This window comes from Vibrio sp. 704, from assembly GCF_033339295.1.
Genome location: NZ_JAWOUH010000001.1, coordinates 173,015 through 230,685, shown reverse-complemented (window position 1 = coordinate 230,685; position 57,671 = coordinate 173,015). Strand labels below are relative to the sequence as shown.

The following is a 57,671-nucleotide window of genomic DNA, read 5'->3' as shown; positions in this document are numbered from 1 at the left end:
ATAATAGGATTGCGCCAGATCTTTTCGGTAAGTTTCAGCGCCAAACGTGTAAGAATCGAGCGTAACTTGACTTCCTCCTGCCCCTACACCATTTGCTTTTCCATCGTAGCTAAAATCATCGTAAATAGCAGATGCAAAATCTAATGAGTTATTTCTTGGCATTCTCTCGGCAATACTATCAATTGCTTCAACAAGGAATCGGTGTAGATAGTCATTTGATGGCTTGTCTGGAATCGCTTTAGTCGTAAGCATTTCATTGGTTGCATAAGACACAACCGTTGGGTCAAACCCAAAGAATGAGTTGTTATTCGTACCTGATAACGCGTAGCGCACCTCATCAAGAATTTGAATCGCACGTTCTGAAGTTTTCTCTCCCGCTGTCACTTGATCCCACTGGAAATCAAACAAACCAGTCTGATATGTCGATAGTTCAGTAATATAGTAAGTTTGAGAACCTTTGAGCTTAAAATACACACCAATATTGGCCTTGTTTAAGTCAACCGTTACTTTCTTGGTCCCTGGATCTCTTTTCCATTGGTAATAGTATGGCTCACTGCCTTCGATACCAATTAAACGAACACGCATGAAATCATAATTCACTACGTCAGTTGTGGTTTCACAACTCGCTACGTCAAGAGCCATGGACTGGTCACTTTCCAGTTGCTGGATAGTGGTACAACTTGCAAGTGAAGTGAATTCACCACTTGGGCTCAACCCTTCAAGTTGAGCTCGCGCACCAATAAATGGTGTCACCACTTTTATGGTTGGTAGGTCAAAGCTACTTCTAAAATATACTTCTCTTGGAGTGCTTTCGTTATCAGACTCATCGACGGTTTGAATGACTAACTTTTGACTACTGTTTTCTGATACCGATTTAAAGCTGTCACCCAAAATATCTCTTACAAATGGAATGTAATAAATGACATCCTCAACTCGCCCATTGCTATCTAACAGCGTTTCGTGCGGAATTTTTGCGATGTAATCGTCATCTGATGCCGTTGTATCAATAACTTGCTGAAGTGAGTAGTTGTTATCGTTGTTTTGGCTTACGTAGTACTTGACGACGAGCTTAAGCTTATTAGCGTTGGAGCCTAAAACCGTATCGGTATTTACGTCTGATACTTTCACACGAACATAAGGGATTTTATTCTCTTTCAATAAATTAGCGTTGAAGTTACTAAAATCTATCCCTTTTAATGAGCTCTGAATCCCTAAACTTGCATACGCATAGTCAATCTTCAGGAAATCGCGGCTTGCTTGAACATTGTCTGGGGTGTACGTATCTTGAGAGTAGATACCATCGTAAGTGGTTCGTTCACCATCTAACCCCACATTTACGTACGTCATTGACGTACCTTCAGGATAGGTTATCGTCTGTGCTGGCGCTTGATCGTCACGACTTACTGCATGCTGCGCAGAGCCCGTATTGCCTTTGCTATCCCTCGCTCGAACCTCAAAGACCGTCGTAGATAGGAATTCATCAGTTGGGTAAGCCTTACTAAACTCACAAGCATTTCCAGACTCTACAGTGACAGGAGAACATGTGACGCCCTCATGTAAGCCATCTTTAAATGAAATACTGACCGAACTAATCTCTTGCGAGCTTTCTTTTACAACCCCTTTCAGAACGTATTCTTTAAGTTGGTTATTAATTGCACTCGCCGATGTAATATCGATAACAGGCGCATCGTTATCCCATTCAAAGTTGATATGAAGACCCGAATGGCTGCCTGGAATTAACTCATTACCCAGTACATCCGCTGTATATAAGACTAACCGTGCTGCTGTTACGTTTGAGAGCCCTGTGGCAGGGTTCATATCTACACTATCGATCTCTTTGGTATTAATGTTAACTTTAACGTTGGTCTCTCGAAGGCCAACTTCAAAATCATCAAATTCAACCGAACAGAATGTGCTTCCAAAATCTTGTATGTCGTTACATTGAAATTCACCAGACCAAGAGCCATTAATCTGATACTGAATAAAGGCGGATACGTCTTCTACACCGATATCATCAACAATTTTTAGATCAACTTTATCGGTGCCAGCAAGTACATCACGGTCAATGCGTGTCACGATAGGCGCTGTGGTATCGATCTCCGTCCCATCTCGCGGTGGAATGACGCCATCTGTACTGCCATATGTACCTAAGTCATTAAGCTTCTTACTAAAGTCGACATAGTCGGCAGCATCAGTACCTGAAATATTGATACTTGGGTCGTTTACCACGATCAAAACGTGCTGAGATAAGTCACGTGTGTAAACGTCGCTGTTTATCTTTTTCTGTCCAAAGCTGAGGGGAGTCACTGCTCCTGAAGTCTTGCTCACTTCAAGACCATCAAGAACACCATCTGCAATAACATCCCGATATTGGATGTCAGCGAAGTGCATCGAAGTGTAGACGTTATCGCTGTTGCCGTATTTTTTTACAAGATCGTAAGAGTAAGACGAGTATGCTGTTAATAAAGCGCCGTATTGATGCCCAGTACTAGCAAAACTGCTTTGCCCACCTTTGGTAATATCAATAGGTTTGGTCTCATTTACGTCAAAACCATACATGCTATTGATACTATCCAAAGCAGTTGAAAAGGCACTCTCATCTGTGGCCCCCTGGGAAATTTTGTACTTTGCCAAGCCTGCTGCCAAGTTCGACAGCGGAGTAAGCATTAACTTTTGCTCACTCCCCTCTTTAAAGTTCACAACACCTTCAAATTTAAGTGTCTTCGCATTGCTCACAGATACCGTTTCATTTGTAAACGGATCGGTATAACTCCCCTCTTTTGCAACAACAAAAAGAGGCATTGACGACGATTCAAACTCTAGCAGATAGTTTCCGAAGGCATCAGACGTCGTGTTAGCCAACTTCCGACCTAAGTTTCCATTTTTGAACTCGAAAACCTCAATCTTGGCGCCATTGACTGGGGCGTCAAACACCATACCGGAAATGCTTCCTTTGCTTCTAGCTGGAGGTGTGTTGTCTCCTCCATCACCACCACCACATGCACTCAATAAAAGAGATGTAAGCGTAAGACCTAATGTTAATTTCAGCGTATTTTTAGCGAACATAGTAATTTGGCAAAATATATTTTCCCGAGATTATATTATTGAAAAATATTTTCTCAACGTGACATTAACACCAACAAAATAGGCATAAACACCAAGCCAACCGTCACTTTGACTGAATTATTAAAATTATTTTTACATCCTATAATTATTAACTTAGTTAAAACAGAGGAATTACTCATGCTTTAATGCTAGTTTTTATTTAAAATATTATACTCTACGCACAACTGTCAGTATTGATAAACCAACAAAACTAATGACTATTTTAATAATAAAAAGGAGTGTGCAAGCTCCTACCGTAGCCCTTATCACTACTGCGTTAATCATATTGATTAGCGTATCGCTTTCTCACTACTTCCTCACTCCTGTGGATAGGCTACCTACCATCAAGCCTTTAGAATTCGAAAGTAAGAATGTGCAGCCACCAATTAATAAGAATACTCGTAGGCAAAAAATCACTATCGGTGTTGTTGAATACTCTTTTGTCGCTTCATTATTAAAATCAGGAGTGAGTCAAAAAGAGATCAACTTGCTATTAGCACTTATCAAAAGCAAGTTTAATATTATTGACTCTATTAAAAGAGGTGATAACTTTATCTTAAGAACTAAATTAAATAGTAAAAATGAAACTTACATTAGTTCTTTTTACTATTTAGGCAGTAAAACTGATTTATTTATTATCAATGATGGTCACGGTAACGTATTTGATGAGCATGGTGTATCGATAAATAATCAGTTCATGTTTTCTTCACCCTTTGATAAAAACTACAGAGTGAGCTCTGACTATGACTTAAAGCGAACACATCCAGTGACCAATATAACGACTCCGCACTTAGGCACTGATTATGCCACACCTGTAGGTACACCGATTCGTAGTATTGCTGATGGCATCGTTTTAAAGTCCCGCTACAACCGTTTTGCCGGCAACTACATTAATATCCGCCACACAAATGGCTCTGTATCACGCTACCTACACTTATCTCAGCGCAACGTCCATGTTGGTGAGAAGATCAGCCGAGGACAAGTGATAGGGAAAACGGGTAACACAGGAAGAACAACAGGGCCGCATTTACATCTTGAACTGCACATCAATGGTGTTCCGGTTGATTACGAGCGATACATTCAAAGGCACCCAAACACTGACGTAAATATAGAAATGCTGATTGCAGCGAGAAAAGAAAAAGCAGAGTTAACAGCGGAATGGCAACGGTATGAGCAGTCAAATAGGTAACAACAGCCACTTCGATTCGCTCTTTCTTCATTTATCTGAAGCGAGTCCTCGTAACCTTCTGAGCGCTTCGTAGTCTGTCGCCACTAACCAATTTCAGGATCATTAAGAGCCGCTACATGCGGCTCTTAATGATTATAATTTCCCGATATTCCATCGGTTTCCCCTTTACCAAACACGTTGTCCTCTTGTTCTTGAACGCAAATGGTACGCGCCCTATCATGTTCACGTAAAAGATCAATAAAAGAATAAAATGATTACTCATTGTATTGGCTAGATATCTAATACAAAGAGGCCCAACAATACCTCTTTCTTACTTTCTAAACAGTGACGCTGTCACGATTATGAGTGGTTTCTATCATATTCAGCGCTTGCCTTTCTCAGCCCTTCTAAATCGTCTGAACATAAAAATCTCTTCAGGCTGTCGATTTTCTTATCAGGCCAATCATATATCCTAAGAGCAAGCAGTTCGTCTATCGTCTCTCGAGAAAAGCGATATTTGACATGCTTAGCTGGTGACCCCGCAACCATGCTGTAAGGCTCAACATCTTTCGTCACCACACTGTTTGCCGCAACGATTGCTCCTTCTCCGATAGTCACACCCGGCATTATCATGGATCGCATACCGAGCCAGGCGCCATCGCCAATATGAGTATCTCCTTTCCCGACGTACGCTTCTTCAATAAAGTCCATAAATGGGTACAAGGAGAACCAATCAGCTCTATGTGTACTGTTTCCCCCCATAACAATGACAACTTCCGCTGCAATACAGACAAAGTCACCTATATGTAACTTATCAATCTTCCATTTTGGTTCCCAATCTCGGCTGAACTCATCGCCTTGTAGATATCTTACAACAGACTCTTCAAAACCGGCGTCCCAACAATCACTGTAATAACTATGTTTACCTTTAATCGTTATATTTGGGTTCGTAACAACTTCATGTAGCAAAGTCACCTTAGACCAATGCTTAGTTTTCATGAATACTCCTATAAATACTATCTAATAAAACACTGTAGATAGTATGTATCTAAATAAGCTCTAATAATTACGTAGTGCCTATTACCACTAAAATTTACTTCACCACTGAGCTAATAATATGGTAAGCAGCCTCTACTCTTTCTGCATTAGGGTAGTTTTTATTCGCCAGAATCACTATGCCTATTTTTTCAGAGGGTACATACGCGACATATGCCCCAAAGCCACCTGTTGAGCCCGTTTTGTTATACCAAACGTCACGACCGAGAGTACCAGATACACTTGCTTGAACCGGTTTAGCTTTGAGAATTACATCGCTGGAGTTACCCTTCAATAATTGCGAAAGTGAAACGGGGTAATCATAACCCTCCCATCCTACGGCTTGTGTAAACGTGTCGGTATCAAAATACTTAGTATGAGTTCTCTCTAGCGCATTTTCTATATCAGTATTAAGTTGCGCTTGACCCATATTTGCTTCGATATATTGAAGCATATCTAAGCTTGTTGATTTAATACCATAGGCTTGTGCATCAAGAATACCTGGATTAACTCTAACGGGTTTTCCCTCAGAACTATAACCAAAAGCATAGTTGTTAAGCTTATCCTTTGGTACATCGACAAAGGTATTGGTCATACCGAGCTCAGGCAGGATGACGGTTTCCATCATTTCCGTATAGTCTGACTTCATACTCAAGGCACCGATGTAGCCAAATAGACCAATACTAGGGTTTGAGTACTTCCTCTTAGTACCGGCTTCGTACTCCGGTTTCCACGTTTTGTAGTACTGCATCATTTCAGCGTCGTTCGTTACTTCGCTAGGGAATTGCAATGGTAGACCACCTGCAGTGTAGGTGGCGACATTAACTAGCTTGGTATTACCCAGAGCACTATTCTCTAATTCTGGAATATAATCTTTGACCTTGTCATCCATGTCTAGCTTACCTTTTTCTTGGGCGTACCCAGTCAAAGTAGCAGCAAAAGTTTTACTGATAGAGCCGAGTTCAAAAATTGTGTCGTTGGTGACTAAACTCCCCTTACTTACGTCAGCCAAACCGTAATTATAAAAATAACGTTTACCATCAATCGTTACTGCAACAGCCAACCCCGGAATGTCGTATTCGTTGATTAATCCTTTAGCGCATTCATCAACTACGCTCTTTAATTGACTGCTAACCGTTAACTCCGTTTTCGCAAACGTGACGAAAGAAGTGAGCGATAAAATGGCCAGCAAGGCATTGTTTAACTTCATTGAACCCTCAATTTTTTAATTTTAACTTATAATTAATTTCTAGTTTATTCCAAGGCTTTTAACTTTTTATATAAAAGTAATCCTGACTTGAAGAACTCCAATCGTTAACCCTCGATGAATAACACTGTGTCTTCAAATTTTTAGTGCGATATAAACAGGTCTAAACCTGATCACCGTTGATAGGTAGGACGGTTAGATACGAATGTAAGTAACATCCGTTTCCAAAATGGGGAAATAGTGTACTCAATTACGCTTTCTCCATATCACGATAACGGTATACTAGGTAGATATACTTGGTATATACAGATCCACATCCTCACAACGCTTTAGAACCACTTTTCAACGTCTACAGAGAAAACGATGCCATTTTCACTACACTTCGAAACTGGAAAAGTCACCAGCCAACAACTTTACTCCGAGATATACCAAGGGATATTAGAAGGCAGATTACGATCAAATGAGAGATTACCATCAACTCGCATGCTGTCGAAAAAGTTAGGCATAGCAAGAAACACTGTCATTTCGGTGTATGAGCGACTTCAGTTCGAGGGGTGGATAGTAAAAAAGGCAGGGTCTGGCACGTACGTAAGTAATGCTCTAGAACAAACGGTGAATCAAGATAAGAGACCAATAAAACACTACCAACTAGGGGTGTTTGGCACTAACGCAGCGAAGAAGCCAGAGATCATCGCACCAAAGAATCTAGACTATGACTTCACTTTAGGCGTTCCTGATCATCAGAGAATAGCAAAGCATATTTGGCGACACTCAAGACTGAGTAGGCTCAATGCATTAACTCCAGAGTTTGCACATGGTGGTGATTTGCAAGGGTTAGCTTGTTTACGAGAGTCTATCTGCGAGTATGTGAGACACTCGAGAGGCGTAATCTGTGACCCTGGAGACATCATCATTACGCAAGGGTGCCAGCAGGCAATAATGACGACTCTCCTTACATTACTCTCTCCCGGGGATCTCGTGTCGACGGAAGATCCAGGATATCCTGTTTTTCGAAATCAAGCTCGATTACTTGGCGCGCAAATAGGCTCCGTGCCGATGGACGACCAAGGTGTTGTCGTTGAATCAATCCCTTCTAATACCAAAATTATTTATACAACGCCTAGTCATCAGTTCCCTTTAGGCTTTAGCTACTCAGTTGAAAGGAAGTTAGAACTGCTGAGATGGACAGAAGTTAATAACGCAATCATTATCGAAGATGATTATGATGCGGAATATCACTACCTCAATACCAGTAAGCAAGCTCTCAAGTCACAAGATAAAAATGACTGCGTCATTATGGTAGGCAGTTTCTCTAAAATACTATTTCCCGGCATACGCATTGGCTATATGATTCCACCAAAGTCTTTAATGGAGCCAATTTCAAATATGTTGTGGCACTTGGGAAGAAGTACATCTGTAGTGTCTCAAATCCTACTTGACGAATTCATGCGTGACGGTCATTTCTCTCACCATTTACTCAATATGAATAAAATCTATAGCGAAAGGTACCATAAACTCACTCAATTAATTGACAACGTAGATTGCTTACAACGTATTCCAAGCCAAGGTGGATTGCATATAGCAGCTGAAGTATCGGGATGCGCGACACAAATGATGAATAAACTGGCTTCATCAAATGTAGCGGTTTATCCATCATCGCATTTTTCTATCAACAATCATTCTAATGCCCTCTTATTTGGGTTTGGCATTATCCCTATCCAAAAAATAGAAACAGCATTTGATATTATTCAATCAGTATTGGATTAAAGCAGATATAAAATTATCGTTTTGCTCGGTATCAATTTATCGTCTTGTTATCACCAGCAGAGTCAGGGGCAACTGCGAACTTGGAACGCTTTTCAACCAAATAAGAGTTCACTACGAATTGTGTCGCTCTAACCCGCTTGGTTTGGCTTCAGCCCCAACACTATATTTCTTCAACTGTAGACGCACTAGGTTCAAGTAAAGCGACGTATCACGCTGACACTTTCAGCGCCACCAGCAACCCTATTGCGTAAATCATCTTCTTTTAAGTTCACATCGAGCATTCAATGAACCTTATTTTTCTAATATCGAACAGTAAGTTCTGCTTAACACTCTATCAAAACACTATCTTTCGCTAGATGTTAAAGAAGAAAAGACTTCAAGGTAATTAAGGATTTGTTATAGAGTATTGACCTATATAATAAAGATCACAATCACGACATTAATCTCCAGTAATTTACCATATCGCTTCATGATCGCTTAGGATACAAATTATCGAAAAATACCAAACCCTAGGTTAATACGCTGTTAACGGCTCAAAAAAATAACGAAGTTGTAGCGCAATTATATCAACATCATTTTCATGTAAAAAATAACGAGCGCCTTGGACACCGATCTCCCAATTATCTGAGAAGTTGTAGCCAACTTCTGCACCAATATATCCATCAAAACCATCCACTTCCGTCGTTATCTTGCTGCCTTGATACGTACTTTCAATATCGGTTTCCCAGAACAAGCCCCCCAAACTCAGTTTTGCGGACCATGAATTGTATTGCCAGAACTTATAACCGATGTCGAAGCCCATGCCCTTAACAAGGAGTGGGGCTATCGATGCGACATTGGCGTGATAGTCTTCTGGTGAAGTAGTAGCACTACGCAATGTAGCACTACCTTCACCCATATCAATATAACGAATAGTTCCAGACCATTGCTCAGAAAAAGTATATCCAAACCCGACAGAGCGATAGAGCCCGGTGTTGTCAGTAGAGATTACGTTATCACCTTTAACAGCATCGCGCTCATCTGCATGGCTTGACCCCATTTGAACATCAACATACCAACCCGCTTGACTACTAAAACTAAACACAGCAATTAGTGCTAAAGCACTGTTTCTTCCATAACGTTGCATGGCTCCTAACAAAATCAAAAGCATCAACACTATGCCACCCAATGATCCTGCTGAAGTATTTTCAACCTTTACATCTCTTACCAACTTAACGGTCACTATAACTTTCCCCGCGTCTTGCAGGCCTTGGCTATCCTGAATGATATATGTCAACACATCATTGCCTTCAAACCCTGAGGTAGGGGTATAGGTCACGCTCTGATCTGCATTCATGACCGACTGCCCATACTGCGCTTGGACTGAAACCAACTTCAATGTGTCGTTATCCGGATCGGTATCGTTAGCAAGGACATAAACCGTGACAGGGGTACGATCATCGGTGGTAATATTATCGTCCACCGCATTCGGATTCTGACTGTTTACCACATTTACCGTCACCTTCGCCGATCCCGTTCCACCATTACCATCCGTTACGCTATAAGTGATCAAAGCCTCCCCGTAGTACTGTGGTTGAGTGACATAACTTAGTTTGTTATCAACCACACTAACACTACCAATATCTACAGAAGCGCGACTTACCTTCAGCCCATCACCATCAGCATCGGTATCATTGCTCAATACATCGATCGTCACCGTACCATTGAGACTAACAAACGCATTGTCGTCAATCGCTTGAGGGAGTGTATTATTGCTTACACGAGCGGCAACGACGCCAGGGTCAACGACACTGCCATTAGCCAATCCGTCATCATCGTTCGGGCCACCGTCTTCAATGGTAAGTTGTACACACCAGTCACCTTCAGTCAGACCCTGTGACCATGAACTGTGCCCTGGTGGCGGACAATAACCAGCCTCGCCAGCACTAGAAGAAACTGTGTTTTGAGCATCCTCAATAAAGTCTACCCACCCCTGTTCAGCATTATACTTTCGGTACACTGCATTTGCTGGAACAGGTAAACGCTGAGGCATAACTAATTGATAGCTTTGACCGGGAAGCGGCAAATTAGTTACTACAAAATCAAAGATTCCCCCTATGCTCTTCATATTGATATCTTTAGGAAGCTCCTCATCCAGCAATAAAGCTCCTCCTGTTGCGTTAGTCAGAATGGTTATTCCTTTGCGTAAACAGACACCTGGCTGCCCCTCAATGAGGAAGCGATCTTTTTCTGACACAACCTGTTGAATTACGTTACAGTCAGAAATTGCATCAAGATAATCAGGGATACCATCACCATCACTATCATTATGACCTTCTTGATCATCCGGGATTAAGTCGCCATCACTGTCTTCACTCCCGAGCTCCGCCAATGTTTGTACCACTTCTAAATAGACATTCCGTGTCACTGATAATGGTGGAGTGCCATTGTCAGTAACTGTCAATTGCAAATTGTAAATCGCTGAACTCAGTAATTGCGGAGAGAAAGTCAATGTTTCGCTGTACATCTGCCCCGCAATCGCTTGGTTAAGTACATCGCTATCACTACTCCATCTGAAACTGTGTATATCGGACATATTGGCATCACTAACACTGCTCGTGATTGTGACCGGTTCAACACCATTTTCAATTTGTCTCCGCTGCTCCCCCGCCTGAGATACACTTACCGTGACCTTCGGAGCCACATTCTCTTCAAAGATTGTCAAGGTGTAACGACGCTTACTACCTAGATTAAGGGTGCTGTCCAGATCAATCACTAAGGTTTCAACGCCCTCATTTTGTCCATCATTAAGTAGTTCGAACGAAAGTTTGCCTTCGGTACCACTAGGTATCACCACTTCACCAGAGGTGAGCGTGTGGTCATCACTGTCCGTGCTTCCTGAAACCGTATAAGGTATGATTACTGGGTAGCTCGGCGAAGGACCGTTAAGGTGTATCGATACGCTATGATTGGTGCCTTCCGTGGTTTGCGCATCTTTGGAGATACTTATCAGTGGATACACTGTTACCGTTTGACTAGCTTCAGCGACGTTTCCATCAGAGTCTTGAGTGCGCCAATAGACCGTATTAGTTCCAGGTCGGAAAAAGGTCGTGCTGTCGACCAATGAAACAGGTAATAGCTTGCCTGTACTATCTCGTGCCACAGCAGAGCCTAATGCAACTTTAGTAAAGAGCGAAGTTGCGTTCACTTCGATATCTGAAGGTGCGGCTATTGTTGGTGCGTCCAATTTCGCACTTTTAATTGTCACGATTGCTTTCGCGGTGGCCTTTCCACCGTTACCATCTTTCACACTGTATTGCACTGCCACTGTACCAATTGAGGTCGTTACCAATTGGATTTGACTGCCCACAATCGTTGCCGTTCCAGATGTAGGTTTAACCCATTCCAGTTGTAATGTATCTAGATCAACATCGCTGTCGTTGCTGAGTACATCCAATAAGTAGCTACCATCGTTACTCTCGGTAAAGACATAGGTATCATTAACCGCCACTGGCTCATCATTAACGTTGATTACCGTGATGCTAAACGCTGCTAAAGATGTGCTTAGCTCACCGTCTGAGACACTAATAACAATATTATTGGTGCTGCCAACATGCTCATTTTCCGGCGTACCACTTAGCAACCCAGTTGCTCTATCAAAGGTTGCCCATGATGGTTTATTGCGGATTGAAAAGCTCAAGCTACTACTATCAACATCCGATGCCTGCAGTGCAAAGCGATACGTACTGCCTTCGTTGACGGTAAGAGCAGGAGTGCCACTGATCATCGGCGCGTCATTGACATTGTTAACCACAATACTGAATCTATTGAGCATTGTTGTCGTGAGACCATCAGAAACCGAGATAACAATGCCCTGATATTTGCCAACATCACCATTATCTGGAGTACCACTGAGCGTGCCTGTTGATGCATCAAAGCTAGCCCAAGATGGCTTGTTCACGATACTGAAGGTGAAGGCTTGGCTGTCAACATCTGACACTTGTGGCGTGAACAAATAGGTGCTGTCTTCATTCACTTGTGTTGCTGGTGAGCCAGAGATAACGGGTGCATCGTTAACGTTATTCACAGTAATCGAAAACGCTGACAATGAGGAAGAAATAGTGCCATCGGATACGCTAATCACGATATCTGGATAAGTCCCCACATAACGGTTACTTGGCGTGCCAGAAAGCGCTCCTGTTGTCTTGTCAAATGTAGCCCAAGGTGGCTTGTTAGCTATCAAGTAGGTCAGAGTATCCGCTGGGTCATTATCCAATGCGGCGGGCACAAACTGATACACACTATCTTCATCCACTTGCGCCGATGGAGTACCCGTAATCACTGGCGAGTCATTAACGTTATTCACTGTGATGGTCACTAACGCCACTCCAGAGGTAAGCTCTCCGTCACTTACGCTGTAAGTGAAACTGTCCTGACCAAAGAAGTTACTGTTACCCGTATAAACCGCGTGATTGCCTGTGACGGTAACATTACCGTTGACTGGCGATTTTACAATTTGATAGCTCAAAGATGAGCCTTCTGCATCGTTACCATTTAAAGTAATGGTCAGCGGTATTTCTTCCTCTCCCGTAGCACTGATATCGGTGGCGGTTGGTGTATCGTTGACTGCATTAACCGTCAAATCGACACGAACCTCTGTCGAGTCGAGATCACCGTCGTTGACCTTGAACAAGAAGAAGTCGGAGCCATTGAAGTCCGCTTCTGGTGTATAGCGCCAACTATTATTGGTCAACTGCTCTAGCACGCCATGACTGACTTGCTCAGTGATAAGATACTGCAGAGTGTCATCATCGTTATCAATATCTGAACCAACCAGCGTGATCACCAAACTATTGTCTTCATCAAGCGTTTGTGACTGTGCTTGCGCCATTGGTGCGTCGTTGACTGGTGTTACTGTCATGGTCACTGTTGCGGCGTTAGATACAGCACCTGCTAAGTCTGCCACCGTATAGGTGAAGCTATCTTCACCGAAGTAGTTCTCATTGGGGTTGTAAACAATCGCTCCTGACGCCGTCACGTTCACACTGCCATGTGCTGGCGTATCAACGACTGTGACACTAGTGAGTTCAAAACTGTCTCCAACATCGGCATCACTATCATTGCCTAATACATTGACCTCGAAGGAGCCTCCCTCTAGTAGTTGTGCACTGTTATCAACAGCAACGGGGGCATCATTCACTGGCGTAATATTGAGCGTGACGGTTGCAGGCACTGAGACTGCTTGACCACTATCGGTTAGCATGTAGGTAAAGCTATGTTGACCATTAACGTTCGCTGTTGGCACAATCTTTAAGGTCCCATCGACATTGACACTGACCGTGGCAAAACTGTATACCCCCTCTCCTTGACCAAGATCTTGCAGGGTAATACTACTCGGGGTGAATGACCCATCTTCAATATCACTGTCGTTACTTAAAATATCGAGTGTCGATGTGATATCTTCATCAAAAGTAAAACTGTCTTCCTCCGCTACTGGTGAGTCATTGACGGAACCGATATTGACGCTGACCGTGGCCGCAAGAGAAACGCCGCCTTCACTGTCTGCGATCGTGTAAGTAAAGCTATCGCTACCATTTTCATTCGGATTCGGCGTATATACAAAAGTGCCTACAGTTTGATCAATGGCTACTTGTCCTTTTTGAGGCAAACTAACTAACGATAAATCACCCGTTGGGATGCCATCTTCAACATCCTCCGCTTGACTACGCGCGCTGACTACTGCGCTTGCGGTATCTTCGTCGGTGTTGATGGTCAGCGCTTTAGCGACTGGCGCATCATTTATAGCCATGATAGTGACGGTCACTGTCGCCTCTTGCGACTCCTGCAGCAGGGCATCTTTCACGGTATAGGTAAAGCTATCTGTGCCTGTCTCATTATTATTTGGCGTATAGGTAACAACGCCGTTGCTGATCGACACCTGACCTTTAATTGGTTGCGTTTTAATCGTTGTAGAAGAAGCGACCATGTCATCATTAACATCGGAATCGTTGGCTAACAGATTAAATTGTTTCGCCGTATCTTCCTCAGTCGAGAAGCTATCATCAACTACCGTTGGCGCGACATCGTAGCGTTTGGTCACAGTATCCGTCACTGCATCAGATGCGTTGCCTGCGGCATCGGTTACCACCACGCTTACTGTCAACGTCCCCTCTTGCAAAATAGTGACGTCAATGCCCGTTACTTGCATGGTCTCCGAAGAAATTGTTTGACTAGCGCCGTCAATGGTCGTGGTACCGTCGGTCACGCTATAAGTGAACATCGCGTTCACTTCAGCTGCTGCGAAGGTAAAGCTCATCGCCTGTTCGTTGGTTTTGTTAATGCTCTCCTGATCAATGCTGATGCTATGTCCAGTCGGGATCCCCGTATCCACTGAGATCAACAACTGAGTCGCTGCTGTATTGAGGTTGCCAGCTGCGTCGCTAAATTTCTCGGCTGCAACATCAATAGTTGCATCCTCAGTGCTTTCTTCTGCAGGTGTAAAGGTAGCCGTGTAACTGGCGCTACTGCCCGCAAAGTTAGAAAGAGTTCCTCCAGCCACGGTCACATCGGCTTCGGAAAAATCAGTTGCGGCTTCACTCAAGGTAAACGTGAGTGTTGCCGTTTCACCCGCTTTCAACGCAGCGCTGGAGCTAGTGATACTAACGGTTGGAAGCACAGTATCGACGCTGATGGAAAGTGGTGTAGCTGCACTATTGGTGTTACCAGAGGCATCGGTAAATGTGCCTGTGGCAACTTCAATAGTACCGCTCGTCGCACTCTCTTCCGTTGGTGTAAAGGTCGCAGTGTAGCTGCTACCACTGCCAGCAAAACCAGACAAAGTACCGCCACTAACCGTGATATCCGCCTCGGTAAAATCGCTCGACGCTTCACTTAAGGTAAAGGTAATGGTCGCCGTTTCGTCCGCTTTCAGCGCCAATTTATCACTGGAGATAGTCACACTCGGCACTAAACTATCAACGGTTATAGACAGTTGAGACGCAGCAGTGTTGCTATTCCCGGCAGCATCGGTAAAGAAATCTGCCGCCACGTTAATCGTCGCTGTACTTGTACTGTCTCTATCCGGCGTAAAGGTGGCCGTGTAATTGTCACCGCTGCCCGCAAAGTTAGACAAACTGCCGCCAGTGACGGTGACATCTGACTCAGTAAAGTCACTTGAGGACTCACTTAAGGTGAACGTGATACTCGCCGTTTCGCCAGAGATCAAATCAAGGTCTGAGCTGCTCAAAGAAACAGTTGGCCTCACGTTATCTAACGTAATTGTTGTGCTATCTATACTGGAGGTGTTGCCCGCCGCATCGCTCTGGCTCGCCGCGACCGTCAGGGTGCCGTTGTTAAACGCACTTACATCAAACTCACTGCCAATAGTCGTCCAAGCCCCGGTATTGTCGGCCGTCACCGTACGACTGACTGAGTTGTTATTGTCCGTGATGGTCACGGTCACACTATTGCCAGCCTCCGCGCCGGAGCCAGCAATCAGCACATCATTGTCTTCTGCCGCATTGACGATACCGTCGATTGCAATCGGCGTGGAAATGGTAACAGCGGATGGCGCTGCGTTATCTAGGGTTACGCTCTGGGTGGCTACGGTGGAGATATTACCTGCTATATCAGCTTGGGTTGCAGACACAGTCAGGGTGCCATTGCTCAAGCCACTGATATCCAGCTCGCTGCCGCTCAACGTCCAGTTGCCTGAGTTGTCGGTCGTCACCGTACGACTGACAGAGCTGTTGTTATCCGTGATAGTCACGGTCACGCTGTTGCCTGCTTCCGCGCCGGAGCCAGCAATCAACACATCGTTATCTTCCACTGCATTAACAATACCATCGGTTTCAATCGGTGTAGTGATGGTCACAGCTGATGGTGCGGCGTTATCTAAGGTAATGCTCTGGGTGGTCACTCTGGAGGTATTACCCGCCGTATCCGATTGCGTCACAGCAACTATGAGTGTGCCGTTGTTCAGGCCACTGACATCAAGCTCACTGCCGCTCAACGTCCAGCTGCCTGAGTTGTCGGCCGTCACCGTACGGCTGACAGAGCTGTTATTGTCCGTGATAGTCACGGTCACGCTATTGCCTGCTTCCGCACTGAAGCCAGCGATCAGTACGTCGTTGTCTTCTGCCGCATTGACGACCCCATCAGTTTCAATCGGCGTATTGATGATTACAGCAGATGGGTCTGCATTGTCCAGAGTAATACTCTGGGTGGCTGCGGTAGAAGTATTACCTGCTATATCTGCTTGGGTTGCAGACACAGTCAGGGTGCCGTTGTTAAACGCACTTACATCAAGCTCACTGCCGCTCAACGTCCAGTTGCCTGAGTTATCGGCCGTCACCGTACGACTGACAGAACTGTTATTGTCCGTGATAGTCACGGTCACGCTGTTGCCTACTTCCGCGCCGGAGCCAGCAATCAGTACGTCGTTGTCTTCTGCCGCATTGACAATACCATCGGTTTCAATCGGCGTGGTGATGGTCACTGCTGATGGGGCTGCATTGTCTAGGGTAACACTCTGGCTAGCTGCGGTGGAGATATTACCTGCTATATCTGCTTGGGTTGCAGACACCGTCAGGGTGCCATTGTTCAGGCCACTGACATCCAGCTCGCTGCCGCTCAGCGTCCAGTTGCCTGAGTTGTCGGCCGTCACCGTACGACTGACAGAGCTGTTATTGTCTGTGATAGTCACGGTCACGCTGTTGCCTGCTTCCGCGCCGGAGCCAGCGATCAACACATCGTTGTCTTCTGCAGCGTTGACGATACTGTCAGCCTCAATCGGCGTGGTAATGCTCACTACGGATGGTGCTATTGTATCAATGGTGACACTTAACGCGTTGGATGCCGAGCTAACATTATCATCGCTATCAGACGCTTTAGCACTTATTGCATGTGTAATACCAGACGCCAACTCATTGGTTGTTATCTGCCAGTTTCCTCCAGTAGCAGTGCCTGTGCCAATAACCGTTGCACCTCCACCGACTTGATCACTGTATAAAGTAACGATCGATCCACTCTCAGAAGTCCCACTAAACGTTGGTGTAGTGTCACTGGTAATATTATCAGTATTTAATGGCCCGGTATCCGAACTAGCATCTAAATCGGGTGTAGATGGCGCATTTGGCGTGGTATCGACTGTCGTAAAGTTAAATGTGGCATCATCGCTGATCCCAGCGAAGCTATTATTTGCGCTGTCAGCCACGGCACTGGATTCAATATGAATGGCGTAGGTCCGGTTCCCTGCCAGATCACTGGTTGGGTTTAAGTAAACTTTATTGTTGGTAACACTGATGCGACCAGCGCCTGGTGATGTTGTTTTGCCATCGCTTTCGGTGGCAACATTAAATACTTCAAAGTCGCGACTGTCGGTAACATTACGAATGGTAATATTGCCGCTCTTCAGCTCAATATTTTCATCGAAGGCAATCTCGATGTTGTTGCTAACAGAAACATTGGTTGCATCATCAGTGGGGGTTGAGCTCGCACTGACAAAAGTAGGCGCGGTAGAGTCTGAAACCGCAGCGTCATCAATCTTGATACTTCTGATAAGATAACGAGAGTCAGCACCCGGACTTCGGGTAAACGCCATAGTCACTGTATCAACGTCCTGCCATGCCGAATCATTAAAATCTGTACCACGGGTCAGGGTAAACAAGTCCTGTAACCCTGAGTTTGCTTCACCACCTTTTGGCAAGGTGACAGTTTCGGTCACTGTTTGAGTATCATTAGAGAAGCCAGTTAACACAAGTTGATACGTTTTATCTGAGTCTCGCGCCGACCCCTGCATAAAGGTAATTTCGTCGAAACTGAAGTTAGTACTTGATTTCTCAAAAAAGCGGAAGCCACGATTGTTGAACTCATTAATCATGGTATTTGAGTAAAGAACACCAGCTACAAATCCGAGGTCATTTAGGCCAGTAAACGGAGTGCTATCAGTGCTATTGCCGGCATCTAATACCATAGACACAGCACCTGCATTGGTAAGAGTGACCGAGGGCATACCCCCAGTGACGCCGGTCTCCACCTCACTAAAACTGGAACCTGAACCATTAGAGTAGTTAATCGTTTGCTGTGCAGCCCAGGCTTCACCGGAAAAAAACGCTGAGGACACCCATGCTGTTGTAATTGCGATCGCTACCTGACGACGTAATCTCATTTTCCTCTCCTGAAGATGACGGCCTTATCAACATAGCCGGGTTATCATAATCAACTTAAATGTTTAATTTTTTTATAGGAAAGGATTAGCGATAGTTTCAGCCAATTCTTTCTTGGTTGATTAGCTGCGTGGTGGGTATACTCCCGCAGTGGCAATTAACCAATTAATCGGCAATACCGGGCTCAAAATATTAAGTGGCATTGAACCGCCTGTTTCAGTCACAGCTACAGTACCTCCGCCCGAGCCACCACCAGACACACTTAAGCCTTCGATCTCGGTCAAATCTGGTTGCTGAAACGTCGGTTTATAGAACCCGGGGGTAGAGTTTTGCGCTATATACGAATTACTATCGGGTACCTGTGTATTTGCAGCATTGGTAGCAACCTTCATCCTGCCTGTTACAGGTGCAGAAGTGCCAAGAGGGGTAAAAATTGCCGTATGTAAGTGTGCTGGCATTTGAGTTATATCAATAGTTACCAGTTCAGTACCCAATCTTTCTCCCTGATGATAATCCATCCCCCCAGGTCGTGTGCCTACACCAACTGGACTGCGGCCACGCAAATCAGGTAAACCAAAGGTAGTTCGGGCGTCACCTCCGTATAGAGTGCTAACTAGAGAGAAGAGCGCTGGATTATCTTCAATTGCCTGCATTTGCCCCGAGCACATTGCCCAATTTCTAATTGCAAAATTGCCACCAAATGCGGTTAGTGTCCCAAGATACGGTTCTGTAGCCATACTGTTCTTCCTTTCAACGTATACACTTAAGTTAAAACCAGCCCATAACGAAATTGGTGTGGTTGGTTAAAACTTTCCAATCTCGCATTACTAAATACCGTTACGGGCTTCATCACTGCCGCAAAGAGCCGTATTGAGATATTTATTTACTCACAAGCAGAAGCGTGCTGGAGCAATGACATCCCAGCATCTAGCCCAGCCATTTGCGCATAGCGATAACCCGAAAACACGCCTTGCGGTGTAGCAATAACATCTATTGATATGGCGCTATCTAACGTTTTCACTTGTAACCCATGTTGTGGGCTGATCTCGAGAATTCTCCCCGCCTCAACACCGACTAAAGAAGTCTCCATTGCGCTTGCTTGCAAAACATTGGCGACACCACTTGGCAAGCTCAACATCGCACCACCGAAGTCATGATTGCCTGCTCGCACTAAGTTGACGATTTCGCGACTCGTTTGCACGTTCCAACGAATGTGCAGATCATGTTGGTTTACTGCTCGTGCTACTTCGTTGGGGTTTGATACTTGTTCACGCCAAACCAGCCCTTGCTTTTGTTGCGCGATGAGGAAGTCATACATCAGCTTAGCCGTCATTTGTGACGCTTTTTGCTGAGCACTGGTTAAGGTCTCAAACGGGTGAAATGGTACCTCTAACTCCATTCCTATAGCGCCGGAATCAGCCGATGCCTCAAGACGATGCAGGGTGAGGCTAAAGGTGTCTAAACCGTCTCTTAATTGCCAATAGAGAGGCATCGGGCCTCGATACTCGGGCAGCTTTCCCGGATGAATGTTGTACAAGTTTCCGTTGAAAAACTGACACAGCGAGGAATGAACTATGTGCCTGAACAAATAGATGACGCCATCCGTGACTCGCCAAGCATCGAGTTGCGCTATCAAAGCACTGCTATCATTGGCGGTATACTGAGCAATATGAATCGATTGAGCGCTCAGATAGCTCTGTAGCTGCTGTAAGTCTGGATTTAGTTCTCCTTCCGGTACTACCACGCCCGCCAATTTATGTTGTTGTGCCAACAACTGAATGATGGGCAAGGCGTAACAACTTCCTGTAAAAACGACGTATTTTTGCTGCATATCGAAATCATCCATGGGTGGCGACAAAACCTGGCAATCCGGTTAACTGATAATAGAAACTGACCTTATCCCCTCCCTTCGCTTCAAAGTAATGGTGTTCAACAGCTTTGGGCTTGGCATCCACATAAAAAGTCATGTCGGGATTAGGATGGGTAATACCAGAGTCGTATTGTCCGACCATCGCATCTCCGTAAGTATCGATATGGCTGTAAATGGCGAGGATACGTTTTGCCATATCTGCCACATCTTTCGGCAGCTCAATGGTGTTGCCTTGCAGCATTTTTATTCCACCATCTAGCTCAAAAATCTCGCTTCTGAGCAACATGGCTTTATTGACGTTAAGAATTTCTCCCAGATCAATTCGATCATCGATCGCTTCCGGCTGGCAATGGTTGGAATGTGCATACTCTGCTTTTTCCCATTGTTGATTAAATTCCGTCTCCCCGATGACCATCATGGCGCGCACAGATACCTGATTGGGGATCATTTCGCCTTGAATATGTAAATATTGAACCAAATGTTTCGCGATGCTGAGGAACCCTTCCCGACTAAAGCCATGCTGCATCGCTTCAAGTATCAGGAGATCAAACGTTTGAGTTGGCGAAAATTGGGTAGCATCTTCTTCCACTAAGGCTTCAATGTAGTCTGCGATATCGAGATCCGCGATCAATTGATTGAGTGCTTTAATGGCTCCGGGGTGAATATCTACTAGTGTCACCTGAAGCTGCTCTGCGCTAATTCGATCACTTTGTTTGTAGTGAGCAAGTAAAGGCAGCAGCAATGGTGCAAAGGGGCCGCAAGCTGGATAAAGCACTTTAACCTGTGACTTGTTGGCAAGCATATGTTGGATAGCTTTGTTTATACCACACGCAAAGCCTTTAATTCGGTACACATCTTTGATGGTGTGTTTACAGTTAAGTGGGGACATCACCAGCCCAGACGTGGAAATGTACTGTCGGGTCAGTTCCTCTTGAGTGAGTTTAGCCAGAGAAAGAGATTGGCAAGCGTTGCCATACATGCTCTGAAAGGCTTGCACCAGTGTTCGGTGCTCAACTTTCGTCTCCTTCAATACGAGCTCAACTGCCGCAGCGAAACTCTCTTTCAGTTGCCGTTGGCGTTCAGCCGTGCTGAGTTGGTTTGGGAGCATAGCCTCAAGTTGAGTCCGTAATGAGTACTTAAGCAGCTCATCCATTTCGGGTTCAGCAAAACCAAACTGTTGAGTTTGTTGCTGCACTTCTTCAACACCGACCGTCTCACGAGATTGAGGACGTTGCTGGTAGAATTCTATAGATGAGCCTTTTTGCATAATTCATGAACCTCACTTGCCGCTGTAGCAGTAGTTAATGATGTAACACACCTGTACTTGAGAAAAACATATGCCAGAGGTCCGCGTTACAATATCTCAGCTCCCGGCTCTAACTTCATAAACCGTACTGACAAAATTGGGCAGAAAAATTGAGATAAAAACAGTTCTAATCCTGTAAATTCAGAGAGTAGTAAATAGTTAGGGTAATAGGCCTTTCGATGTGATTCTTCTAAAGCAAGCGCTTGCCAATCCCCTCGATGGCAAGATCGTTTGACATATGGCAGCCACGCAGTCTCCTTAATAGAGGTAAGCGCGGCACTCAAGTGTGGTGTAATATGAAAGCCTTTTAACAGGCAGAAAAAGCCAATATCCATAGTATAAAGCCAACTATTTATAATATTGAAATTAAAATAATTTTTTCGGCAGTTATTTTGAAATTGCCGATATTTGATTTATAGACTAGAAAAAATCAGTTAGCCAGAATAGAGATCAAAAAAAACACTAAAAATAAGATTGTCAATTTATATCTCTAAAATTAAAGAATTTAATTTTTAAAGTTTAATGAAGTCCAATATAAGTTTAAGGTGTGCAATCTTTTAAAAGATATAAGTTTAAAGATATTTCAAAAAACTTATTAAGAAAAACATGAACTCACAAAAATAAATATCAAAATTATTAATAAAAAAACACCACTAATATAACAATGAATTAAGGTGGTTTGAAGATTAAAATGCCCATTTCATTTTCGTATATAACATTTTAACTACTAGTATTATATATGTGGTGAAATAAGATAAATTTATTCACTCAACATATCCAATCGATTCAGGTTTACTGGGAAAAGCTATACGTTACAACGGAGTGAAATATGGCAAATAGGGATGGAAGAATTCCACTCAACGTATTACGACTCAAAGAACTGAGAAAGAAATTAGGACTGAGCCAAGAAAAACTGGCGGAAGAATGCTTTCAACAGGGTTTTGTCGTATCTATTGCTTCTATAAAGCGAGCAGAGTCTGGGGCGAATGTGCTGTATCGTACCGCATCCAATCTCGCGGAATACTTTTCTGTCCCCGTAGAGGACCTTTTAATAGATCGGGCCTCAGAACCATTATTTACAAATGTATCTTCATCACCACCATATTTTTTTATTTTTGCAATCGAAGCAAAGTGTGATTTGACCGCAAAGGCTCTGCAAACCTTACTTCTCAGCCAAAACACTACACCCATAATACAAAACCGAACGTTTGTTCTTACTTGGTCTTTACAGGAATCGGACGAATATATTTTTGAGCGAATTCGACAACTAGCCCTTCAATTAAAGGTTGCTCTTTCGGCTTCGATTCGGTCTTTTATCAATGTGAAATACATGCATCGAATCACTGAGCTATCGGAACATCCAAATGCGATAACCCCAATCAATGAAATCCTAGTTAAAATCCCTTGGGGAGAAATAGCTGCTTGTCCTTGCTTTATCTCGTCCAATTGTGCCAGACCAATAAAACCTTTTCTAACAGGAGAGCCAGACTTCAACAACTGGCATTTTGTATCCTTACACCAAAACCATACTGATTGTTTCGTAGGGCGTAAACTTGAACTAGAAACATTGAATAGCGGAATCAAGCGATGGCAAAAACAAGAAGCAGGCCAAACGTATTGTATTACTGGTACCGCAGGGATAGGAAAGACCAGCCTACTCAACCAGGTCATTTCGTCTTTGAGTCGTTCTTCGTGTTTAACCACAGAGATTCAAATCCTGAATCATGGCAGTGCTGATCTCTTGTCCCCTCAAAATATATTCACTCGGGCAATTTGTTCATTTACTCGTGAAGATACCGATGATTCTATTCGTCAGCAGACTGTCGAGTCATCAATTCCCTCTTCTTTCCATCTCTGCCTTTATTGGTTAATGGGGGTAACACTCAACGAATCAGAAAAACAGCTGCTGAACTTAATGGAGTTCCAAACGCTGAAACAAACGATAGAGCAATCTATCCCTTTCTTAATTCAACAACGGCAGACCAGCAAACCGCATTTGATTATTGTTGAAGATGTCCATTGGGCCGACGAGGTAATGTTGGCATTTCTTGAGACACTGCTACCTTATATTACAAACACCAATATTTTACTCTTTCTGACGTTTAGGCAGCAAAAACGACTTAGTTCCAAACAATCTTGGTTTGCCAACGTGAATCTAATCGAACTTAGGGAGTTATCATCTGAAGAGTCTTACGAGTTAGCTTGCTCAATCACATGCCAACAGAATAAACATATCAATGACTGTATAAAGCTTGCGAAAGGCCATCCTCTATACTTGCGCCAAACACTACTTTGTTCTCAGTTTGATAAAGACGTTCCGGAGTCATTGGAACATTTAGTTTCGATACAATTAGCTCAACTTCCAGCCCAAGATCGCCAAGCACTCTGTACTGCATCTGTGTTGGGGCAGTACTTTCAACTGGAGCAACTGCGTGAAATCACTCGAATTCCCGGCTACGTACCAGATAAGTTAGTCGACGCTGGCTTAGTAAAACTCAATGGCGATCAATACCTTTTCCATCATGATTTGATTTGTAATGCTGTTTTCCGTCAAATAGACAAGTCACAGTGTTCAAAAATACACATGGCCTGCGCAAAATGGTATGAGAACCGAGATCGGTTCTTATATGCAGTCCATATCAATCATGCCAAGGGCGAAGGTGTATTTACTGTTCTTGACCAGACCGCCAAACATTACCTGAGCAATTATCAATTTGAAAAAGCACTGACTCTTATTGAATACGCTATTAAAGAGTCACCTAAAGCACAGATGGCGTATGCACTAAATATGAAAGGAAACTGCCTGTATTCGATGGGACGCATCAAAGAGAGTATTGAGGTTCTTGAGCAAGCGATTCATCACACAGAAAATGATTCTGAACGTGTTCAATACTATTTAGACCTCATTAACCCCTACCGTTTAACCGACAACTTTGTACAAGCGATGTCGATTTTAGACCAAGCCCAAGCCCTGTGCGAAAAGCTGACGTTAAATAAATCTTTGTGTGAAATTCACTCGATGAGAGGTAATATGCTGTTCCCCACTGGGCAGCTAGACGAATGTGAGAAAGAACATTTACTTGCATTAGATTACAGTCAACGAGCAAACTGTTTTCGCGCGAAAGCAAAATCGCTTGGCGGCCTCGGTGATTGTGCCTACGCACAAGGAAAAATGGCTCGCTCATACGAGCACTTAACCGAGTGTTTGCAACTGTGTGAAGAGCATCAGTTGCTTTCGATTGAAACTGCCAATCGCTACATGCTGGCAACAGTGATGATCTATCAACTGCAATCTGACGAAGCACTAAAACAGGCTCAGCATGCCTCGAATCTTGCCTATCTCACGGCAAACCGCCGAGCAGAAATTGTTTCTAGGCTTACGGCTGCATGGATCTTTCTCGACCGTAATGTCTTGGTGCAAGCTGAAAACGAAATCTCGACCGCTCTACAACTTTCAAAACAGCTTAATGCTCATCGATTTGTCGCTTTTCTTTTGGAGTCCAGTGCAAGATTGCACTGGTATCAGGGAAAAGAGGAGAAAGCCCTTTCGGACATCGACACGGCTCTAGATCTTGTTCATATCAATAAGCTACACAATTTTATTGGTCCTTGGCTCGTATCTACCAAGGCACTTATTTGTGGCGATGAATCAACGGCCCTCTCCGCTTTGCGCACTGGTGAGGCTTGGCTAGAATCTACCTGTGTTGGTCATAACTATTTACGCTTTTACCAACAAGGAATCCAAGTAGCGTGGCAGTATAAGCAGCCTACGCTACTTCGAAAATATCGCGATAAGCTGTCTAACTTCACCCAAGAAGATCCGCATCCATGGGGTGATTTTTATATTGAACAAGCGAATCTGATGCTTGCCTTACTCGACCAGTCCAGCTCCGTCTCTGAGTTGTTAAACTTCAATCAGGCCGCGCGTAAGCATCAACTGAATCAGGCTCAAATAAGTGTTGATGAGCTCGACCATTGGCTCTCCACATCTACTCAACCATGAAATATTCAATAAACGAAGAAAGTCGATTAATTGCACCGTCAAGTCATCGTGTTTACTCGATTTACCTCGTCAAACACAGATATTCGAAACCATCGAATATCTGTGTTTTGGCACAGTGTCATCGCTGATGAGATTTATGCTGGCGCAAGATCATTTTGCTCCACCTTAAAGTTCTCGATGCTAGGAACATGCTCAGGCAAAAGTAGAGTAACGCGTTGATTTGCTGCTTCAATCCATTTACCTGAACTATTTTTATATCGATAGAATGCCACGCCTGACTTCCAATCATCATTAAGTAGGAGGTTGAGCGTTACGTTATGAAGATCAGCTCCTAAAGGAGCAATGCCTAGATAAGGCTGGTAGCCCTGCAACGTCACCATGATATGACAATCACGCATCGTGCATTGATAGTTGAAACTACCATTGAGATCAGACACCACATTTAACGGTGGGTTAACGGCCTGAAAGATATGTCCTTTACCCACTATTGATTTGTCTTCGCTGGCCACGAGTAGATTAACATCGAAGCTCACTCCTCCAGGTAAGCCGTTACCAATTTGATAATGAGCAGTAAAAATTGCTTGTGATTCTTTTGAGTCCATTTTCATTGTGTTCTCCAACTGAATTTATTGTCGTTAGTGACCCATTCAATGTAGATAACACGTCATTCTGGTTCAGTATCAATTTAGGCTCAGATCTACTTGACTACATAAATTATCCACGGTCACGCAGATGCCGATCGTTCTTTTCATCAACCAGATATTGTTGCTCTCTCGCTGATGCTTTTGGCTATTTGTACAGAACAACTGATACCAAACTGACATGGTGAATGTATGCATTTGGTTTAATATTTGAACAACTATTCAATACATAAGCCAAATGGAAAAAATAATGGAACATGAATGGATGCAGGGAACTAAAGAAAACCAAGTGGTAGAACAGCACCCTAACCCTCAAATACAACGCCTCGCTGTACTTAGCGCGTACTCAATCTCAGTCAATAATGCCAAACTGTTTATTCAGAAAATGGATAAGTGCGGTTTTCCTAAAGAACGATTACTGACACCTCTTGAAAACACGGTTTCACCGGTTCCCGGTTTGAACCAATATCAAGTCGAGTCACTCATCTTCAATACTCGCTATCAACACCAACCCTTTGTCATTGTCATGTGCGAAAGTACGCAAGAAGTTCAGCAAGCCTATCTAACAGCAACTCAATTCAATCTCCCGATTCGTGTTCGCTCAGGAGGGCATGATCACGCAGGTGAATGCAGTGGTGACAACGTCATTTTGATTGACGTGAGCAGAATTAAGACCTTCCAATTGTGTGACAATATTGCCACCATTGGTGCTGGCTATCGCTTCTATCAACTGACACCAAAACTTGCAGAGCATGATCGAATGATTGCACATGGAACCTGTGCCACAGTTGGGTTGACTGGCTATATTCAAGGCGGAGGATGGGGCCCTTGGACGCGAAAATACGGCATGTGTTGTGAGCACCTAGTGAGTGCAACCGTGGTATTGGGTGATGGTACGATCACAGAAGTCTCAGCAGAGTCCAACCCTCACCTATTTTGGGCACTAAGAGGCGGCGGAGGCATGAGCTATGGCATTGTTACCGAGCTACGCGTAAAAACATTCCCTTTACCCAAAGAGATCCACCGCTTCGAGCTTCAGTGGAACCTCTATCCAAAAATCAACGGTATGCTTCAGCCAATACCAACGCACCCTACCATAGATGTGCTAAAAAATTGGGAGCAGGCTATAAAAAGCCTCGATACGCCTAAACTTCTTGGCACCAACTTGCAAATTGATGCTCTGCCTGAATCATCTAACCACTGTGATATTGAAACCATCAGCCATCACTGCACCATGTATGGCTACTGGGAAGGAACAGAACAAGATCTTCACCAATTTATAGCCGTTCAATTTGGCGCTTGCTTCCCTGATTTAGTTCAAGTCTATGAAGCACATGGCACTGACTTTGACGGGAAGAAATACGATCACTCCCTGATGAGCACATGGGGGCGCGATTCTTTGTGTCAAAACGGTTCTCCTTTCCCTCCCGATTATGACGCCCCAGCACCTCACAAAATCACTTCGCGATTGGTGTCAGAGCGAGGTCTTAAACCAGAAGGCTATACTGCACTTTTGCAAAGCTTAACTTCACCTTTGATAAAGCCAGAAAACCGCGATCAAGGGCTATTTAGTTACGTAACCTTAGGGGCGATCACTGGCGGTTTTTATCATCACTCAGACGACCTTGAAGACATATCTTTCCCCTACCGCCAGTGTCAATATACAGTCCAATACCAAACCTGGTGGAATGAAGAGATAAAGCAAAAACTAGAACTACAAAATAACCCAGTACTTGTTGATGTAAACAGAGCCATGGACTGGATTGATAAAGCCAGAGAAGCTGATATACCGGGAACCTATGGTGCCTTCATCAGCTTTAAAGATCCGGCAATTCCGACAAGCGTTTATTTTGATCGAAGCTACCGCGACTTAATCGGTATAAAAGAAAAATATGCTAAGGATAAGTTTAATCACCTTAGAACTAATAAGACCATCATTTAACATCAATATGCATCTTAAAAAGCATATATTAACAGAACGTCATTTGGCCGTTCTATCACGTATAGAAATTAAAAAAGAGGAAAAATTATGACAACTAAGGGTTCATTTTACGTTAAAAATAACTCCAACGATAAAATCACCGGATATGTGAGATTTAAAGACTCTCCGGAAATGGAGGTTCATTTCGACTTGAATATTGGCGAACAATCTGAATCTGCTAGTTTTGAATCCGGTGCCGCTACCCATGACTCCTGGTATTACAGTTTCAAAAAGGCAGGTAAAACCTATACTGGGGACAAGTCCTGTGCATACTATGCAAAAGATGAAAATAAAGGCCCCGTCGTTGTAGAAATCTTTAATGATAATTTAAAAATATCTCCACCACTTAGCGGTTCTTGTGAGAAAACTTTATAGCTGCTCACCTGATTCATCACTTCGCCCGAGACAGTTGCACAACTTCTCGGGCAGTTTCATTTCTCGGTATTTGGATTGAAGACTCTCCCCATTTTCAATCACAATCTGAAATTGTTAACTTTATGTTCTCACTTTATATCACCACTGCAAGATAATCGAATAAATACAAATCACTTTTAAAATAAACTTTAAATCTAGAGTAACCAAGATTGAAAAAATAAATATATTATTAATTTCTAAGATCAAAGAGTTTTACTTAATACATCACTTTTTATTTTAACTCTATCAACTGATACTAAACTGCTACTGACGTTTTTTGATTGAATGCTTAACTTAATAGCATGCGCTTATCTCAATGGCTAAAACCATTACTAAAGCGCAATTCATCTATATCCACGTAATCTCTAAGCATTTGATTCAGAGGGTTTCTTGGATATTCATCATTCAAGATAAACAACGGAAAGCATGGCTATGTGTACAGATGTTAATATCAATTATGGTTGCAACAACCAAACCTTATCCGCTAGAACCATGGAGTTTGCAGTTAACCTTCAGACCGAGATTTGGTTTAGAGCCCAACAAACTTACCAAATTACGACCTTTACTTCCGACGGAAAAGCCGACCGTGTTTTCAATGGTCAGCCGCCAAAACGTCACAGTAAAGAATGTGAGTTTCGAGCAAATTGGCAGGGAGAGTTGAGCTTCATACACTGCAATGCCATTACCCGGTATAATAACCCTCTTTTAACAGCTGATGGCATTAATGAATCTGGCCTTTCTGTTGGGTCACTGTACTTGCCCATTCTCAATCAAAATGTATCGACCTCTCACATCCCTGATGATGCCTTTGCATTAGGCAGCGGCCTGTTTGGTACTTTTATCTTGTCTACGTTTAATACTGTGGACGAGATGGTGACCTACTTCACCACCCACCCCGTTTACGTGTTTAACTCGACTATTTCAACTGGTGAAACAGAGAGTGACAACATGGCTTTGGACCAGCATTTCGTGATTCACGATGCAAATAATGACAGTGCCGTCATTGAGTTTCTTAACGGTAATATGCATATCTATCGAGCATTCAAAGAAAGCGATATGTTCAGCAAAGAGGAAAATCAGCAAGCACGCTATCAATGTACCGAATACGACTTTGATGATTATAAAGTGGTTGTGGACCACTCCTACGTTGGAGTAATGACTAACTGCCCAAATTACCATTGGCATGTCAATCACCTCTCTTATTTTTCCAATTTGCGCAACTACAACCCAGAACCGAACAATGAAGCAACCATGCAACGTCATGTCCAAGTGCCTGGCCCACTTCAATCAATCAATGGCGCTGGCTTGATGGGTCTACCCGCCGACCCAACACCGCCGTCTCGATTTGTACAAACCTATGCAATTAAGCAGTTAAGCGAACAACCAACTAACTTCGACGAAGCCTTCTCACTCGGACAAAAGCTACTTAATCGCGTTGATATACCTTTGGGCATCATGGCGAATGAGTTTGAGACATCCGATAACCCTGAAGTCTTTTTTAGTGATATTACCCAATGGAGCGTTATTAGACATAACAGTCATCAATCACCCGCGTTCTATCTGCGTACTTACGGAGACATGACTTGGCGAGTCGCTAATGTCAAAGACTATATTGGGTTAAATAGAGACTGTCAGATTTCAAGCGTTTTACAGCTCATGCCTGTTACAACATCATTACCGTTTGAACAAGTCGAATCTCGACCAACTATTAAAATCGCTTAGAGTTAATTTTGAAGCGCAAACAAATGAGAAGCAAAAAGCCAGAGTAAGAAATCAATCTCACTCTGGCTCATAGCTGCATATAGTATAGTTTTATCTGCTATAGATATAACGTATGGTTGCTTTTACACTTGTTACATTCAGTCGATTTACTCTTTACCGAACACGTTGTTCTCTTGTTCTTGAACGCGGATGAATGTAGTACGCTTGGTTAGCTCTTTAAGCTTTGCTGCACCCACGTATGTACAAGTTGAGCGAACGCCGCCAAGGATGTCTTGAATAGTGCCGTGAACGCTACCACGGTATGGCAATAATATGGTTTTACCTTCGGCCGCACGGTAGCCAGCGACACCACCTGAGTGCTTGTCCATCGCGCTCTTCGACGACATGCCATAGAATTTCATGAACTTCTCGCCGTCTTTCTCGATCACTTCGCCGCCTGACTCTTCGTGACCCGCTAGCATCCCACCTAGCATTACGAAATCCGCGCCACCACCGAATGCTTTCGCTACGTCACCCGCACAAGAACAGCCACCGTCACCGACGATCATGCCACCAAGGCCGTGCGCTGCATCACCACACTCGATGATTGCAGAAAGCTGCGGGTAACCAACACCCGTTTTTACACGAGTTGTACATACAGAGCCTGGGCCGATACCCACTTTAACGATGTCTGCACCAGCTAGGATTAGCTCTTCACACATATCACCAGTAACCACGTTGCCTGCAGAAATGACCTTGTCTGGGAACTCTGCTCGCACGCGTTCAACATACTCGACCAAATGCTCTGAGTAACCATTTGCAATGTCGATACAAATGAAAATAAATTCATCTGAAAGCGCCATGATGTCTTTGGTTTTTTGGAAGTCTGCATCAGATGTTCCCGTAGACACCATAACGTTATTCATGGTTACTTTATCTGCTGATTTAGCAAACTCAGCCCAATCTTCTACCGTGTAATGTTTGTGAACAGCGGTCATTACACCATGCTCAGCTAGGGCTTTAGCCATTGCAAAGCTACCAACCGAATCCATGTTTGCTGCGATTACTGGCACACCAGACCATTGACGACCACTATGCTTGAATGTAAAATCGCGGGTTAAATTTACTTGAGAACGGCTCTTAAGGGTAGAACGTTTCGGGCGAAACAGTACATCTTTAAAACCTAACTTAAGTTCTTGTTCGATACGCATTGTGTAATTCCTTGATTCATATGTATATGTGTCATTTCAGAGTGCGTAGTGATTTCGTTGGCAGACGAGTTCACTGTTCTTCGGACACAAAAAACCGGAGCGTTGGCAGACGCTCCGGTTTTCAGCATTATAGGCTGTGATTTATTTCCTACAAGTCTGATATTTGAATTTTTTTTGTGATACCATCTTGAAAATCGCATATCAAAAACGCTCCCCAAGTCACCAAAACCTCTTATTATTTATAACTATCAACAACTTGAGAAAGCACTTAAGTTAACCCATTGCGCAAACCTTTGCGTCATATCTTAAAAATTAAAACGCATCACCTCTCAAATCTGCCTAAAACTCAATCACCTAATACTAAGATGCCCTGCTAATTCGTAAAAAAGTACTCAAAAAAATCGACCAATTTTCTCAAAAATGCATGAAATCTAATTAAACTCGATAGAGCTCTTGGGTGATAGCGGAACGAAGAGTGCTAACGACATCACTTGCCAAAAGACCAATTTGACCATTCTGACTCACGTTTATATCAGCAGCATGACTGTGAAGTACCACACCTAAACGTGCGGCAACAGAAATTGGTAAACCTTTGGCTAGTAATGCACCAATGACTCCAGATAACACATCTCCCATTCCCCCCGTCGCCATTCCGGCGTTACCCGCTAGACAGACGTACATTCTCGTTCCATCGTAAATAAGCGTCCCCGCGCCTTTTAAAACCACTACACCGCCATAACGCTCTTGCAGTTGTCTTGCCGCAGAGTATCGGTCACTTTCTATTTGTTGAATGGTTACATTTAGTAGTCGAGCTGCCTCTCCAGGATGCGGCGTGATCACTCGATGGTTGTCGCAAACCAGAGTGCCATCGCACCGCTGGCTCAGCATCGCTAGAATATTGAGGCCATCAGCATCAACAACTTTAGGTTTCTGCTCTTGAGCCAGATATTGATAGGCTTGATAAGCCCACTCATCATCTCCAAAGCCAGGACCAAACACTAATACGTCAGCCCAGCGAATGCGTTTAGTTAAGTCGTTCTCAGTATCACTGAGTAAGTCAGCGGTGATGCTCTGGCTCATTACTTCTGGGCAACCAACCTGCAGTGGAATAAGGCTACTCGTGTGAGTAATTGCGGCAGTTAAACCCGCTCCGGCTCTAATCGCAGCGGAGGAACATAAACGAATCGCTCCAGACATCCCTTGATTGCCACCAACACAAAGCAACTTCCCGTTGTCACCTTTATGGACCGTTGGATTTGGCTTGAGCATTAATCTTGAAACAACCTGATGATCAATACCTAATGCACTTTCTACTTCGATAGTATCAAACTTAGTATTGACGCCTAAACCACAAAAGTAGAGCTCGCCAACGCGATCTCTCGCTTGTCCAGTGCATAAGCCTTGTTTAACCCCAATGAAGGTTACAGTATGCTCGGCACGAATAGCATCACCTAAAACTGCACCTGTATTAGCACACAGACCAGAAGGAACGTCGACTGCAATCACAGGGGTATGAATTTGATTAATTTGGTCAATATAGCGACGATACTCCGAACGAACCTCACCGCTTAAACCAGTGCCTAACATGGCATCGATGATCACATCTGCTTCTAGCAATGCGGTATTCCATTCATCCCAATCATTGTTAACACCGTCGATTGACTGCCAGTCTTGGTATGCGCGCAAAGCATCACCTTTTAGCACAGATACATCACCAATTTGGAAAACATGTACATTGAGTTGAGCTTGTTTCGCAAGAGATGCAAATACGTAACCATCGCCACCGTTATTCCCTTTACCGCAAATCACTAAGATATTTTTTGATTTAGGATACAGATGTAAAAAGCGCTCATACACGGCCATACCAGCGCGTTGCATTAAGCTATACATAGAAACACCAGCCATTTGCGCAGCCAGCGTTTCACCGTTTTTTACTTGCTCTGCGGTGTAGAGTTTTAGGGCGAGATTAAAGTCCATATTCACGTTCTACGCATTGGGAAACACAATTATAAGTATACAAAAAAGCCAAGGCGGACCTTGGCTTTTGAGAAAGTTTTTTATCGCTATTGATTCTGAGACATCAGAGCTTCAGCCGTCGCGTCTTGTATAGACAAAAACAACGAGTTGATTTTTCCAGTCGGTGTGCGCATTGGGTTCAACGTAACATTCTGGTACATAAACTCCGCTTGCTGCGTAACTGGTCGAACATTGCGACAGCAGAATAAGTAAGGTCGTTGTCGCCATGTGATGAAGCTGCGACAGCCTAGGTCATACACTGGTTTTGTTTTTAATTTAAACCACTCCTGTGGGATTTCAGGGAAGATATCAAATATAGAACGACCTATCGCATCATGAGACTGCAAACCACTGTGATGAGTCATAAACCCATTCCAGACCTGTACATTGTAATCTCGATCAATGACCACTAAGCCCATGTCAACGTTTTGTACCATATCCACCATCCAATGGAATTGTTCAAACTCTGCTGGCATATTCAACATTAGAACTCCTCCATTAGATAAGACAGTTTGTTATCAAGCAGCGGCAAGGATTCGTCCACAAACATAAACAACAAGTCACAACGAATCGACGTTCCTTCAATGTTGTAGCTCACTTCGAATGTCATCGTGCGGCTGAATGCTCCAGTTGTAGATTCAATGATCGAGTCAATTGAGATATGCTGACCAAGGAGTACTGGTGGACTTTGGAAGAATCGGACTTCAGACTGCTCGCCTAAACCATTTAAGAACGACCCCACCAAAATATTAGAAATATCCATTAGCAGCTCAAGCTCTTCTAGCTCTTCGCTGTCTGCTGGTACTTTCATCAACTTTTTGAGATCAGATACGCTTGAATCACTCAAAATCACTAGCGCTTCGCCAGCAATACCTTCGCCACAAAATCCCTGACAAACACCCGATACGTTGTCATGCGACGCCAAGTCGCGTAGGGCCATGTGAAGTTCGCTCACTTCAAAGATATTGACGTTCGGCAGAGGTAGTTGCACAAACACATCAAAGTGACGCGCCAATGCATCGGCTGCTCGACCAATTGAAACGTTAGCCACTTCCATGTAAATATCGCGACGACGTAAAATCGGTAACTCAATAGAGACAGGCGTGATAATTTGAGGACGAGGTTCTGGCTCGACCAACTCTTTAAGCGCCTTCTTGAGTTCATCTTTGGCGATCGGTTTTTGAATAAACGCTTTTGCACCCAGTGCGAACACGCGCTCTTTCGCTTTAGGTTGGATATCCCCCGACACCACAACCACCGGAGTTTTATCCCCCAACCGTTGCATGTGCTCTAGTGTTTCAAAGCCATCCATTTCTGGCATGGTCAAATCAAGAAACATCAATTTAAACTCGTTTTTTTCGAGTTCTTCTAGCGCGTTTTTTCCGTGGATAGCAAACGTAATATCGGCATTCAATGTGGCTGGTAGTGATCTCGCCATCTGTTTGCGTGCTAACGCTGAATCATCACAGATGAGTACGGGAAAAGACATTCAATCACCTTTTTATATTCCACAATCTGCGCCGGAGTCTAACAGATTGTTACAGCATGTAATACGAGAAAACTGACGAGTTTTTTATTTCTTTATTATTCGATAAGCATACGCAATATGAATGAATGAGTGAACAAAATGACTAAAAAGCAAGCATCACATTCGCTGTTTAGTGACATAAAACAAACATGGGTAAAACTCCTCCACCCAAAGTAAGCAAAAAGTTGCAGCTAACATCCAAAGCCCATTTTTGCTCGAATTTCATTCTTTCCATTTCCATAATGGGTAAACAGTAACGCGCTAAAACTAAAAAGGCACCCTACTAGAGGATGCCTTTAATAATAATTTCATCGATAAGATATCAATTCTATGGCACACCATGACCTTTAGAAGCCACCCATACGCGATACCATTGCTCTCGAGTAAGTTCTATGTTCAATGCATTAACTGCAGTTTGCACACGCTCGATTTTACCAGAGCCAATGATTGGAATAGGGTTAGATGGCAAACGACATACCCAGGCATAAATTACTTGGTCAATACTCGCTGCGCCCACTTCTTCACGAATTGCTTCTAATTCGTTACGGACACGAACAGCTTGCTCACTGTCACCACTAAAAATTGAACCACCACCGAGGCAAGACCAAGCCATTGGTCGCGTTCGCAACATTTGCATTTGATCAAGCGTTCCATCGTGTGCAACCTCAAAGTTAAATGGGTTGATTTCCACTTGGTTAGTAACCAACGGCTTACCTAAGCGAGATTGCAGCAGTTCAAACTGGCGTGGAGTGAAGTTAGACACGCCAAAGTGCTTCACTTTGCCGACTTTGTGAAGCTCAGAAAATGCTTCTGCAACCTCGTCTGCATCCATTAACACGTCAGGACGATGAATTAAAAGTACGTCGATTTCATCCACATTCAAACGTTCTAGCGAGTTATTCACCGATTGGTAGATATGTGCTGAGCTCGTGTCGTAGTGATTGATCTTACGCTCTGGCGTTTTATCGCCACACAAATTGATGTCGCATTTCGTCACGATCTGAATTTGCTCACGAATACTCTTGTCTAAAGCTAACGCTTCACCAAACAACGCCTCACACTCGTAATTACCGTAGATGTCGGCGTGATCGACTGTCGTAATGCCTAACTCAATGTGTTGCTTAAGAAATGACAAACGCTCTTGAGCCGTCATTCCCCACTCAACTGCACGCCAATATCCTTGAACCAGCTCTGAGAACTCTGGGCCTTTTGGTGCAGTTACTACTTTTGCAACCATGGGTTTTCTCCTTCAATTGATCTGCATTCATCGTAGTCTTGTTTTCGTACCGGCTCAACGGGTAAACTTTCGCAATTCGAACTGGAGTACGAAATATGTCTTTTGCCCAACGCCTAGCCACCCTGATCGGAGAAGAAAGCATCAGCGGGTTCGCACGACGCGTCGATGTGTCTGAAGCTTTAATACGCAAATACCTTAAAGGCAGTGAACCTAGCCTAACTAAAGCAAATCAAATTGCAATGCGCGCCAATTGCTCTCTTGAATGGTTAGCAACGGGATGTGGTTATTTATATCGCCGTGCTGAAGTCGTGGATATGGATGCGTACAAACTTGCCTTTCAACACGTTATGAGTCAGCCGTTGTCAGACGATGCAGAAGAGCTACACCGCAAGCTAATCGCAGGCTATCAATACCTGCGCGCTCACAAAAAATCGGATGGTTTTTTGGATGAATCAGCAATGGCGACCTTCCTATCTCTCCATAAAGAATCTAAAAACGAGTCACTTTGACCTCGATAATTTCGCCATCACTGCGCAAGTGCACATTTAAGGACGGTGATGGCGTCAGAAACTCGTCCGGTTTTACCCAAAGCAAACTTCGAATCGTTTCTTGTGGATAGCGGTTCATCAACAAAATAACTTCTTTATCGACAAGCTCGGAAGATTTCTTTTCCAGAGCTTCAACGACATCATAGTGTTCTTGTCCGATAGTAACTCTGCGTAAAACTAACCCATCCTTTCTTAAGTTGAGAAGTAAGTCATTCAGACGCTGCCACTCGTATTCAGTGAGAAACGAGAACTGAGCACTTTCTCTTCTCAAAACCACTTCACCATACAAGTGCTGCTGGTAGTACGAAAAATCATCCAAACAAAATGCGCTGATAAACGTTGAGTTGTCTCGCAACTGCACTTCGCAACCATACCAGCTTCCACTTTTTTCTATACGTTCTTTTAGATTGGAATATGGCATTGCTGACAACGTGTCTTGCCACCAGCTCGGCGTTGAAAGTGCCGGAAACGTTACCGAACAACAACATAAAGAAAGTAAGAGTCGAAGATAAAAGCGCATGCACTGCTCTAGTTGGTTGACATCGAACCAAGACATTACTAACTACAAGAAAATGTTCAAGAGAAAAATAGTGGCAGGTGGCGATGAAAGTTATGGTGATGAAAGTTATAACGCAGAAATTAAGAAGGCGCACATGTGCGTGCGCCTCTACCTCGTTACTCAATCGTGAGTGTGCGAATCGGCGATGTCTATTGATGCATCCCGAACATAAAACGAGGACTTACCGTAGGGTTTGAATCCATCCAAATTGTGTGTAAAACCTCACATCCCTCCTTCTGAAGCAGTCATGTTGCTTTACAATTAAAGCATGGTTCATTTTTCTCAAAAAACAAGTTTTTTATCCTAAATTATGAGAGCAATAGCACAATCTGAGTGAATGAATAATATCGCGACACTTCGAACACTCAATAGTGAAAAGCTAAATTGCATCTTTATTGATTAGGTCTAGACTCTGCGAAGCGTATACTTTCTTTCGTCCCTTCCCCCAGCAACAGGAGAGCTTGTTAATGACCAAACGCGAGAGAATTGTGAAATCTGTGTTGGCGCACGTACCGAAAGATGCGATTAACCAGTTTGTCTCTCGAGGGTCAACACCATTTTCTGTTCTCATTATGGCCGCCATTGTGGGTACGTTGGCTGGTTTTGTCGGTACGTATTTCGAGCTTGCCGTTCATTTCGTTTCTGAAACACGAACAGAATGGTTAAGAAGCGAAATTGGTAATGTTCTACCATTGTGGCTGGCAGCGGTTCTCATTAGCGCACTTTTAGCTTTTATTGGCTATTTTCTTGTGCACCGCTTTGCGCCAGAAGCGGCAGGCTCTGGTATTCCTGAAATCGAAGGGGCAATGGATAATATTCGTCCAGTGCGCTGGTGGCGAGTTCTACCAGTAAAATTCTTCGGCGGCATGGGCGCACTTGGCTCAGGTATGGTGCTGGGTCGTGAAGGCCCAACCGTTCAAATGGGGGGCGCTGTTGGTCGAATGGTGACCGATATATTCCGCGTAAAGGATGACGATACCCGCCACTCCCTGCTCGCTTCTGGTGCTGCTGGCGGTTTGGCTGCGGCTTTTAATGCCCCTCTCGCAGGCATTATGTTCGTTGTGGAGGAAATGCGACCTCAGTTTCGCTACTCTTTGATCTCAATTCGCGCAGTGATCATTTCTGCCATTATGGCGAACATAGTGTTTCGCGCCATTAACGGGCAAGACGCCGTTATCACTATGCCGCAATACCAGTCGCCAGAGCTTCAAACCCTATGGCTGTTTTTATTGCTTGGCGCATTGTTTGGCGTGTTTGGCGTGATCTTCAATAAACTAATTACCGTGGCACAAGACAGTTTTGTCGCAATTCACAAAAACGATCGTAAGCGCTACTTGATTGTAGGTTCGTTACTGGGAGGCGTGTTTGGCTTGCTTCTTTTGTACGTACCCCAACTAACTGGTGGTGGTATCGGCCTTATTCCTGACATTACTAACGGTAACTACTCGGTATCTATTTTAGTTTTGCTTTTCTTTGGTCGCGTAATTACAACCCTGCTCTGTTTTGGTTCTGGTGCGCCGGGAGGCATCTTTGCACCTATGCTTGCTCTGGGAACCTTATTTGGCTATGCGTTCGGAGCAAGTGCTGATGTCTTGCTCCCTGCGCTTGATATCGAGCCTGGTGTATTTGCGATTGCGGGCATGGGTGCCCTGTTTGCTGCAACGGTACGTGCACCGATTACTGGTATTCTGTTAGTGATTGAAATGACGAATAACTACTACTTAATCCTGCCATTGATCATTACTTGTTTGGGCGCTGTGATTATTGCTCAATTGTTGGGTGGACAACCTATTTACAGCCAGCTGCTGCATCGTACAATCAAAAACGAAAAGTTACGCCAGCAGGATCTACCGGAGAATCAATCAACATAACATTCTCTTTGTTATCACTTCGCTCCAGACTATCGAAGGGTTTGGAGCGATAAACTCTGCATTTTTACATCTTTTCCCAAATATTCGATACCAAACTCACAAAATTATCATTCTCTGATATTTGCTCACCACCTTTCATGAGAAACCCCTCTCCATACTTGTTAGTATTCGCTACTTAAATAGAGCATTTCATCCAAATCGTCATGTTTCGTTTCATTCAGGCAAAAATCAAATGGAGTAGATTTGAACTGGAGAAGACTTGTGCAGTTTTATAGTGTCCCGCCGTCTCAAGCCGCGTTGGCACTAGGTATGATAGGTTTAGGGCAAGCTTGGGCACTCTATGTTCCTGAGATTGGTGAACCGATACGTCCATTTTTGGCGTCACTCGGCGCACTTTTACTCGCCCCTGTACTCATAAAATATGCCGCTAATCCACGATTATTCATGGTCGACATTCGTCACCCGCTGAGTGGTAGTTTAATGGCACCAATGAGTATGGCGTTACTGATCCTTGCAGATTATCTTGCCGCTGTAGCGCCTATCATCGCTTATCCACTTTGGTTTATGGCGCTTTTGCTGCATTTTACTATGATGGTGCTGTTTTTTAGCTTTCAGCTAATGAACTTCAAAATGTCCAATATCGTACCGAGTTGGTTTCTTTATCCGGTGGGGCTGATCAGTAGTTCACTAGCCGGTTCTCAACTAGGTCACAACTTATTCTCCGAAACGTTAGCGATGATGTGCATCGGCATTTATTTCTTCATGCTGCCACTCGTGTTGTATCGTTTGGTGTTTTTCGGCTCTCTACCAAGGCGAGCAAGACCGACCCTCGCGATTATGGCCGCGCCGGTAAACTTGTCATTAGCAGCATACTTGGTGAACTTTCCCTTGCCTGATCCGATACTGACAGGCGCATTGGCCGGGATCGCCATCACTATGACGTTATTGATCTACTTATGTTACTTCCGCTTACTTCGCTTGAAGTTTCAACCTTCTATCGCGGCAGTAACCTTTCCTTCCGTGATCAGCGCCATCGCAATGCATCGCTTGACCTCTTTTTTCGCCGAATCGCACCCTCACTGGCACTGGCTACACGACTTTGGTTTTCTAGAGCTCAGTATCGCGACTGTATTGGTTGTTTGGGTATCGGCAGGTTACGTCAAAATGTATTGGCCAGAAATCATGAAGTCATTTTCTAAACAAGTATAAAAAAAGGATGGCGTTTGCCATCCTCTTAGAAACTTGCTTAGTTACCTAGCGTAAACCGTGCAGAAATTCGGCACGCGTTGCTGGGTTGCTCTTGAAGATGCCACCCAATGCAGTTGTTGTCGTTTCGCTAGTTGCATCCATCACACCGCGAGATTTCACGCAGTAGTGTGTTGCGTCAATCGTCACTGCCACATCATCGGACTCAAGCAGCGTTTGAAGTGCAACAAGAATTTGCTGAGTCATACGCTCTTGAACTTGTGGACGCTGGGCAAAGAAGCGAACGATACGGTTGATCTTTGACAGGCCAATGATCTTGCCACGTGGAATGTAAGCCACAGCAGCCTTGCCATCGATGGTCACAAGGTGGTGTTCACAAGTACTGGTCACTGTGATGTCCTTCACGCGAACCATCTCGCTCACGTTCATCTTGTTCTCAATCACCGTGATTTTAGGAAAGTTGGAGTAATCCAGACCAGAGAAGATTTCGTCAACGTACATCTTAGCAATGCGGTGAGGGGTTTCTTCTAGGCTATCGTCAGTGAGGTCAAGTTGAAGTAGACCTAAGATCTCACGCATGTGGTGTTCGATCTTCTCTTTCTTCTCTTCACGACTTACGTTGTTTGGACGCATTGGCGTTTCCAAACCGCGTTGCTCTAGCGCTTCTTTTACTAACTTCGCTGACTCGCTAAGACCTGACATTCCACTTCCTCTTTTGTTTTACTTCAGCCTTCGTACAAACCCAATCAAAATTGCATTCATACTTTTCGCTTTGAGTTGCTCAGTTCGTGTCTTTACACCAAGTCACATCAGATGAAGGTACTGAGCTGATTTTCTTGAGCTCCGCAGGTTTTTTACCCCTTTTGGATGGCTGACAAGGATACTCGGATTTTTGAATAATTACACCCATATTTTATAGGTGGACATTCTTACTCAGTCCCCTTTTATGGTAAAGTTGCCACAAAACAAAAGAACACAGGATTTTCTCAATGGGCTGCTGCGACGCACCTGGCTTGATGCCAATTGAAGAAGCGATGGACAAAATGTTATCGCGAATCAAACCTATCCAAACAACGCTTTCTCTTCCACTTGCTGAAGCACTCGGTTTTGTACTGGCAAAAGATATCTTGTCTCCTATCCACGTACCGCCATTCGACAACTCAGCAATGGATGGCTACGCTATTCGCATTCAAGATCTTGAGTCATCTTCTGTATTGCCTCTGGCAGGTAAATCATTTGCAGGACAACCTTTTGAAGGTGAATGGCCTCAAGGTACCTGTGTTCGCATCATGACTGGCGCAAAAATCCCACAGGGTTGTGATGCCGTTATCATGCAAGAAAACACTGAAGTAACAGATGCTGGCATTCAGTTCAACCAAACCGACGTGAAGCCACAAAACAACATCCGCCCAACAGGTGACGACATCAAACAAGGCGACATCGTACTGGCAAAAGGTGCACGTTTGACACCTCGCGATATTCCGATGATTGCGTCGCTTGGTGTTAGCCATGTGACAGTAGTACGTAAGCCAAAAGTTGCTTTCTTCTCTACTGGTGATGAACTTAAACCACTGGGCGAACCGCTAGACGAAGGTCAGATCTACGACAGCAACCGTTACGGTATTAAACCACTTATCGAGAACTTCGGTTGTGAAGCCGTTGATCTTGGTATCATTCCAGATTGCCCAGAGACTCTGAAAGCAACCTTTGAACAAGCACAAACATTGGCAGATGTGGTTGTGACCTCAGGCGGTGTTAGTGTGGGCGAAGCGGATTACACCAAAGACATTCTTGAAGAGCTTGGTGAAATCGGTTTCTGGAAGTTAGCAATCAAGCCGGGTAAACCTTTCGCATTTGGTAAGCTAAGTACAGCTTGGTTCTGTGGGCTGCCGGGTAACCCTGTTTCTGCAGTTCTTACTACGTACGTGCTTGTTCAACCAATGCTGGCAAAACTTGCAGGCCATACAGAATGGAAAGCACCCGAATCTATTCCAGCAACAACCAAAACCGCCTTTAAGAAAGCGCCAGGTCGTACCGATTACCAACGTGGTATCTATACATTGGAAGATGGCAAGTTTGTCGTTGAAACAACCGGTAACCAAAGCTCTGGTGCATTCCGCTCAATGAGCCTAGCGAACTGTTTTGTTGTATTGGAACGTGAACGCGGCCGAGTTGAAGTGGGCGAAACGGTTCAGATTCAACTATTCAACTCAACCCTTTACTAGGAAGACGTTGTGGATATTCTTTCCGATCAGGAAATGTTGCGTTACAACCGCCAGATCATTCTTCGTCAGTTTGACTTTGAAGGACAAGAAGCACTCAAACAAGCATCGGTATTGATGCTTGGTGCTGGCGGTTTAGGCTGCGCATCAAGCCAATATTTGGCGACTGCTGGTGTCGGTAAAATCACGCTGATTGATGATGATATCGTCGAGTTGTCTAACCTTCAGCGCCAAGTGCTGCACCACGATGCGGATATTGGTCGTAAGAAGGTAGACTCGGCGGCCAATGCACTACGTGAACTTAATCCGCACATTGTCGTAGATACCATCGCAAAACGTCTTGATGATACCGCGTTAGAGAGCCTGATTAAGCAACACACTATTGTTGTCGATGCATCAGATAACGTCGATACGCGCAATCAACTTAACCGCCTATGTTTTGCGACTAAAACACCGCTAATTTCAGGCGCGGCCATTCGTATGGAGGGCCAAGTGAGTGTGTTTACTTACGATGATCCAGCACAACCATGTTACCAGTGCTTAAGTGCCCTCTTCGGCAGCGGTGCGTTAAGTTGTGTCGAAGCCGGAGTCATGGCGCCTGTTGTGGGTATTGTTGGCGCAGTACAAGCTATGGAAGCGATCAAAGTGATTGCTGATTACGGCCAACCAAAGAAAGGCAAAATTCTGATTTTGGACGCGCTCAGCATGTCTTGGCGAGAAATGAATCTGATGAAAATGCCAACCTGTCCGGTTTGTAGTTAGTTCTAAACCTCTAATCATTCCCAAAAAGCCCAACTCGATGTTGGGCTTTTTTCTCATTTTGACAATCAGATTTAAAACCCCTCTTCTTACAAATATTAAATCAATAAAATTCAACAACTTAAAAGTTGGCACATTCCTTTCATTGCATATATCACGAACCAATGAGAGGGCGAATTATGAAAAGGACATCACTACTACTTGGGTCTCTAATAGCGAGCGCTTACGCACAAGCGGCGCCATTTGATACGTGCCCAAGCCAAGCATACCTGTTCCAATCAACCCCGGTTCAAATCTATGGCGTCAATTTGGTTACAGGCTCTACGACTCTTTTAGAGGACGACACAGGTTTGGCTTCGGGCATCAACGGTGTAGGCTTTAACTTCACTGACCGTTATATCTACGGCTACGACACCACAAACAAAAAGATTGTTCGTCTTGGTCAAGACTTCCAAGCAGAGACACTTGATGTTTCGGGTCTTCCTACCGACCACACGTTTTACGTAGGTGACGTTTACAACCACGTCTACTACTTGTACCGCAAAGGCAAAGGACTTTTCTCCATTGACCTTTCTCCGCTCGATTCTGATCCAAATGCGACATTGAGCATCGTGAAAATCAGCTCAACAGCGACGGTGAATCTAACCGACTTTGCATTCCACCCAGGCGACGGCTCCCTTTACGGCATCGACAATAACTCTGGAGTGCTATACCAGTTCAACCCATCGAATGGTAATACGACTGCGATAGGTGACACTGGCGAGCTAGGCACATTTGGTGCTGGCTACTTCGATGTAAACGGCAACTACTACGTGTCACGCAACCAAGACGGCAAAATCTATCGTGTTGACCTTTCGGAAGGTAACGCAGCCAATATCGCAGCAGGTATCGTTCCTGCGGTTGAGTTTGTATCCAACGGTCCAAGCTCAAGCCAAAATGATGGAGCACGTTGTGCAAATGCTCCAGTGATTGACGAAGACGAGCCAATTGATTTTGGTGATGCTCCAGACAGCTACCACACCACGCTTGCGTCAAACGGTCCTCGCCATGAGGTGGACGGTGTAACTTGGCTTGGTTCAGTCGCTCCAGATGGTGATGCCGACGGTCAAGCAAACGACAACTCTGTTGGCACAGCTGATGAAGATGGTGTTGGTTTTGTATCCGCACTTGACCCAGGCTTAAGTTCAATTGTGAATGTGACGGCTTCCACTTCTGGCTACCTATCAGCATGGTTTGACTGGAACCGCGATGGTGACTTTGATGATGAAGGCGAACAAGTCTTTACTGACGAATTACTGTCTGCGGGTAATAATCCCCTACCGTTTGTAGTTTCAACCGCTGCAACGGAAGGGTCTAGCTGGAGCCGATTCCGCTTTAGCCAACAAACCGGATTAAACTACGATGGTGGTTCGACGTCTGGTGAGGTGGAAGATTACCCAATTACCATCACTGGTAATGGTTACTCAGTGGAGTATTTCCCGAGTGCAGAAGATTACGCCACCGTGGCTTACGAAGATAACTGGCCATACACCGCAGACTACGACATGAACGATGTGGTCGTGAAATTCCGCATCACTGAAACCAGTCTTGCTGGTCATGTTGAGAATATCCAGATTACAGGTGACCTAGCGGCCTACGGCGCAAGTTACAAAAATGGCTTCGCAATCCGACTACCGGGTGTATTGAGAAGCTCGATTGAAAACGGATTAACAACGCTATCCTTCAATGGTGTAGAACAAGCATCTAATGGTTTGGAAAGTATTTCTGATGAAGCAATTTTCATCATCAGTGAAGACTTAAGCACACACGCGGCTAGCAGCTGTAGCTACTTCCGTACCGAGTCTGGCTGTGATGATAACGTTTCACTCACCTTTACCTTGAATGTGTACTTCACCGAAGGCTCTGACCGTTCAGCCATTCAAGCCATGCCATACGACCCGTTCATCTTCGCAACGCCGGGGACTTACCATGGCGACGGGATTACCTTCCAACCAGGTCGTAAATGGGAAGTTCACTTAGCAGACCAAGCACCAACAGAACAGTTTGATGACCAAAACCTCTTCGGTGTCGGCGTCGATGCCAGTGACCCTGCACAAGGAGTGTACTTCAAAACAGCAAACAACTTACCTTGGGCACTGTTGATAGTAGAGGATTGGGATTGGCCGCTAGAGCGTGTAGACATGGTCGATGCATACCCTCAATTCCAAACTTGGGCTGAGTCTGGTGGCGAACTAAGCACAGATTGGCACACCGCTCCAACACCTAACAAATGCTACATTCCATAGGGAGATAACATTATGAAAGCACTTATCACAATCATCATGGGATTAGCACTATCAGCTTGTGGCGGTGGCGGCGGTGGTGGTAACAGTACACCACCTCCACCAGCTCAAACGACCGTTGTAGAGGAAGACACTACCCAACAGGAAGAAACAACCGTAGAAGAGACTACCGTAACTGTAGAAGATGCAACCATGCAGGACCTAGTAGTACCGGATGGCTTTAGCTACAACCCAGTGACGGAAGGTACGCTCAATGTAGACATCAGTGGTTTCTCTTCTCAACGAGCGCACCTAAGCGTGTACAAAGAGTTCGTCGAGAACAGTTCAGGTAACTACGATGCAAAATACCCAAGCAAAGTCGCATCGGTTCCACTCAACAATGGTACAGCAAATGTCGACTTTAATGTTTCTGATAGCCAAGGTAGCCTACTTGTTGAAATTTGGTTCTATGACGGCAGTGACCCAATTCAGAAAGTCATTACTTCAGGAGACAGCACTTGGACCATGTAACTGGGTAAATCGAAAGCTGTCTTTCAGAACAAATCTTCAATCTTTAACTTAAAAATCGCATCGTTCTTTTGAACATGCGATTTTTTTGTTGTAAAACAGTAAGATTATCCACCTAGCAAACTAAAGACAATGCAAGCACTGATTAGTACTGATGAACTCAATAGCCTTCTCGGCCAACCTAACGTCAAGCTCCTCGACGCTAGTATTGCGTTTCAAATCCCTTCTGAAGGCAAAAAGATTCAAGATAAGTGGATTCCAAATACTTTACGCTTCGATTACGACAATGACTTTTGCTTACCCGGTTCTTCCCTGCCGCATATGATGCCAACAGAAGAAGGCTTCAACCAAAGTGCGCAACAACTCGGTTTGAACAACGAAGATTTGATTGTGGTTTACGACAACTCTGGCACTTTAGCCGCGCCAAGAGCTTGGTGGATGTTCAAAGCTATGGGACATGATAATGTTCGAGTCTTAAACGGCGGCCTTCCCGCTTGGGTTGAAGCCGGATTCCCTGTTGAAAGTACCCTATCGCAACCAAGCGAAGAAGGTAACTTTGCAGGTAAGCTCAACCAAAATGCCTTTTTGAGTGCACAAGATGTTCTTGCTCATTCAACCAATAAAAGTGCCAACATCATCGATGCCAGAGCCAAAGCACGATTCCTTGGTGAAGTGCCTGAGCCACGAGAAGGTCTACGTAGTGGTCACATTCCAAATTCGGTTTGCTTACCGTTTCAAGAACTCTTGACCAACGGTCACATTAAACCAAACTCAGAGTTGCAACAGATATTTAGCGCACTAACGATAGATAGTGACAATTCGATTATTTTTAGTTGCGGTTCCGGTGTAACCGCATGCATTTTATTACTCGCGGCGTATCAAATTGGTCTGGACAACCTGTCGGTGTACGACGGTTCTTGGACCGAATGGGGTGCAGACCACTCTCTACCTATCGAGTGTTAAGACAAGTGTCTGTTTAACAAAGTATCTTACGTTTATCTAAAGATGATGTGTTCCAATAAACTAAACGCAGCTTCTAAACCAAACTTGTCATTTCGAAATAGAAACTGGCTATGAGTGATTTGTCACCCCTCATAGCCTGACTACATCAAAAGCCTACTATTTCCATTAGCGTTCAGATGTCGCGTTGCCGTGCATCTGCTCATCTAAGTTGAGCACGGTTAATGCGTTGCTAACGCTCGTGGCGATCACGTCTATCGCTCCAGTTCTTAATGCTCCGAGTAGAGCGAGCGGCTTGCTGTTCTCTGCTGCGATCGCAATGACTTCCGAGATCGGCCGAAACTCTTCAATACCAAGTCCAATTACTCGGTCACTCATTACCGTGTTCGCTACATTACCGTGAATATCAAAGAAGTCATAACCTGCAAAATCCCCTACCACACCTTGTTGAAGTCTCGACTGAACCACTTCATCAGGCGTAAACCAACCTAAGTCGACCATGTAACTGTTTTCGCTCATGTCACCAATACCAACCAAAGCGACATCGGCTTTACGTGCTAGGTCGAGCGTTTGTTTCACGGTTGCATTTTGCATAAAGGCCAACTTCTGTTCTCTGTTTTCTGCGTAAGCCGGCGCATAAAGGGTTTCAGAGGTCCCCCCATATTTCTTCGCCAACTGACGACAAATATGGTCGGCGTTATACATACCGCCACGCGGATGAATACCACCAATGCCACACACAAATTTACAATCACGCGGCGTAATAACACCAATATGGTGAGCGACAGACGACACGTTGCGCCCTTGTCCGACCGTCACCACCATGCCGTTTTTGAGCGTGCTAGTGAGATAATTGGACACCAATCCCGAGACCTGTAGTCGTTGCGCTTCTTCATTCGGTTGATCAAGAGCAACAAGCGCGCGCTTAACGCCGAATCGCTCGATCAAACGTTGTTCGATCTTGGCGCTGAACACCGGATGGTATTTAACGGTAATTTCAACAATGCCTTCATCACGCGCCTGCTTGAGCATTCGCCCAACCTTTGCGCGTGATATGGCAAATTTTCTCGATATCTCTTCCTGAGTCGCACCGTCTTGATAATACGCGACGGAAATCTCTGTCAACAAATCCGTGTTTTCAATGGAAATATCTTGATTAGAACTGCTCATGGTTTCTCTCGCCCTTTAAGAGGATCGATATTGTATGCAATAAGTGAGCATATGCTCATTGACTTAGCATATGTTCTTTATCAATTTAAACGCTACATTTGCTCATCGCAATAACATTTTCTCACTACAATTTTTTACCCTAGCGTACAACGCTCAAGCTTTGAACAATAAGGGCAAACGTTTATTTGGGTTAACCACTAAACACACAGTAAAAAAACGTTGATGAAGTTCACTATAAGTCCATTTCAGCGATTGACTTTCAGCATAGATAGGATAAATATGGACACATCATTTACTCAGCTATCGATCAAATGTTCATAGCATTTGTTCGGTAACGAAATTTTCCGTAGTTGGCTGAGCAGATGTCTCATTAAATGCGATGAGACGGTTAGCTAACTCGCTTGCAAATGCACAAGCTGTGATAACAAAAATCACGCTTAAGCCCATTTAAATAGGATGATCGATTATGAGCAACAAGTTAGAGCAACTTCGTAAACTAACGACTGTAGTAGCAGACACTGGCGAAATTGATGCAATTAAAAAGTATCAGCCAGAAGACGCAACAACTAACCCTTCTCTTATCCTTAAAGCCGCTCAAATCGCAGAGTACGCACCTCTAATCGATGCTTCAATCGAATACGCTAAAGCACAGAGCAACGACAAAGCTCAACAAGTTCAAGATACTTGTGACATGCTTGCAGTAAACATCGGTAAAGAAATCCTAAAAACTATCCCAGGTCGTATCTCTACAGAAGTAGACGCTCGTCTATCTTACGATATGGAAGGCAGCGTAGCGAAAGCTCGTCAACTAGTGAAAATGTACAACGATGCTGGCATCACTAACGACCGTATCCTTATCAAACTGGCTTCAACTTGGGAAGGCATTCGCGCAGCTGAGATCCTAGAAAAAGAAGGCATCAACTGTAACCTAACGCTTCTATTCTCGTTCGCTCAAGCACGTGCTTGTGCAGAAGCGGGTGTATTCCTAATCTCGCCATTCGTTGGTCGTATCATGGACTGGTACAAAGCGAAAGAAGGCCGTGACTTCGAAGCTCAAGAAGATCCAGGCGTACTATCTGTAACTAAGATCTACAACTACTACAAAGAATACGGCTACAAAACTGTAGTTATGGGCGCAAGCTTCCGTAACATCGGTGAGATCTTAGAACTAGCTGGTTGTGACCGTCTAACTATCGCTCCTGCTCTACTTGCAGAACTAGAAGCAGCTGAGGGTGAAGTAGTTGAGAAACTAGTTGATTCTAAAGGCGCAGCTGAGCGTCCAGCACCAATGACTCACGCAGAGTTCCTATGGGAACATAACCAAGACCCAATGGCTGTTGAGAAGCTGGCTGAAGGTATCCGCAACTTCGCCGTTGACCAAGGCAAACTAGAAGCGATGATCGAAGCTAAGCTTTAATTGCTTACCAAAAGCGAGTAGCCCGTCTACTCGCTTTTACCATCAGCACTATTTTCAAAAAATTCTATTTGAACTTGTTTCGGCGAGTTCCCTCTATTTAAATCAAATATCGAGAAGTAATCACTATGGATCGTAAACATCTAGCAAATGCAATCCGTGCGCTAAGCATGGATGGTGTTCAACAAGCTAACTCTGGTCACCCAGGTGCACCTATGGGTATGGCTGACATCGCTGAAGTTCTTTGGCGCTCTCATCTAAACCACAACCCATCAAACCCTGAGTGGGCAGACCGCGACCGTTTCGTACTGTCTAACGGCCATGGCTCAATGCTGATTTACTCTCTACTGCACCTTGCAGGTTACGAGTTGTCTATCGACGATCTGAAAAACTTCCGTCAGCTTCACTCTAAAACTCCTGGTCACCCAGAGTATGGTTACGCGCCAGGTATCGAGACCACAACGGGTCCGCTAGGTCAAGGCATCACTAACGCGGTTGGTATGGCTCTAGCTGAAAAAGCGCTAGCAGCGCAATTCAACAAAGAAGGCCACGACATCGTTGACCACTTCACTTACGTGTTCATGGGCGACGGCTGTCTGATGGAAGGTATTTCGCACGAGGCATGCTCTCTTGCAGGTACTCTTGGTCTAGGCAAGCTGATCGCATTCTGGGATGACAACGGCATCTCTATCGACGGTCACGTTGAAGGTTGGTTCTCTGACGACACACCTAAGCGTTTCGAAGCTTACGGTTGGCACGTAATCCCTGCAGTCGATGGTCACGATGCTGACGCAATCAACGCAGCAATTGAAGCGGCGAAAGCGGATCCACGTCCTACACTTATCTGTACTAAGACTATCATCGGTTTTGGTTCACCAAACAAATCTGGTTCACACGATTGTCACGGTGCGCCACTAGGTGCAGAAGAAATCGCAGCAACACGCAAAGAACTAGGTTGGGAGCACGGTCCTTTTGAAATTCCGCAAGAAGTCTACGCAGAATGGTCAGCGAAAGAAACAGGCGCAGCTAAGGAAGCAGCGTGGAACGAGAAATTTGCAGCTTATGAAGCAGCGTACCCTGAGCTGGCAGCTGAATTTAAACGCCGCGTAAACGGTGAGCTTCCTGCACAGTGGGAAGAGAAAGCAAGCCAAATCATTGCTGATCTTCAAGCTAACCCAGCAAACATTGCATCACGTAAAGCGTCTCAAAATGCTCTAGAAGCATTTGGTGCTCTACTACCAGAGTTCATGGGTGGCTCTGCTGACCTAGCACCTTCTAACCTAACCATGTGGTCTGGTTCTAAGTCTCTAGAAGCAAGCGACTTCTCTGGTAACTACATCCACTACGGCGTACGTGAATTCGGTATGACAGCGATCATGAACGGTATCGCGCTACATGGTGGTTTCGTTCCTTACGGCGCAACATTCCTAATGTTCATGGAGTACGCACGTAACGCAATGCGTATGGCTGCGCTGATGAAAATTCAGAACATCCAAGTGTACACGCATGACTCTATCGGTCTTGGCGAAGATGGTCCAACTCACCAACCAGTTGAGCAAATGGCATCGCTACGCCTAACACCAAACATGAGCACATGGCGTCCATGTGACCAAGTTGAGTCCGCTGTAGCTTGGAAACTAGCGATTGAACGTAAAGATGCACCGACAGCACTTATCTTCTCTCGTCAAAACCTTGCGCAACAAGAGCGCACAGCAGAACAAGTAGCAGACATCGCGAAAGGTGCTTACATTCTGAAAGATTGCGAAGGCAAGCCAGAGCTAATCCTTATCGCAACAGGTTCTGAAGTTGAACTAGCAGTAGAAGCAGCAGCACAGCTAACTGCTGAAGGTAAGAAAGTACGCGTTGTTTCAATGCCATCAACAGACGCATTCGACAAACAAGACGCCGCTTACCGTGAAGCTGTACTGCCATCAGACGTAACAGCACGTATCGCAATTGAAGCAGGTATTGCTGACTTCTGGTACAAGTACGTAGGCTTCGACGGTCGCATCATCGGTATGACTTCATTCGGTGAATCTGCACCAGCTGGCGAACTATTCAAAATGTTTGGCTTCACGACTGAAAACGTAGTGAACACAGCAAAAGAGCTACTCGCGTAATTGCAGTAAAAAGATAGTCAGTTTTCTCTATTGCGAATGTGAAAACTGAAAAGCCCCACCAGCAATGGCGGGGCTTTCTTTTATCTGGCTCCTATTCGTATAAACGCAGCCAGGACATAAACATCACAACTTTCGTTACGACTATTTGTCTTCAAATCGAAGTGCGAGCTGATAGAAATCTTGTACTTGGTCTTTCAACTGTCGGCTATTTTGCTCAACTGAATGTGTTGCTGCCAAGTTTTGTTCTGCGGTCGAAGCGATAGAATGAATGTGCTGGTTTACATCACTAGATAGCTTTAACTGGTTATTCGCAGCTTCTGCTACATCAACCATCAGCCCACTCATGGTTTGCATCATCTGTTCAACTTCAGACAAACGCAACGCGCTTTGTTCTGCTACTTGAGAACAGGCATCGGTTTGCTCTTTGTTTGCCAGAATATCTTTCTGCCAACTTTGAATCGTTGTCAACATAGTTGAGATAGAAGCTTGGATTTGTTCAGTTGCATTGGATGTACGCCCAGAAAGCGCGCGGACCTCATCAGCAACAACAGCAAAACCACGACCTTGCTCCCCAGCCCTTGCAGCTTCAATCGCCGCGTTAAGTGCCAGTAAATTGGTTTGCTCTGCGATTCCACCAATCTCTTCCATCAAATGGTTCACCTTCTGCGCCTGATCACTCAGTTGATACGTCGTTTCCGTCGCTTTTTCAGCTTGAAGACTTAATTGCGCTAGATTGGTGTGCGTTTGATCGATGGTCTCCTTCGCCATCAAGCATGACTTCAATGTATCATCAATCAACATATGGGCATCATTGGTACTCGAAGAAACCGAATTTGCCGACAACTCCACCTCTTGGGTAGCATCTCGCACACGATGAATATCGGTATTTTGCTGATTTAATGCAGCCGAGACTTCTGCCGTTGTTTGACTGAGCTCTTCGGCGCAATGCTGCAAAGGCAATGCGGAGTCAGTCATTCTTCCTAACACGGTTCGAATTCTTGCGGATAGCATTTTGATATGGAAATCGGCAATCGAAAATGCCGTGTTACCGGAATAGATCAAGCGACTTACGCTGTCATATTGCTTTTGTAACTTTTTAAGTTGCTGAGGTGTATCAATTAACTCTTGGCGGAATAACAGAGCCAGAACACTTGCAGGTAACGCACTTGCAAGCCAAGCCAACGGCCCTTCAACAGACAACGCATATGCGGTTGCAGGTGCGGTTAGTGCACCAAGTAGAATCGCATAGCGAATGGTTTCATTGATTTTCAACGACCAAGTTCGATCAGACTTCTCTGCAGCACGCATGCTTTTGTAGGCTTTTGTCGCAATATCAACCCACTCTCGCTTTGGTTTCACGCGCACTGATTGATACCCAACAACATGGTTGTCTTCGTAGATAGGGGTGACATAAGCATCAACCCAATAGTAACCGCCAGACTTAGTGGCATTCTTAACCATTCCACGCCAGGCTTTACCTTGTTTAAGGCGTGCCCACATATCACCGAAAGCGGCTTTAGGCATATCTTTATGACGAACTATATTATGGTTCTGACCGACAAGTTCTTCGTGAGTGTATTCAGCAACGCGGCAAAAGGCTTCATTACAATATGTAATAACACCTTGTAAGTTCGTTGTTGAGACGAGTTCCTCAGACTCCCTCACGAGAGTTTCTTGAGCTTTATGAGAAATATTGGCTGACATAGACGAAACTTCTTTAGTTTTTATTGATTTTCGGCAAGATATATACAGGATTTTTATTTTTATTACAAAAAGTTAGATAAAAAGTCTTATCAAATCGACATTTTTATTGTGGGAATTCACATTATCGATAAAAACATAAAGAAGAGATTGTTGATTTGAGCTAATAAACAAACCCGACACGATCGGCCGGGTTATATATTAAGCCTCAATTAAGCGGTTTGTGATTCTGGCTTTTTATTCGTTTTTAACGCAAACATCGCGATAACGAGTAACACAAATGGAAGAACATACAAATTAAGATTCTGCCAACCTACGGTAGACTCAAGCCAACCAGATAGTAATGCGGTGATGGTGACACAACTGAACACGAAGAATTCATTAAACGCTTGAGCCTTGCTTCTGTTTTTCGCTTCATAACTTTGACTAAACAGCCCGGTTGCTGCGATAAACATAAAGTTCCACCCTATTCCTAACAGGATTAAAGCAAGACTAAAATGCCAGATAGACACTCCATGTATATTAATTCCAATACAAGCAACAAATAGCAATCCACCCGCCAAAATCATATTCTTAGCGCCAAACCGCTCTATCAGACGGCCCGTGACAAACGCAGGTGCAAACATACCCAACACGTGCCATTCGATCACTCCCGCCGCTTTATCAAAATCAAAGCCACAACCAATCATCGCTAAAGGAGTTGCTGTCATTAAAATGTTCATCACCGCGTACGCAACCATTGCCGCGATAACTGCCAGCATGAAATTAGGTCGACGAATAATCAGTCTCAGCTTATCCGCCTTAGCGTGTAGCGCCTGCGTGTGTGCAGGTGGAAAACGAATGGTTTGTAGCACAACCAACGCGGTTATATAAAGCACGACAAGCACAGCAAATGCACTAATGTATAAGCCATCATCTGACCACTGCTGCGAGTACACGGCCAGATTAGGCCCAAGGATCGCCGCTAACACCCCACCCGCCATAGATATCGAAATCGCCCTATGCCTTGCCGACTCTTCACACACTTCAATGGCAGCAAACCTGTATAGAGTACCGAAACCTATACCAACACCAAGCAAAAACGTAGACATGCAGAACAGATAGAAGTTTTGTTGACTTAATGCATACGTCGCTAGACTAGCACCCAAAATGCCAATGACATTACCAAGGCTAAAACCAAGGCGACGCCCTAACTTGCCCATAATTAGCGACGCAGGAATTGTCGCGGCCATCAGTCCCAAAAACTGCAGTGCAACTGGTAATGTGATAAAACTTGATGACGGCGCAAGTGTTTTGCCAATAAGGGCAATAACAGATATGAGTAAAATATTCCCTGTCATTAATAAGGCTTGGCAGAGGGATAGAAGCCATACATTACGATTCAATTCCAAATTCCTTTTGGTTACAACGTATACAGATAACATATAGGAAAGCAGAAGCAATAGAAAGATATGAGAGTAATTCTCAACAAAAAGAGCCAGAGGCATAGTACCTCTGGCTCTTCACTATTCACTTTTCGCTTTTAAAAAGTTTTTCTGTTGAGCTTACTTGTTGCGGCGCGCTTTTACTGCATCAGAAAGCTGACGAAGTACCGTTTCCGTATCTTCCCAACCAATACATGCATCAGTAATCGACTGACCATAAGTGGCTGCTTTACCATCCACTAAGTCTTGGCGACCTTCAACTAAATGAGACTCGATCATCACTCCAAAAATGGCTTCTTCGCCACCAGAGATTTGCTCGGATACATCATCAGACACCAGCATTTGACGCTTGAACTGCTTCGAGCTGTTAGCATGGCTAAAATCAATCATCACTTTTTTCGGCAGACCTGCGGTGTCCAGCTCATCTTTAATTTGAGCTACATGTGCTGCACTGTAGTTTGGTTCTTTACCGCCACGTAGAATAATATGGCAGTCTGGATTACCAGCGGTTTCTACGATCGCGGAATGACCGTATTTTGTTACTGAAAGGAAGTGATGGGAAGCGCTTGCAGAACGAATCGCGTCGCTCGCTATTTTAATATTCCCGTCTGTACCGTTTTTGAAACCTACAGGACAAGAAAGACCAGAAGCTAGCTCGCGGTGAACCTGAGATTCTGTCGTACGAGCACCGATAGCGCCCCAACTGATCAAATCCGCCACGTACTGAGGTGTGATCATATCTAAGAATTCACTTGCCGTTGGCAAGCCCATATCGGTTAGATCAAGAAGAAGTTTACGTCCGATACGTAGACCATCATTTAGCTTATAGGTGTCGTTTAAGTAAGGGTCATTGATAAGGCCTTTCCAACCAACGGTTGTACGCGGCTTTTCAAAATAAACTCGCATAACAACCTCAAGCTGCTCGCCCAGTTCATCACGTAGTACTTTTAGCTTTTTACCGTACTCAACCGCGGCAGCCGGATCGTGAATAGAACACGGGCCAACGATCACGAGTAATCGATCGTCTTTTCCTTCAAGAATATTGTGAATGGCGTTACGGCAATCAAAAGTGGTCGAAGAAGCGGTTTCAGTCGCTGGGAACTTCTCTAATACTGCAACAGGTGGCAATAACTCTTTTACTCTATTTATTCTTACATCATCAGTTTGAAACATTACTTCTACTTCCTGGTTTTATTTCCGACCCCATTTTTACCAACTGAACTCATTGCAACATTGTTCACAAAGCGAGCAGCATCAAGGGCTGTGGTCATTTTCTGTCTAGCGTTTAAGTAACTTATCGGCTTAGGCGTAGACTTGCAATCAGTTTTTGCAAATAAATGCAAATAAAAACCACCTGTTAATCACCGCGCACAATGTAAAGTAAAGTTTACGAAAAAAAGTTCAAAATAATCATCAATTTTCTTATGCACCAAAAAATCTTTACTACAATGTAAGAAATATCAGAAGTTTGTGAGGTATTTTGGGGTAGTAAATGTTGATCAAGTTCAAATATATTGTTGCTTGATATGAAATGATTAGAATATTAAACTAATTTCTTATAAACACTGGTTTTTTCTAATTTTTTGATAAAACGAAGTAGAAGTTAATATGCAATCAATACAAGGAAACATTATGAACAAAGTAGCAATTGCAGTAGCAGCAGTGGTAGCTGGTAGTAGCGCGCTTTTAAACTCTGCTCAAGCTGAAATGTACATCGGGGGCAAAGTGGGCATGACTACACTTGACGACGCTTGCTATCTAAATAGCCCTTGTGATGATGAAGCGTTCGGTGCAGGACTACATATCGGTTATGACTTTACCGATATCATCGGGCTAGAGTACGGCGTAGACTTCTTAGGCGACTACAAAGCTAACTCGATGTCAGGGGCTAATACGATTAATACGATTGACGGCAATCTAACGGCTTTAACACTTGCACCTAAATTCAACTGGCACTTAAACGACTCTTGGAATCTGTTTGCTAAGATCGGTGGTGCTTACATGATGTCTGATGACGAAACAGACTTTGTCCCAACAGGTTCTTTGGGTGCTGAATACTCGATCGATAGAAACTGGAGTGTTCGCGCTGAATACCAACGTTACCAAGACATGTCTGACGACGTGTGGGACGACATGGATGCTAACTTCTTTGGTATCGGTGTTAACTACAAATTCGCAGCAGCTCCAGTTGTTGCAGCAGTTGTAACGGAAGAAGTGATCGAGCCAGATCCAGAACCAGTGATGATGAGCAAGGTGCACAAAGAAGAGTACGGTACAGGTACGTTTGAATTCGATAGTGCTAAGTTAACAGAGTCCGTTTCTGAACGTCTGGACAACTTTGTTTCATTCTTGAACGAATATCCTCAAGCTCAAGTAGAGATTACTGGTTACACGGATAGCTCAGGCCCTGCGGCATACAACCAAAAACTGTCTGAGCGTCGTGCTCAATCTGTTGCTGATTACCTAACCGCAGCTGGCATTGGTTCAGATCGTTTGACAGTTAAAGGTATGGGTGAAGAAAACCCAGTTGCTGACAACAGCACTCGCGAAGGTCGTGAGAAAAACCGTCGCGTAGAAGTTGTGGTACCTTCAT

At 44.3% G+C, this 57,671-nt stretch carries 37 protein-coding genes (2 of these 37 running past the window's edge); 17 read left to right on the top strand and 20 right to left on the bottom strand.

The window, feature by feature from the left end; all coding sequences use genetic code 11:
* On the bottom strand, window positions 1-3,066 hold the start of the coding sequence (locus R7R24_RS00985) for a tandem large repeat (RefSeq protein ID WP_242533929.1). Its footprint begins 7,422 nt before the window's first position; only the first 3,066 of its 10,488 coding nucleotides appear in the window; the start codon lies at window positions 3,064-3,066; its stop codon lies off the left edge, out of view.
* A 253-nt stretch (window positions 3,067-3,319) separates the two neighbouring features.
* Between R7R24_RS00985 and R7R24_RS00980 the strand changes: the two genes are divergently transcribed.
* Window positions 3,320-4,294 carry a M23 family metallopeptidase gene (locus tag R7R24_RS00980; RefSeq protein WP_053349235.1) on the top strand — a complete coding sequence of 325 codons (975 nt, stop codon included), beginning with the start codon at window positions 3,320-3,322 and terminating at the stop codon, window positions 4,292-4,294.
* A 339-nt stretch (window positions 4,295-4,633) separates the two neighbouring features.
* On the opposite strand, the gene R7R24_RS00975 is transcribed toward R7R24_RS00980, so the two are convergent.
* Window positions 4,634-5,272: a CatB-related O-acetyltransferase gene (locus R7R24_RS00975; RefSeq protein WP_005373432.1), complete on the bottom strand. Its 639-nt coding sequence runs from the start codon at window positions 5,270-5,272 to the stop codon at window positions 4,634-4,636.
* A 94-nt stretch (window positions 5,273-5,366) separates the two neighbouring features.
* On the bottom strand, window positions 5,367-6,518 hold the full coding sequence (gene ampC / locus R7R24_RS00970; RefSeq protein ID WP_005373435.1) for a class C beta-lactamase: 1,152 nt from the start codon (window positions 6,516-6,518) through the stop codon (window positions 5,367-5,369).
* Window positions 6,519-6,878: 360 nt separating this feature from the next.
* On the opposite strand from ampC, the gene R7R24_RS00965 reads away from it, so the two are divergent.
* Window positions 6,879-8,282, top strand: a complete 1,404-nt coding sequence (locus tag R7R24_RS00965) for a PLP-dependent aminotransferase family protein (RefSeq protein WP_213883410.1) — start codon at window positions 6,879-6,881, stop codon at window positions 8,280-8,282.
* Between the two features lie 514 nt (window positions 8,283-8,796).
* Here R7R24_RS00965 and R7R24_RS00960 read toward each other — a convergent pair.
* The 5 genes from R7R24_RS00960 to R7R24_RS00940 all read right to left on the bottom strand — a co-directional run bounded on the left by R7R24_RS00960 (window position 8,797) and on the right by R7R24_RS00940 (window position 21,938).
* Entirely contained in the window at window positions 8,797-18,429 is a 9,633-nt protein-coding gene (locus tag R7R24_RS00960) for an Ig-like domain-containing protein (protein WP_213883408.1), read from the bottom strand.
* A 120-nt stretch (window positions 18,430-18,549) separates the two neighbouring features.
* Window positions 18,550-19,164, bottom strand: coding sequence for a phage tail protein (locus tag R7R24_RS00955; RefSeq protein ID WP_054576103.1), 615 nt, complete (start codon window positions 19,162-19,164; stop codon window positions 18,550-18,552).
* Window positions 19,165-19,310: 146 nt separating this feature from the next.
* Window positions 19,311-20,258: a formyltransferase family protein gene (locus R7R24_RS00950; RefSeq protein WP_250159559.1), complete on the bottom strand. Its 948-nt coding sequence runs from the start codon at window positions 20,256-20,258 to the stop codon at window positions 19,311-19,313.
* A 7-nt stretch (window positions 20,259-20,265) separates the two neighbouring features.
* Window positions 20,266-21,564 carry a hypothetical protein gene (locus R7R24_RS00945; protein ID WP_213883405.1) on the bottom strand — a complete coding sequence of 433 codons (1,299 nt, stop codon included), beginning with the start codon at window positions 21,562-21,564 and terminating at the stop codon, window positions 20,266-20,268.
* Between the two features lie 86 nt (window positions 21,565-21,650).
* Window positions 21,651-21,938 (bottom strand): hypothetical protein, encoded by a 288-nt coding sequence (locus R7R24_RS00940; RefSeq protein ID WP_021035949.1) that lies wholly within the window; start codon window positions 21,936-21,938, stop codon window positions 21,651-21,653.
* Between the two features lie 494 nt (window positions 21,939-22,432).
* On the opposite strand from R7R24_RS00940, the gene R7R24_RS00935 reads away from it, so the two are divergent.
* A complete protein-coding gene (locus R7R24_RS00935; protein WP_017819913.1) occupies window positions 22,433-25,606 on the top strand; it encodes an AAA family ATPase in 3,174 nt (1,057 codons plus the stop codon).
* 134 nt (window positions 25,607-25,740) lie between these two features.
* On the opposite strand, the gene R7R24_RS00930 is transcribed toward R7R24_RS00935, so the two are convergent.
* On the bottom strand, window positions 25,741-26,214 hold the full coding sequence (locus R7R24_RS00930; RefSeq protein WP_005373450.1) for a DUF1842 domain-containing protein: 474 nt from the start codon (window positions 26,212-26,214) through the stop codon (window positions 25,741-25,743).
* A gap of 283 nt (window positions 26,215-26,497) precedes the next feature.
* Between R7R24_RS00930 and R7R24_RS00925 the strand changes: the two genes are divergently transcribed.
* The 3 genes from R7R24_RS00925 (at window position 26,498) to R7R24_RS00915 (ending at window position 30,364) form a co-directional block, all read left to right on the top strand.
* Entirely contained in the window at window positions 26,498-28,189 is a 1,692-nt protein-coding gene (locus R7R24_RS00925) for an FAD-binding oxidoreductase (protein ID WP_005373452.1), read from the top strand.
* An 87-nt stretch (window positions 28,190-28,276) separates the two neighbouring features.
* Window positions 28,277-28,603, top strand: a complete 327-nt coding sequence (locus R7R24_RS00920; protein WP_005373454.1) for a hypothetical protein — start codon at window positions 28,277-28,279, stop codon at window positions 28,601-28,603.
* Between the two features lie 471 nt (window positions 28,604-29,074).
* Window positions 29,075-30,364, top strand: coding sequence for a linear amide C-N hydrolase (locus tag R7R24_RS00915; RefSeq protein ID WP_017635214.1), 1,290 nt, complete (start codon window positions 29,075-29,077; stop codon window positions 30,362-30,364).
* Window positions 30,365-30,510: 146 nt separating this feature from the next.
* On the opposite strand, the gene R7R24_RS00910 is transcribed toward R7R24_RS00915, so the two are convergent.
* The 5 genes from R7R24_RS00910 to R7R24_RS00890 all read right to left on the bottom strand — a co-directional run bounded on the left by R7R24_RS00910 (window position 30,511) and on the right by R7R24_RS00890 (window position 36,335).
* The gene (locus R7R24_RS00910) at window positions 30,511-31,554 is read right to left on the bottom strand and encodes a GMP reductase (protein ID WP_206946570.1); all 1,044 of its coding nucleotides are present in this window, start codon (window positions 31,552-31,554) and stop codon (window positions 30,511-30,513) included.
* A gap of 435 nt (window positions 31,555-31,989) precedes the next feature.
* Window positions 31,990-33,531 carry an NAD(P)H-hydrate dehydratase gene (locus R7R24_RS00905; RefSeq protein ID WP_206946572.1) on the bottom strand — a complete coding sequence of 514 codons (1,542 nt, stop codon included), beginning with the start codon at window positions 33,529-33,531 and terminating at the stop codon, window positions 31,990-31,992.
* An 86-nt stretch (window positions 33,532-33,617) separates the two neighbouring features.
* The gene (locus R7R24_RS00900) at window positions 33,618-34,055 is read right to left on the bottom strand and encodes a PAS domain-containing protein (protein WP_005373463.1); all 438 of its coding nucleotides are present in this window, start codon (window positions 34,053-34,055) and stop codon (window positions 33,618-33,620) included.
* On the bottom strand, window positions 34,055-35,059 hold the full coding sequence (locus tag R7R24_RS00895) for a response regulator (protein ID WP_005373466.1): 1,005 nt from the start codon (window positions 35,057-35,059) through the stop codon (window positions 34,055-34,057). The genes R7R24_RS00900 and R7R24_RS00895 overlap by 1 nt, the downstream gene beginning before the upstream one ends.
* Window positions 35,060-35,426: 367 nt before the next feature.
* Entirely contained in the window at window positions 35,427-36,335 is a 909-nt protein-coding gene (locus R7R24_RS00890) for an aldo/keto reductase (RefSeq protein ID WP_054577781.1), read from the bottom strand.
* A 95-nt stretch (window positions 36,336-36,430) separates the two neighbouring features.
* On the opposite strand from R7R24_RS00890, the gene R7R24_RS00885 reads away from it, so the two are divergent.
* Window positions 36,431-36,844, top strand: a complete 414-nt coding sequence (locus R7R24_RS00885) for a helix-turn-helix domain-containing protein (protein WP_054577780.1) — start codon at window positions 36,431-36,433, stop codon at window positions 36,842-36,844.
* Here the strand turns inward: R7R24_RS00885 and R7R24_RS00880 are convergent.
* Entirely contained in the window at window positions 36,825-37,439 is a 615-nt protein-coding gene (locus R7R24_RS00880; RefSeq protein WP_081008265.1) for a hypothetical protein, read from the bottom strand. The two genes, R7R24_RS00885 and R7R24_RS00880, sit on opposite strands and share 20 nt — an antisense overlap.
* Window positions 37,440-37,909: 470 nt before the next feature.
* On the opposite strand from R7R24_RS00880, the gene clcA reads away from it, so the two are divergent.
* Window positions 37,910-39,313 carry a H(+)/Cl(-) exchange transporter ClcA gene (clcA, locus tag R7R24_RS00875; RefSeq protein WP_005373473.1) on the top strand — a complete coding sequence of 468 codons (1,404 nt, stop codon included), beginning with the start codon at window positions 37,910-37,912 and terminating at the stop codon, window positions 39,311-39,313.
* Window positions 39,314-39,574: 261 nt separating this feature from the next.
* Window positions 39,575-40,522: a TDT family transporter gene (locus R7R24_RS00870; protein ID WP_017819907.1), complete on the top strand. Its 948-nt coding sequence runs from the start codon at window positions 39,575-39,577 to the stop codon at window positions 40,520-40,522.
* 45 nt (window positions 40,523-40,567) lie between these two features.
* Here the strand turns inward: R7R24_RS00870 and folE are convergent, their stop codons facing one another.
* Window positions 40,568-41,221: a GTP cyclohydrolase I FolE gene (gene folE, locus R7R24_RS00865; protein ID WP_005373478.1), complete on the bottom strand. Its 654-nt coding sequence runs from the start codon at window positions 41,219-41,221 to the stop codon at window positions 40,568-40,570.
* A gap of 287 nt (window positions 41,222-41,508) precedes the next feature.
* Between folE and moeA the strand changes: the two genes are divergently transcribed.
* The 5 genes from moeA (at window position 41,509) to R7R24_RS00840 (ending at window position 47,252) form a co-directional block, all read left to right on the top strand.
* The gene (gene moeA / locus R7R24_RS00860) at window positions 41,509-42,744 is read left to right on the top strand and encodes a molybdopterin molybdotransferase MoeA (protein ID WP_054577778.1); all 1,236 of its coding nucleotides are present in this window, start codon (window positions 41,509-41,511) and stop codon (window positions 42,742-42,744) included.
* 9 nt (window positions 42,745-42,753) lie between these two features.
* Complete coding sequence (moeB, locus tag R7R24_RS00855) at window positions 42,754-43,503, top strand: molybdopterin-synthase adenylyltransferase MoeB (protein WP_054577777.1); 750 nt, start codon at window positions 42,754-42,756, stop codon at window positions 43,501-43,503.
* A gap of 176 nt (window positions 43,504-43,679) precedes the next feature.
* Complete coding sequence (locus R7R24_RS00850; protein WP_054577776.1) at window positions 43,680-45,785, top strand: LruC domain-containing protein; 2,106 nt, start codon at window positions 43,680-43,682, stop codon at window positions 45,783-45,785.
* A 12-nt stretch (window positions 45,786-45,797) separates the two neighbouring features.
* Window positions 45,798-46,292, top strand: a complete 495-nt coding sequence (locus tag R7R24_RS00845; RefSeq protein ID WP_054577775.1) for a hypothetical protein — start codon at window positions 45,798-45,800, stop codon at window positions 46,290-46,292.
* A gap of 129 nt (window positions 46,293-46,421) precedes the next feature.
* Complete coding sequence (locus tag R7R24_RS00840; protein ID WP_054577774.1) at window positions 46,422-47,252, top strand: sulfurtransferase; 831 nt, start codon at window positions 46,422-46,424, stop codon at window positions 47,250-47,252.
* A 165-nt stretch (window positions 47,253-47,417) separates the two neighbouring features.
* Here R7R24_RS00840 and R7R24_RS00835 read toward each other — a convergent pair whose 3' ends face one another.
* Entirely contained in the window at window positions 47,418-48,419 is a 1,002-nt protein-coding gene (locus tag R7R24_RS00835; RefSeq protein ID WP_005387670.1) for a sugar-binding transcriptional regulator, read from the bottom strand.
* 466 nt (window positions 48,420-48,885) lie between these two features.
* Between R7R24_RS00835 and tal the strand changes: the two genes are divergently transcribed.
* Together tal and tkt are read left to right on the top strand one after the other, a co-directional pair.
* Window positions 48,886-49,836: a transaldolase gene (gene tal, locus R7R24_RS00830; RefSeq protein ID WP_005373488.1), complete on the top strand. Its 951-nt coding sequence runs from the start codon at window positions 48,886-48,888 to the stop codon at window positions 49,834-49,836.
* Between the two features lie 125 nt (window positions 49,837-49,961).
* Complete coding sequence (tkt, locus tag R7R24_RS00825; protein ID WP_042522667.1) at window positions 49,962-51,953, top strand: transketolase; 1,992 nt, start codon at window positions 49,962-49,964, stop codon at window positions 51,951-51,953.
* Window positions 51,954-52,094: 141 nt separating this feature from the next.
* On the opposite strand, the gene R7R24_RS00820 is transcribed toward tkt, so the two are convergent.
* The 3 genes from R7R24_RS00820 to aroG form a co-directional block, all read right to left on the bottom strand.
* A complete protein-coding gene (locus tag R7R24_RS00820; RefSeq protein ID WP_206946574.1) occupies window positions 52,095-53,657 on the bottom strand; it encodes a methyl-accepting chemotaxis protein in 1,563 nt (520 codons plus the stop codon).
* A 209-nt stretch (window positions 53,658-53,866) separates the two neighbouring features.
* The gene (locus R7R24_RS00815) at window positions 53,867-55,039 is read right to left on the bottom strand and encodes an MFS transporter (protein ID WP_021035943.1); all 1,173 of its coding nucleotides are present in this window, start codon (window positions 55,037-55,039) and stop codon (window positions 53,867-53,869) included.
* A 159-nt stretch (window positions 55,040-55,198) separates the two neighbouring features.
* A complete protein-coding gene (gene aroG / locus R7R24_RS00810) occupies window positions 55,199-56,251 on the bottom strand; it encodes a 3-deoxy-7-phosphoheptulonate synthase AroG (protein WP_005389030.1) in 1,053 nt (350 codons plus the stop codon).
* A gap of 459 nt (window positions 56,252-56,710) precedes the next feature.
* Between aroG and R7R24_RS00805 the strand changes: the two genes are divergently transcribed.
* Window positions 56,711-57,671 carry the 5' portion of an OmpA family protein gene (locus tag R7R24_RS00805; protein WP_047101223.1) on the top strand. It continues 32 nt past the right edge of the window, so 961 of the gene's 993 nt are visible here — the first part of the coding sequence; it begins with the start codon at window positions 56,711-56,713; the stop codon falls past the right edge of the window.

Excerpts from the sequence above, each read along its gene's own strand:
- R7R24_RS00980 (WP_053349235.1), top strand. The coding sequence starts at position 3,320 with ATGACTATTTTAATAATAAAAAGGAGTGTGCAAGCTCCTACCGTAGCC.
- R7R24_RS00975 (WP_005373432.1), bottom strand. The coding sequence starts at position 5,272 with ATGAAAACTAAGCATTGGTCTAAGGTGACTTTGCTACATGAAGTTGTT.
- ampC (WP_005373435.1), bottom strand. The coding sequence starts at position 6,518 with ATGAAGTTAAACAATGCCTTGCTGGCCATTTTATCGCTCACTTCTTTC.
- R7R24_RS00965 (WP_213883410.1), top strand. The coding sequence starts at position 6,879 with ATGCCATTTTCACTACACTTCGAAACTGGAAAAGTCACCAGCCAACAA.
- R7R24_RS00960 (WP_213883408.1), bottom strand. The coding sequence starts at position 18,429 with ATGAGATTACGTCGTCAGGTAGCGATCGCAATTACAACAGCATGGGTG.
- R7R24_RS00955 (WP_054576103.1), bottom strand. The coding sequence starts at position 19,164 with ATGGCTACAGAACCGTATCTTGGGACACTAACCGCATTTGGTGGCAAT.
- R7R24_RS00950 (WP_250159559.1), bottom strand. The coding sequence starts at position 20,258 with ATGCAGCAAAAATACGTCGTTTTTACAGGAAGTTGTTACGCCTTGCCC.
- R7R24_RS00945 (WP_213883405.1), bottom strand. The coding sequence starts at position 21,564 with ATGCAAAAAGGCTCATCTATAGAATTCTACCAGCAACGTCCTCAATCT.
- R7R24_RS00940 (WP_021035949.1), bottom strand. The coding sequence starts at position 21,938 with ATGGATATTGGCTTTTTCTGCCTGTTAAAAGGCTTTCATATTACACCA.
- R7R24_RS00935 (WP_017819913.1), top strand. The coding sequence starts at position 22,433 with ATGGCAAATAGGGATGGAAGAATTCCACTCAACGTATTACGACTCAAA.
- R7R24_RS00930 (WP_005373450.1), bottom strand. The coding sequence starts at position 26,214 with ATGAAAATGGACTCAAAAGAATCACAAGCAATTTTTACTGCTCATTAT.
- R7R24_RS00925 (WP_005373452.1), top strand. The coding sequence starts at position 26,498 with ATGGAACATGAATGGATGCAGGGAACTAAAGAAAACCAAGTGGTAGAA.
- R7R24_RS00920 (WP_005373454.1), top strand. The coding sequence starts at position 28,277 with ATGACAACTAAGGGTTCATTTTACGTTAAAAATAACTCCAACGATAAA.
- R7R24_RS00915 (WP_017635214.1), top strand. The coding sequence starts at position 29,075 with ATGTGTACAGATGTTAATATCAATTATGGTTGCAACAACCAAACCTTA.
- R7R24_RS00910 (WP_206946570.1), bottom strand. The coding sequence starts at position 31,554 with ATGCGTATCGAACAAGAACTTAAGTTAGGTTTTAAAGATGTACTGTTT.
- R7R24_RS00905 (WP_206946572.1), bottom strand. The coding sequence starts at position 33,531 with ATGGACTTTAATCTCGCCCTAAAACTCTACACCGCAGAGCAAGTAAAA.
- R7R24_RS00900 (WP_005373463.1), bottom strand. The coding sequence starts at position 34,055 with ATGTTGAATATGCCAGCAGAGTTTGAACAATTCCATTGGATGGTGGAT.
- R7R24_RS00895 (WP_005373466.1), bottom strand. The coding sequence starts at position 35,059 with ATGTCTTTTCCCGTACTCATCTGTGATGATTCAGCGTTAGCACGCAAA.
- R7R24_RS00890 (WP_054577781.1), bottom strand. The coding sequence starts at position 36,335 with ATGGTTGCAAAAGTAGTAACTGCACCAAAAGGCCCAGAGTTCTCAGAG.
- R7R24_RS00885 (WP_054577780.1), top strand. The coding sequence starts at position 36,431 with ATGTCTTTTGCCCAACGCCTAGCCACCCTGATCGGAGAAGAAAGCATC.
- R7R24_RS00880 (WP_081008265.1), bottom strand. The coding sequence starts at position 37,439 with ATGTCTTGGTTCGATGTCAACCAACTAGAGCAGTGCATGCGCTTTTAT.
- clcA (WP_005373473.1), top strand. The coding sequence starts at position 37,910 with ATGACCAAACGCGAGAGAATTGTGAAATCTGTGTTGGCGCACGTACCG.
- folE (WP_005373478.1), bottom strand. The coding sequence starts at position 41,221 with ATGTCAGGTCTTAGCGAGTCAGCGAAGTTAGTAAAAGAAGCGCTAGAG.
- moeA (WP_054577778.1), top strand. The coding sequence starts at position 41,509 with ATGGGCTGCTGCGACGCACCTGGCTTGATGCCAATTGAAGAAGCGATG.
- R7R24_RS00850 (WP_054577776.1), top strand. The coding sequence starts at position 43,680 with ATGAAAAGGACATCACTACTACTTGGGTCTCTAATAGCGAGCGCTTAC.
- R7R24_RS00845 (WP_054577775.1), top strand. The coding sequence starts at position 45,798 with ATGAAAGCACTTATCACAATCATCATGGGATTAGCACTATCAGCTTGT.
- R7R24_RS00840 (WP_054577774.1), top strand. The coding sequence starts at position 46,422 with ATGCAAGCACTGATTAGTACTGATGAACTCAATAGCCTTCTCGGCCAA.
- R7R24_RS00835 (WP_005387670.1), bottom strand. The coding sequence starts at position 48,419 with ATGAGCAGTTCTAATCAAGATATTTCCATTGAAAACACGGATTTGTTG.
- tal (WP_005373488.1), top strand. The coding sequence starts at position 48,886 with ATGAGCAACAAGTTAGAGCAACTTCGTAAACTAACGACTGTAGTAGCA.
- tkt (WP_042522667.1), top strand. The coding sequence starts at position 49,962 with ATGGATCGTAAACATCTAGCAAATGCAATCCGTGCGCTAAGCATGGAT.
- R7R24_RS00820 (WP_206946574.1), bottom strand. The coding sequence starts at position 53,657 with ATGTCAGCCAATATTTCTCATAAAGCTCAAGAAACTCTCGTGAGGGAG.
- aroG (WP_005389030.1), bottom strand. The coding sequence starts at position 56,251 with ATGTTTCAAACTGATGATGTAAGAATAAATAGAGTAAAAGAGTTATTG.